This is a genomic window from Parvibaculum lavamentivorans DS-1, from assembly GCF_000017565.1.
Taxonomy (GTDB): Bacteria; Pseudomonadota; Alphaproteobacteria; order Parvibaculales; family Parvibaculaceae; genus Parvibaculum; species Parvibaculum lavamentivorans.
In genome coordinates this window covers 510,587-565,098 of the sequence record NC_009719.1, presented here as the reverse complement: position 1 = coordinate 565,098, position 54,512 = coordinate 510,587, and the positions used below count along the sequence as shown (strand labels likewise).

Below are 54,512 nucleotides of genomic sequence, written 5' to 3'. Positions count from 1 at the left end.
GTCGAGACCACCCGCACGGTCTTGGCGACCTGTTCGGTCTCCTGCGTGCCGGGCGTGTTGTCGCGCGGCAGGATTTCGAACTGGCCCTGCCAGGCGCGCCTGATGCCGCCGAGGCTGGAGCCTGAATCGGCGGCGAAGGTTTCCGCGGCTTCGCGGGCGCGTTTGGTGGCTTCCTCGATCATTTCGGGCTTCAAGGCAGCGATGCCGGTGAACAGGTAGGACGGCCGGACAGGGCCATATTCGTTAGATAAAACAACGCCTTGCTCGACCAGCTCGCTGGTGTCCTTGTTGGCGGCTGCGACCTTGTCGACGTCGGTTGAGCGCAACACGATCTGCTGAGCGATGATGAAACGGCTTTCGACGGGACCGCTGCTGTAAGCCTGGGCCAGACGGTCAGTGACCTGGGGGGCTTGCAGCTCGATTTCGTCGTCCGAAAAGCCGTGCGATTTCAGGAAGTTAGTGACGGCAGTCGCATTGGCTTTGACCTGGGCTTGCGTCTCGGCAAGCTCGTTGCCGGTGGCGACGAAGCGCAGCGCCCAAAGCGCAAGGTCGGCCTTAACCTCCCGTTCCGAAAGGCCTTTTACCGAAACGGAGCGGTCGCCGAGGCGCGATTTCACGAGCCCCTGACCACCCAGATAACCACCAAGCGCAATACCGAGGCCGAGAATGAGGGCAGCCGTCAGTGTAAAGATGGATTTCATGATAAGGCGTTTCCCCAATTGAGTTTTCGCACTCTTATAACATGCCGAATGAGGCGGATTCGTGAAATGAGGCGCGCGACTGTCATCGAACCGTCAACGAACCGTCACAAACTGACCCCCGGTGCGCCGGCCCGACACCTCAAAAAAAGTAATCCTCGAAAATGCAGATAAGCCAAGCGACAAGAAATGACGATGACGCGATCTGGCGGACCATCGAACCTGCGATCCGGGCGGGGGAAACTTATCCCCTGCCCCGTGACCTTACCCGCGAGGGCGGGCTCGCCTATTGGTGGACGCCGGGCCACGAGGTTTTCATGGCGGAGGAAGGCGGGGATATTCTCGGCACATATTATTTGCGCGCGAATACGGGCGGCGGCGGCGCCCATGTCGCCAATTGCGGGTACATGACGTCGCCGGAAGCGCGGGGGCGCGGCGTGGCGCGGGCGATGTGCCTGCATTCGCTGGACAGGGCGCGGGCGCGCGGCTTTCGCGCCATGCAGTTCAATTTCGTGATCTCGACCAACGAGGCGGCGGTGCATCTGTGGCAGTCATGCGGCTTCGAGATCGTGGGCCGGCTGCCGGGGGCGTTCTCGCATCCATCGAAGGGGTATGTGGATGCGCTGGTGATGTACCGGATGATTTGAGTACGGAGGGTTTTTCAAAGAGTTTTTTGAGATGGACGCCGCTGCGCGGCTACTGGATTGCCGGGTCAAGCCCGGCAAAGACAGGTTTGGGGAAGCCCTACCCCGCCGCGCTTTCCTTGCGGGGGAAGCGGGATTCGATCAGGCGGTGGAGCTGGTTGCGGAGTTCGCGGTAGGCGGCGAGGCGGCGGTCGCGGTTGCCGCCGGTGGGCGAGGCGAGCGGGTCGTCTATCGCCCAGAATTCGACATCGGTGGCGGAGGAGCGGGTAAATTTTTCCGCCTCGTCGCGCGCTTCGGGCGTGAGCGCGACAATGAGGTCGAAGCTCGTTTCCTCGAGATCGTCGAACCCCTTGGGTCCGCTTGCGGGCGGGGCCATGCCCTCCTCGCGCAGCACTTCCGCCGTGAAGGGGTCCGCCTCCCCGGCGGGGGCGACACCTGCCGAATCGACGAAGATACGGCTTCCCTGAAGTTTCTTCAGGATCGCCTCGGCCATGGTCGAGCGGATGGTATTCAGGTTGCAGGCGAAGAGAACGGAAGCGGGCAGCGGTTCCTTGCGCTCGGGTCTTGCTCCACCGGTGGCCATCATCATCCCTTGATATGCAGTACACAGATGAGTGTGAAGAGGCGGCGCGCGGTATCGAAATCCATGTCGATCTTGCCCGCGAGACGCTCCTTCAACAGCTCGGAACCTTCGTTGTGGAGACCGCGGCGGCCCATGTCTATCGCTTCGATCTGCGCGGGCGCGGCCGTCTTGATCGCGTCGTAATAGCTTTCGCAGATCATGAAGTAGTCCTTGATGATCCGGCGGAAGGGCGTGAGCGACAGGAGGACCTTCCCATGCGGCTCGGACGGCTCGAGACGGATGTCGAAGACGAGGCGGTTTTCCTCGATGGCGAGGTGGAGCACGTAAGGCCCCCCGTCGCTGCCGACCGGCGCGAAATGGTTTTCCTCCAAGAGATCGAAGATCGCGACCTTTCGCTCATGCTCGACATCCGGGCTGCGGCGCATGACGGTGCGCTCGTCGAGGACGAGATCGACGATGCGAAACGTCGCGCCTGCGGGCGCGGCGGTTTCCTCGTTGCTGTCATGAGCGCTCTGGTCGGGCATGGTGGCGGTACTTTACGCCGATTTGGGCGCGGGATGCGAGGGGATGGGGAGGCTGCAGGTTTTTCGATAACTCTTTCCGTACCTTCCACACATGTCACCCCCGGGCTTGACCCGGGGGTCCAGGGTAAGGGCCGAGGCGCTACTGCAAGCCGGCATGAAGATTCTTGTGAAGAGCGACGCCGCTTCGCGGCTACTGGATTGCCGGGTCAAGCCCGGCAATGACAGTTTTGTTTGGAGCTATCGTCACATATTCAGCCGGATCGAGACGGAGCGGGCGTGGGCGTCGAGGCCTTCGGCTTCGGCGAGGGCAAGCGCGGCGGGGCCGATGGCGCGCAGGGCCTCGGGGTCGCAGCGGACGATGGAGGTGCGTTTCATGAAGTCGAGCACATTGAGGCCCGACGAGAAGCGCGCGCTGCGGGCGGTGGGCAGCACGTGGTTGGAGCCCGCAACATAATCGCCAATGGCTTCCGGCGTGTGGCGGCCGAGGAAGATGGCGCCGGCATTGGAAACGCGGGCGAGGAGCACATCCGGATCGGCGGTGGCGATTTCGAGATGTTCGGGGGCGAGGCGGTCGACGAGCGGCACGGCATCTTCGAGCTTCGACACCACGATGACGGCACCGAAATCGGCCCAGCTTTTCGTTGCGGTGGTTTCACGCGGGAGCGCCTTCAACTGGCGCGCAACCGCTTCCTCGACGCGGGTGGCGAAACCGGCATCGTCCGTTATCAGGATCGACTGCGAGCTTTCATCGTGTTCGGCCTGCGAGAGAAGATCGGCGGCGATCCATTCCGGGTCGTTGTCACCGTCGGCGAGGACGAGGATTTCGGAAGGGCCCGCGATCATGTCGATGCCGACCTGGCCGAAGACCTGGCGCTTCGCCGCGGCGACAAAGGCATTGCCGGGGCCGACGATCTTGTCGACCGGCGCGATGGTGGCTGTGCCATAAGCGAGGGCGGCGACGGCCTGCGCGCCGCCGACGCGGTAGACTTCATCGACGCCGGAAATTTTCGCGGCGGCCAGCACCAGCGGGTTCACCACGCCATCCGGCGTGGGCACGACCATGACGACGCGCGCGACGCCCGCGACCTTGGCCGGGATGGCGTTCATCAGGACGGAGCTTGGGTAATTGGCGGTACCGCCCGGTACATAGAGGCCGACAGCGGAGACGGGTGTCCAGCGGTGACCAAGTTCTACACCGGCCGTATCGGTGAAGCGCGCATCTTCCGGGCGCTGGCGCTCGTGATAGGCCTCGATACGCATGGCGGCGGTTTTCAAAGCGTCGAGCGTCTTTGCGTCACAGGCATCGATGGCGGCATCGAGATCGGCTTGCGAGATGGCGAGCGAACCGGCGTCGAGATTTTCGAGGCGGTCGAAACGCTTCGTGTATTCGATGAGGGCTTCATCGCCGCGCGCACGGACATCCGCGATGATTTTCGCCACCGTGTCGGCGACATCGACCGAGGCTTCGCGCTTTCCGGTGAGGAGAGCGGCGAAAGCGTTTTCAAAGCTGGCGTCGGCGGCATTGAGGCGGATGGGCATGACTTCTATCTACCGTTCAATTCGTCATTGCGAGCCCCCCTCGGGTCGCGCCAGAGGCGCGCCCAAGGGCAGGCTCCGGGGCGCGGCAATCCAGAAAGCCGAAACTTGCAGCCCTGGATTGCTTCGCTGCGCTCGCAATGGCGGAGTATAAATGTTCCCGGCATTGCCGAAACTCGCTTGCTGAGGGAACCAATGGGTCCCGGCTTTCGCCGGGATGACATTTGTTTTTTCAATTAATCCAGATCGTGTTCGGGCTTGTTGGGGGTTTCCCAGACGAGGCCGAGGTCGGAGAGGTGGGCTTCGAGGGCTTCGGTTTCGAGGCGAAGTTCGGCGCCGCCGGAAAAGACCAGGGTGACGATGCCCGAGGGCGGGTTCAACTCCTCGAAGCGGATGGCGAGGAGATTGAGGACGCCTTCCGGCCTTTCCTGCGAGATGTTGCGCGCGCGGACGGCGGTGACATTCTCGAAATGGAGGCCAGCGCGGACGCGCTCATGCCCATGGCCGCGCGACTTGCCCTCGCCTTCCCAGCGGAAGCGATTGAGCACCATGGCGAAGCGGCGCGTGGAGGGGAGGAAGGCGAGATCGCGCACCTGGCAGACCGCATCCTGAAGGGCGGCGGAAATCACCTGAAGGTCGGCTTCATCCTCGGCGGCAAGGCGCAGGTCTTTCGTCATTGCTTCCGGTTTCTCTCTACTTTGCCTTTTCACGCCATATCTCGGCGCCGCAGGCGCTGAGCTTTGCCTCGATACGCTCGAAGCCGCGATCGAGATGATAGACGCGGTTGATGGTGGTTTCGCCCTCGGCGGCCAACCCGGCGATGATGAGGGCGGCGGAGGCGCGAAGATCGCTCGCCATGACGGGAGCGCCTTTCAGCTTTTCGACGCCGTGGACCAGCGCCTTGTCGCCATGAAGCGAGATGTTGGCGCCGAAGCGGGCGAGTTCCTGCACATGCATGAAACGGTTTTCGAAAATCGTTTCGGTGATTTCGGATTCGCCTTCCGCCGTCGTCATCAGTGCCATGAACTGGGCCTGAAGATCGGTCGGGAAGCCGGGGAAGACCTGCGTCACGACATCCGTTGCCTGCAGGCGCTCGCCATTGCGGAAGATGCGGACGGCGCCCTGCTCGCTTTCAACACCGGCGCCGGCGGCGCGCAGCACGGAGAGCGCGGCCTCGAAGGTTTCGGCCTCGACGCCTTCAAGCACGACTTCGCCGCCCGTCATAGCGGCGGCGACGGCGTAGGTTCCGGCTTCGATGCGGTCCGCTATGACGCGGTGGGTGGCGCCGTGGAGCCTGTCGACGCCTTCGATGCGGAGCGTCGAGGTGCCGATGCCCTCGATCTTCGCGCCCATGGCGACAAGGCAATTGGCGACATCGCCGATTTCCGGCTCGCGGGCGGCGTTTTCAAGCACGGTGACGCCTTCGGCGAGCGCGGCCGCCATCATCAGCGTGTGGGTGGCGCCGACCGAGACGATGGGCGAGCGGATGACGGCGCCCTTGAGGCCGCCCGGCGCCTTGGCCAGCACATAGCCTTCGACGAGATCGATCTCGGCGCCCATTTTCTGGAGGCCCTTTATATAGAGATCGACGGGGCGGGCGCCGATGGCGCAGCCGCCCGGCAGCGAGACCTTGGCCTCGTGGCAGCGGGCCAGAAGGGGCCCGAGGACCCAGAAGCTCGCGCGGATCTGCGAGACGATTTCGTAAGGCGCGGTGGTGGACTTGATGTCGGCGACGCGGATCGTCATGACGTCGGCGTCCTCACCCCGGTCGATGGCGACATCGCCACCAAGCTCGGCAAGGAGCTTTGTCAGCGTTCGCACATCGGCGAGGCGCGGCATGTTGGTCAGGCGGAGCGGCTCATCCGTGAGGAGGGCCGCCGTCATCAGCGGCAGGGCCGCATTTTTGGCGCCGCTGACGGGGATGCGCCCGTTGAGGCGGCGGCCGCCTCGAATGTGAATGGTGTCCATAAGCCCATGTCCGATCAGGGTTCAGCCGGTTTATACGGGAAGGGACGGTAAGGAGTCACGTCAAGCGAGGTTCGAAACGGTCGTTTGACGGCGATGCCCCCGCCCCAAACCGCTTGCAGCGGTTTGACCCTCCCCCGAGGGGAGGGTGGAAGGAGAGCTTTCGCATGGACTTGTGCTCGAAATCGGACCGATTGCAGGCGCTTATTTGTCCTTGCCGGCGTCCTTGCGGTCGCGGGCTCTATTTGTCCTTACCCGCGTCCTTGCGGTCGCGGGTCTGGGCTTTGCGCTTTTTCAGGTTGTCGCGCAGGGCCTCGGCGAGGCGGGCGGTTTTGGCCTTGGCTTCGCGGGTCTGGGCGGCGCGGTCGGTGCCCGTGCCGCCGGGGGTGCGCGGATCGAAGGTATTGCGGGTGTTTTTCATGGGGGTGGCGGCCTTCCGGGGTGCGCTATTGGGCTCTCGGAAGGGATTTAGGTCGTTTCGGCAGGGCACGTCAACAAGAGGGCGCGGGCTGCTTGCATGAGGGGGGACCCTGTGGCATTTTCCGCGCCATCGAAGCAGGGGCGAGCCCCGGTTTCCGCCGCCGCTTCCCTCTCCAGGGCGCGAGGCCCGGCCCACGTAGCTCAGTGGTAGAGCACTCCCTTGGTAAGGGAGAGGTCGAGTGTTCAATCCACTCCGTGGGCACCATTCCTTTTCCCGTCAGAGACGCTTTATCCCCTTTTCAGGCCGCCTGGGCGAGCTGGCGGGTGCGGCGCCAGGTGCCGGGGCTTGTGCCGGCGTGGCGCCGGAACAGGCGGCAGAAATGGGCCTGATCGCAAAAGCCGCAATCCACCGCGATCACGGCGAGCGGCAGGGAGCTTGCCAGCATCATTTCCTGTGCGCGTTCGATCCGTCTGCGGAGGATATAGGTCTGGGGCGTGACGCCGAAGCTGACCTTGAAGGCGCGCGAGAAATAGCCGGGGCTGAGCCGGGCGATGGCCGCGATATCCCCCAGCGGAACGAGAGCGGGGAGCGAAGCGTCGATATGCGCCACGACACGGCGCATCTGCCAGGGCGCGAGCCCGCCGGAAGAGCGGGGCTTTCTTTCATCCGCGGCGGGCGCTGCTTCAACCTGCAGGAGACCGGCGGCGCGGGTGATGAAGGCGCGCGCGGCCTGGCGATCGGTGTCGATGACCTTGTCCGCATCTTCGAGCAGGCCTGCCAGAACTGCCGTGAGACTGCGCTGCGGCGCGGAAGAAGGCTCCGTTGCGATGTGCATGTGCATGAGGTGCTCCGCTGTTCAGTTGACCTGAGGCAATTGTGCGGCGCGGGGCGTTCTCCATCCATCGTACGGAGGGTAAGCAGGCTCATATTATGGTATAGGCGGCATGCAGCGAGCCAATCGACCATTGCGCCTCATATTCAAGTATAGGAAGACCGAACGCAGGTCTGATAGATGCGGCGGCCCGGGCGGGCGATAAAGAGGGGGCAGACGGGTTCCCCCACCCTCTGTACCGGCGCATCACCCCCCTCGATGCGCCCTTGTGCGGGCCGACCCTGCCCCCTCCCCCGAAGGTCGGCCCGCCCCCTTTTTCCGGTGCAACGTCAGACAAAGAGATCTCACGCAAGCAATGCGAGCAGGGAGAGCGCCATCATGGCCTGACCGACATAGTAAGTGCTCCAGACGATGAGGCCGCGATAGGGGATCGGTCCACGGAACTTGTCGAGCGCGATGACGCTGTCGGAAAGGACGAAGAGGACGGCGCCGAGGCCGAGCCAGGGCTGGCCGGCGGGAATGGCCAGCGCCGAGAGCGCCATGACGAGGATTGCGACGAGATAGGCGCCGAAGGGGAGCTTCATGCGGCCGAGCGCGGGAGCGAGCGAGAGATAGAGCGCGATGGCGCCGAGGCCGACGAAAAGCGAGGCGGCTTTCGCGGGCAGCGTTTCCGGCGAGGAGGCGAGCGGCACCATGACCGAAATATAGAAGAGGTGGCTGACGAGGAAGGCGACGAGGCCGCGCATGAAATTGCGCGCGTCGCCCTTCAGCGCGAGGAAGAGATCGCCGAGGCTCGAGAGGAGAAAAGCGAGCGCGAGGAGGACGAGCGGCAGAGCGGCGGCGCCCGGCGCGCCGAGAAGAAGAAGCGGCAGGGGCACGAGGAGGCCGATGGCGAGCGTCTTCAGCGTTGTGCGGAGCGTGGAGGGCGGCTGGCGCTCGACCACCTGGTAGGCGATGGCGGCAGCGAGCGAGGCGAGGCCCAGCATAATGCGCAGCGCGTCGAGGCCGTCGCCCCGCATGAAGACCTGTTCGATCATTTTATCCCCCTGCCCTTTGCCGTTTCTTGATTGGGGGAGAGTTTCGCGCAGATGGGGCAGAGCCGCCATTGATTTCGATGGGGCGGGCGGCGCGAAGCCGCGCGTTTTTATTATTGATGCGGCACCTCTATGATCGGGCGTGGACAAGATTCCGGAAGGGCTTCAGATGGGCGGCGGGGAGTGGCGGGCGATCGAGAGCTTGCAGAATGCGCAGGCGAAACGGTGGCTGTCGCTGACCGAGACGCGGGGCATCAAGAAGCATGGCGCGTTTCTGCTGTCGGGACGGAAGACCGTGCCCGAGGCGCTGAAACGGCACGGCGTGCGGTTTACCGCCGTGCTGGCGGCGAAGGCGGAAGATGCCGAGGCGCTGCCGCTGCCGGCGGGCATCGCGCGATATGCCGTGGGGCGGGCGCTGTTCGAGATGCTGGATACCAACGGCACCGGCTTTCCGCTGCTCGCGGGCGAGGTGCCGGAGATGGCGGCGGCGGATTTTTCAAAGCCGCCAAAGGGGCTGGAGCTTCTCTGCGCGCTGGGCGACCCGGCCAATCTGGGGGCGCTGCTGAGAAGCGCGGCGGCTTTCGGCGTGAGCCGCGTGGTACTGATGGAGGGGGCGGCGCATCCCTTTCATCCGAAGGCGCTGCGAGGCGGGGCCAATGCACAATTCGAGATGAGCTTCCTGCGGGGCGGCGGGTGGAGCGCGCTTGAGGGCGCGAAAGGGCCGCTGGTGGCGCTGGACGGCGCGGGGGCGGACATGACCGCCTATGACTGGCCGCGCGACCTGCGGCTGGTGCTGGGCGAGGAGGGGCTGGGCGTGCCCCCTGCCCTTGCCGCGACACGGCTCGCCATTGCGACGACGGGGCGGGTGGAATCGCTCAATGCGACGGTGGCCGCGAGCCTTGCGCTGCAAGCCTGGTATGAGGCGCGGGGAAAGAAGTGATCCGGTAGCGGGACGGCGCCGTAGAGAAGGGTGAAAGCTGGTGCGCCAGCGATATAACCCCTGAGACCCCCGGTATGATATCGCCCGTAAAACGCGTTCCAGCTTTCACTGTTTTGTGTGCGTTGCTTCTCGCCGCCATTTCCGGCGCGAAGGCGGCAGCACCGGCTTCGCCCCCCGAACCGGTGCTGTCGTTTCGCGTGGAGCGCGGCGGCGAGCCCATCGGCACACATGAACTGCGCTTTCGCCGCGAGGGCGACGAGTTGCATGTGACCATCGACATCAAGCTAGCCGTGACATTCGGACCGCTGACGCTGTTCCGTTATGAACATCGCAATCACGAGACATGGCGGGACGGGCGGCTGATTGCGCTTGAGACGGCGACGAATGACGACGGCAAGGAATATTGGGTGCGGGCGAAGGCAACGGAAACGGGACTCGAGGTGACAAGTTCCGCCAACGGATCATTCACGGCGCCTGCCGGCATCATCCCCACAAGCTACTGGAACCCGGCGACGACCGGCCAGACGCAGCTTCTCGATACGCAGAAGGGACGCATTCTCGACGTGGCCATTGCGTCCGCCGGAGACGCGAACGTCGATGCGGATGGACGCGAGATCGCGGCGCGGCTTTACGACATGACCGGCGACCTGAAGCTGCAGCTTACCTATTCACGCGACGGCGAATGGCTCAATGTCGCCTTCGCGGCGCGGGGAGCGGAGGTCGATTACGCGGTGACGCGGCTTGACCGGGAAGAGCTGCGGCGGCTGGCGCTGCGGTAGCCGGTTCAGCTCTCATTGCGGATTTGTTCATAGGCGGCGAGCGCGCGGGCGCGGGCATGTCCATGATCGACCAATGGCTTCGGATAAGTCCTGCCAAGGGCGATGCCCGCCTTTGACAGTTCGGCGTCGGGCGCGGCCCAGGGCTTGTGGATAAAGCGGGCGTCGAGCTTCGCCAGCTCCGGCACGAAGGCGCGGACATAGGCCCCATCGCCATCGAACTTCTCACCCTGCAACACCGGATTGAAGATACGGAAGTAGGGCGCGGCATCGGCGCCGGAACCGGCGACCCATTGCCAGCTCGCGCGGTTTACCGCGAGGTCGGCATCGACCAGCGTATTCTCGAACCATTCGGCGCCGCGCCGCCAGTCAACCATCAGATGCTTGACGAGGAAGGAGGCGGCGATCATGCGGACGCGGTTATGCATCCAGCCGGTCTGCCAGAGCTGGCGCATGCCGGCATCGACGATGGGGTAGCCGGTTTCGCCTTTCGTCCAGGCGGTGAAGGCGGCGGTGTCTTCCTTCCACGGGAAGGCATCGAATTGCGATTTCCAGTTTTCACGCGCGATGTCCGGCCAGTGGAAGAGAAGATGATGGGCGAAGTCGCGCCAGGCGAGCTCGCGCAGGAAGGCCCTGCCCGCTTCGGCACCCGAGGGATGCGCGGCAGTTGCCGCTTCGACGGCAGACCAGATGCGGTGCGGGGAAACCTCTCCCCAATGGAGGTGCGGCGAGAGGCGAGAGGTGCCTTCGGCGGCGGGGATGTCGCGGGCTTCGCGGTAACCCACCATCGCATCGTCGATGAAGGCTGCGAGGCGGGACTGGGCGGCGCGCTCGCCGGGCTGCCATGTCGCGCGGAGGCCGCCCGCCCAATCGGGCTTCGAGGGGCGGAGCGACCAAGAAGCAAGATCGTCCGAGGGGAGCGGGGAAAGGCCCGCGCATTTCTTCGGCGCGGGATGCGGCGCGGGGAAGGGCATTTGCGCGAGGCTGCGCCAGAAGGGCGTGAAGACCTTGTAGGGATCGCCCGATTGCGTGCGCACCTGCCACGGCTCGGCGAGGAGGGAACCGTTGAAGCTCTCTACCTCGATGCCCTGAGCCGTGAGCGCGGATTTGAGCGCCTTGTCGCGCCCGATCAAATGCGGCTCGTAGAGGCGGTTCCAGAAAATGGCGCGGGCGTCCGTTTCCGCCGTGAGGGCGGGAAGAATTTCCGATGGAGAACCGCGACGAAGGATGAGCGGCGCGCCGAGACGGGCGAGGCTTTCACCAAGGGCTTCGAGACTGCCATGAAGCCACCAGCGGGAGGCGGCGCCGGGCCGGTCCGCCGGATCGAGGATGAAGAGAGGGATGACGGGACCGCGCGCCATAGCGGCGGCGAGCGCCGGATTGGCGTCGAGGCGCAGGTCTCGGCGGAACCAAAGGATGGCGGGACTGGCGGACATGGGGACATGAACTCGCGAGGGGACATGGAGGGTACGCAGGGCCGGGCGCGGCGGATCATCGCCGGTTTCACGCGCGGGCCTATTTACTGTATTGTCCGCAGAGCACGCGGATGAGGAGCGGAGGAGGCTCAGCAGATGACCCATATCACCAAGGACAGCGCCTATAACGCCGTGGCGCCGGACGATTTTCCCGCGATGATGGAAGTCGACCGCTATGGCGCGCGCTCAACCGCCTTCGACAAGATCATCTCCGCGACGCATGACCATTTCTGGGATCCGCTGGACAAGAAATATATCGACTTCACGCAGCCCTTCGACATGAAGCGGCAGACCGTGGTGCCGATGGATTTCGTGCTGGAACTGCAGACGCCCATCGCCGACCGGCTGAGCGAGGAAGAGAAGATCGCGCTGTCGAACGAAAGCGCGCGGTGGATGCTGTCGTCGATCCTGCATGGCGAGGCAGGCGCGCTCGCGCTTTCCGCCAGCCTCTGCCACATATTGAAGGACCCGGGCGCGCAGGAATATGCGGCGAACCAGACGCGCGAGGAAGCCCGCCACGTGACGGGCTTTGCGAAATATATCGAGGCGCGGTGGGGGAAGCCGCTGCCTGTCGGCCCGACGCTCGGCAATCTCCTCACCGACATCGTGAACGCGCCGGAGGTCTACAAGAAGGTCGTCGGCATGCAGATGCTGGTGGAGGGGCTGGCGATGGGCGCCTTCGCCTCGCTCTATTCCTATTCGCACGATCCGCTGCTGCGCCATCTCTGCCAGCTCGTGATGACGGACGAAGCCTTCCACCACAAGTTCGGGAAAATCTGGGCGGACCGCACGGTGCCGCATCTGACCGAGCAGGAGCGCAACGTCATCGAGGACTGGGCGGCGGAATGTTTCCAGACGCTGCTCTTCAACCTTGCCAACCCGGAACAGAAGAAGGTGATCTATGCGCAGTTCGGCCTCGACTGGGAGGAAGTGCTGCATGAGGTGCTGAAGAGCCGGACCGACGAGAAGCGCCGCAAGGCGATGTCGAACCAGACGAATATCTTCCGGGTGCTGACCAAGACGCTGCTGAAGGCGGGCATCATCACCGACCGGACGAAGGGTTTCTATGCGACCTATGTCGACATGGACGAACTGCGCAAGGAAGGCGACGAGATGATCGGCGATTCGATTGCCGAGGACGGCATCGAGTATCTGAAGCGGGTGAATTTTTCCGGTGCGGGGAGAGCGGTGAGCGCGGCGGAGTAGTTCGTATTTTTAACGGATATTGCGTTCGTTGCGTTGAATGCGGCGACCCCGCCCCGAAATTCGCAGGGCGAATTTCGACCCTCCCCCAAGGGGAGGGTGGGAAGGAAGGGATTTCAGTCGAGCGAGTCCGTGCGGGCGATGGGGAGGACGTAGCTTTCCCGGCCCTCGCCGCCCGTGAGGGCACGGATGCGATAGGTTTCCTCGAGATTGGCGGGCGTCAGGACTTCATCCGGGCGCCCGTCTGCTTTTACGGTGCCGCCGTCGAGCAGGATGAGGCGGTCGCAATAGCGCGCGGCGAGAGAGAGGTCGTGGAGGACGGCGACGACCATGCGCCCCTCATCGGCATAAGCGCGCAAGACTTCCATGATGCGGATCTGGTGATAGGGATCGAGCGAGGCGACGGGCTCATCCACCAGCAGCAGCGGCGCTTCGACGGCGAGCGCACGGGCGAGCAGCACGCGGGCGCGCTCACCGCCCGAGAGGGTGAGCACATCGCGGCCCCGGAAGCATTCGACATCGGCGAGCGACATGGCGCGGGCAATGGCAGCTTCGTCTTCGGGCGCAGGCGCGCGGAAAGGTGCCAGATGCGGCAGGCGGCCGAGCGCGACGAGGCGGGAGACTTCGAGCGGCCAGTGACTGCCGGCGCCTTGCGCGAGATAGGCGATGGCGCGGGCGCGGGCACGCGGCTCCATCGAGGAGACGGAGGCGCCGTCGAGCTCGACGCTGCCGGTGAAGGGAATGAGGGCGGCAGCGGCGCGGACCAGCGTCGTCTTGCCGACGCCGTTCGGACCGATGAGGCCGATGAATTGCGCGCCGGACGCTTCGAGCGAGACGCCGCGCACGACATGGGTCTGGCCGAGGGAGGCGTGGAGATTTTCGATCGTGAGGCGCATTACTGTGCCTCCTTCCGGGTTTTCAGGATCAGCCAGAGGAAGAAGGGCGCGCCGATGAGGGCGGTGACGACGCCGAGTTTCGGCTCGGGGCCGTTAACGGGGATGCGCACCAGAAGATCGGCAGCGAGGACGAGGGCCGCGCCCGCCAGCGCGCTTGGCAGCAGCAGCGACGCAGGCCGGGGACCGACAAGCGAGCGCATCAGATGCGGCACGACGAGGCCGACGAAACCGATGACGCCTGTGACGGAGACGGCGGCGCCGACGGCGAGGCCCGTGCCCGCGATGGCGCGGAGCGTGACGGAGCGGCGCGAAAAGCCGAGCGTGGCCGCCGTGTCCTCGCCGAGCGAGAGCGCATCGAGCGCGCGGGCGGTGGAGGCGACGAGAAGCCAGCCGGCGCACATGAAAGGAATCACGAACCAGACCTGCGCCATGCTGCGGTCGGTCAGCGAGCCGAGCATCCAGAAGACGATTTCGAGCGCGGCATAGGGGCTGGGCGAGAGGTTGAGCGCGAGCGACGTCAAGGCGCCGGTGAAGGCGGAGATGGCGACGCCTGCGAGGATGATGGTGACGATGGACGGGTTTCTGCCGGCCAGCAGATAGAGCGTGGCGAGCGCCGCGAGCGCGCCCAGGATGCCGCCGATGGGCACGAACATGACGGAGCCGACAGCGGCGCCGAAATAGAAGACGAGGACGGCGCCGAGCGCGGCACCGCCAGAGGCGCCGATGAGGCCGGGCTCCGCCAGCGGATTGCGCAGGAGGCCTTGCAGGCCCGCGCCTGTGAGGCCGAGCGTTGCGCCGACAAGGAGGCCGAGAACCGCGCGGGGGAGACGCACTTCGGTGAGGACGAGCCAGGCGAGGTCGCGGTCGATCTCGCTCATGGTGCGGAATTTGTCGGCGAGGAGTTCGCCGCCGCGGCCGAGATAGACGGAGAGGGCGAAGAGGAGCGCGACGAGGAACGCGAGCGTGGCGCTGACGAGCCAGGTGTTGAGGGGACGGGTCATGTCAGTTACCCCTCCCCAAACGGCCTGCAGCCGTTTGACCCTCCCTCAAGGGGAGGGTGGAAGATTTTGTTTCGTTGCTCGTCAGCATCTCGTCGTGGGCGGTGGCGAGGCGGGCGGCTATGGCGGTGACGAAGCGGGTGCTGCAGTTCCAGTCGCGGGCGGGCAGATCGACTTCATGGGCATAACGCTCACGGTATAGCTTGAGCGCGGGGTGCTGGAGGAGCGCGGATGCCTGCGATGGCTGGCCCGGACGGTAGATGCCGATGGCCATGAGGTCGGGGCGCAGGGCGATCACGTCTTCCAGGCCCGGATAGACGAGGCCGATTTCATTTTCCTCGCGGATCACATTGTCGAAGCCGGTATGGGCGAGGATGTGACCGAGGATGCTGTTCGGGACGACGGCGCCGCCGAGGTCCTGATAGAGGATGGCGGTGGGGCGCGCGGGGCCGGCGCGGCGGGCGGCTTCCATTTCGGCATCGAAGCGCGCGACGAGGGCCGCGCCTTCCGCCTCGCGGCCGAGCGCGGCGGCGACGGTTTCGATGTTGTCGCGGATGTCGGCGAAGGTGCGGGCATCCTTCACGGTGACGACGGGAACGCCGAGGCGGCGGAGAAGATCGAGCGTGAAGGGGGAGGTGTAGCGATGCGCCAGCACGAGATCGGGCGCGAAGGGGAGGATGTCCTCGATGCGGCCGTCATTCGGCGGCACATGCTGAAGGAGATGGGCGACGGCTGAATCATGCGGGTCGCGGCCGAGGCGGAAGACGGATTTGAGCGTGCCGGGGGCGGCGAGCTCGGCGGCGAGAATGTCGGAGCAGAGATTGATGGAGACGACGCGTTGCGGCGCCGCGTGGACCGCGCCCGCCGCGAGGCAGGCGAGGAACGCCAGAATGGCGATGGGTATCTGTTTCATCTCTGCCTTGCGCCTCGTACATCCAGCCTCAAGATGCCGCCGCGCGGAGAACCGCTTCTCCCGGCACACCCCGGCCCGGAGACGGACGACAGCCTGTGGCAGGTTTCCTGGCTCGCGGGTCTTCGCCCTTCCCTGCCTTCCCGGACATCCAGTGGCACAATCGGAAAAAGCTCGCCGCTTACAGTTGCGGGGGCAGCCGCCTCGAAGAAAGAGCATGCGCTCCGGGCGTTCCCTTTTAACCCCGGATTTGCGGCCGGGGCACCATAGGCGGGCGGAGTGTAGACGCTCGGGCGGCGGCGGGCAAAGGGCGGGAAAAGCCTTCCGCATGGCCACGGAAATGCTCTACCTTCGCGGCAAAACAAGACAAGGCGGGAAACAGGGATGCTGACGCTTTATCACTGCAATGGCGCGCGCTCGATGCGGTCGCTGTGGCTGCTCAACGAGATGGGGATCGATTTCGAGCTGAAGGAACTGACCTTCAGCATGGAAGGATTGCGGACGCCGGAGTATCTCGCGATCTCGCCGCTGGGGCGCGTGCCCTGTCTTGTCGACGGAGACGTGGCGGTGTTCGAGTCCGGCGCCATCGCGCAGTATCTCGGCGAGCATTACGACCCCGAAGGGAAGCTGCACCGGCCTGTGGGACATGCCGAGCGGACGGAATGGCTGATCTGGCTTCATTATGCGGAGACAATGGCGGTGCATGGCGCGAGCCTTGTGCAGCAGCGGGTTTTCATTGCCAAGGAAGACCGCTCGCCGGTGGTGCAGAAGCTCGAGTCGCGGCGGCTGGAGAAGTCGCTCGAGGTGGTGGACAAGCATCTCGCGGACCGCGACTACCTGCTGAAGAGCGGGTTCAGCACGGTGGATACGAATGTCGGCTACAGCGTGCATCTCGCGAAGGGATTCGTAAGCCTCGATCCGTTTCCGAATGTCGTGAAATATTATGAGCGGATTTCGGTGCGGCCGGCCTTCATCAAGGCGGCGGCGAGCGTGCCGCTCAACGAGCAGGCGCCGAAGAGAGCCTAATCGAGCTTCGGCAGTTCCTTCATCACCGGTTTCGGTGTGCGGTCTTCCTTGAAGAGGCCCCAATGGGCTTCCTCGGGATGATGGCCGGCGACGGCGCTTTCGTCATAGACGCGCCAGGGCGCATCGAATGCCGAGAAATACGCGAAGGCGAGATTGCGCGACGGCGGCATCTGCCTTGCGAGTTCGCCGTAGAACTGTTTCTGCTTTTCAGGCGTGAAGCCTGCGGCTTCCGGCGCCGTCGGCACGCCCGTCTCCTTGACGAGGATCGGACCGCAGAAACGCTCCGCGGCGAGGCGGGACGTCACCTGCTTCACGAAATCCGCCCAGTTGAAGGGCGGTGCGTCGGCGAACCATTTCTCGAAAACGGGATGGACATTGACCGCGAGGAAATCCAGCCGGGCGAGAAGCGGCGCGGCCTCGGCGCCGTCGAGAAACTGGGCGAAAGGCTCCGTTACCGAGAGCGGGAGACCCGGCGCCTTTGTGCGGAAATTCTCGACGGTGCGCTCCATCTCCCGCCAGTTTGCGCGGCCGCTCAGGACCATCTCGTTGCCGAGGGAGACGCCGACGACGATATCCGGATGCTGCTTCCAGGCGGCAAGCGCGTTGGCGAGTTCGACATCGTCCTCCGGGTCCCACACGCCCATGACGACTGCGCGATAGCCGAGATCCTTCGCGATGGCGGGAATGCGCTCGGCGCCGCTATGGGCGCCATAGGTGATGAGACCGTCGAACCAGGGACGAAGCGTTTCAAGATCGCGGCGGATCGAGACCTCGCTCGCCTGCACGGGATTGCCATCCCAGACTTTCAGGTCGGTCGGCTGATAGGCGATGAAGCGGCCTTCCGCCATCGCATCCTGAAGCCGCGCGAGCGCGGGCGCCGCGTCGTCGCGCTCTGCGCAGACGGGAGCGGCCAGCGCAGGGGCGGCAGTGAGAGTGGCCATGAGAAGAGCGATAATGAAGCGCATGGCCCCATAGCTAGGCCGCCAATGTGGCGATTTCCAGTCACCGGACAAGCAAAAGCCCGGCTCCTCGCGAAGCCGGGCTCTCGTTATTTCAGAGGCGTGCCTGAGCAGCCAAGCCTTAGATGGCTTCCTTCAGGTCCTTCGCGACGCGGAAGGCGACCTTCTTGGAGGCTTTGATCTTGATGGCTTCGCCCGTCGCCGGATTGCGGCCCATGCGGGCGGCGCGCTTGCGCACCTGCAGGATGCCGAGACCGGTGAGACGGACCTTGTTGCCCTTTTTCAGGTTCTTCACCGTCAATTCGACGAAGTCGCTGAAGAGCTCGGTTGCCGCCTTCTTCGAGAGATCGTGCTTCTCGGCGATTTCGGCAATCAGCTTCGACATCGGAACCGTCGGCGCTGTCGGTGCCTTCTTGGCAGCAGCGGCGGCAGGCGCCTTTTTGGCAGCGGGTTTAGTGGCCATGATTTGAATTCCCTCGGATAAGTTCGGACCGATATTCACTGAGTCGCGCGATTCGGCCAAGCGATAAGTTCATATTTGACAGGCATCGGAGCGAAAAACTGTTGAAAAGTGCCTGTGGCACCTGCATTTCGCCATTGCACGCCTATTCGAACGCGTCTTCCCAGCTTCCGCGCGTCGAGGCCTTGGAATATTCCGTCGCGCGATTCTCGAAGAAGTTGGTGTGCTCGATGCCGTTCAGCATCTCGTCCATCCAGGGCAGCGGGTTCTTTTCCGTGCGGTAGATGGGCTGGAGATTGAGCTGCACGAGGCGGCGGTCGGCGATGTAGCGGATGTAGTTCTTCACTTCCTGCGCCGAGAGGCCTTCGATGCTGCCCATCTCGAAGGCGAGGTCGATGAAGGCATCCTCGTGATGGATGATGGTTTCGCAGGCTTTATAGATGTCGCGGCGAAGCTCTTCGGTCCAGATTTCCGGGTTTTCGTCGACGAAGGTGCGGAAAAGCTTCATGGCGGAGACGGTGTGGAGCGTCTCGTCGCGGGCCGACCATGTCACGATCTGGCCCATGCCCTTCATCTTGTTGAAGCGCGGGAAATTCATGAGGATCGCGAAGGAAGCGAAGAGCTGCACGCCCTCGGTGAAGCCGCCGAAGACGGCGAGCGTCTTGGCGATATCCGCCTTGGTCTCGACGCCCCATTCCTGCATGTAGTCGAACTTGGTCTTCATCTGTTCGTATTTCAGGAAGGCCTCGTATTCGGCCTCCGGCATGCCGATCGTGTCGAGCAGATGGCTGTAGGCTGAGATATGGACCGTCTCGATATTGGAGAAGGCGGCCAGCATCATCTGCACTTCGGTCGGCTTGAAGACGCGCGAATAATGCTTCATGTAGCAATTGTTCACTTCGACGTCGGCCTGCACGAAGAAGCGGAAAATCTGCGTGAGCAGGTTGCGCTCGCCCTCGGTGAGCTTTTTCGACCAGTCCTTCACATCGTCGGCCAGCGGCACTTCCTCCGGCAGCCAGTGGATGCGCTGCTGCGTGAGCCAGGCTTCATAGGCCCAAGGGTAGCGGAAGGGCTTGTAGACGTGGCGTTCTTCGAGGAGGGACATGGTGTGGTTCCCGTTTTCTTTGCTGCGGGGCGCGCCTGAATGGGCCAGAGACAATAATGGCCCGGCCTGAAAGCCGGGCCATGATCTTAGCGCCTTACTGACAGGCGAGGCATTCTTCGTAGTCGTTCGATTGCGCTTCGGCGGCGACCTGGTCGAGGGTCAGCACGTCCAGCACCTTGCCGGGCAGGAGCGAGACGACTTCGGCCTTTTCGGCGCGCTGGATCGAGAGCGAGCGGCAGTAATAGAGGCTCTTCACGCCGTGCTGCCAGGCCATGAAATGGAGCTTGTGCAGGTCTCGCTTGTGAACGTCGGCGGCGAGGAAGAGGTTGACCGACTGCGCCTGATCGACGAGGGGCGCGCGGTCGCCCGCATGTTCGATGACCCAGCGCTGGTCGAGTTCGAAGGCGGTCTTGAAGACGTCCTTCTCCTCATCCGACAGGAAATCGAGATGCTGCACCGAGCCACCGTTCACGACGATGGAGGACCAGGTGTCGTCGTCGTTGCGGCCCTTCAATTCCAGCAGCTTCGTCAGGTGACGGTTGCGGACGTTGAAGGAGCCGGACAGCGTCTTGTGGGTGAAGCTGTTGGCCGCGATGGGCTCGATGCCCGGCGAGGTGCCGCCGGTGATGATCGAGATCGAGGCGGTGGGCGCGATCGCCGTCTTGTTGGAGAAGCGCTCGTTGAAGCCGTATTCGGCGGCATCCGGGCAGGCGCCCCGCTCTTCGGCGAGCTTCTTCGAAGCGGCGTCCACGCCTTCCTTGATGCGGGCGAACATGCGCTTGTTCCAGACCTTCGCCATCACGCCCTCGAAGGGGATCATGTTGGCCTGAAGATAGGAGTGGAAGCCCATGACGCCGAGGCCAACCGAACGCTCGCGCATGGCGGCGTATTTGGCGCGGCGCATATCGTCCGGCGCGCGGTCGATGAAGTCCTGCAGGACGTTATCGAGGAAGCGCATCACGTCTTCGATAATGGTCGGATGGTCCTGCCACTCATTATAGGTTTCGAGATTGAGCGAGGACAGGCAGCAGACGGCCGTGCGCTGCTCGCCATGCTGGTCGATGCCGGTGGGGAGCGTGATTTCGGCGCAGAGATTGGACGTTTTCACTTCGAGGCCGGCGAGCTTGTGATGCTCGGGGCGCGCGTTGTTCACGGTGTCCTTGTAGATGATGTAGGGCTCGCCGGTTTCGATGCGCGAGGTGAGGAGGCGAATCCAGAGCGAGCGGGCGGAGACGGTCTTCTGGACCGACCTGTCCTTCGGGCTCTTGAGCTGCCATTCGGCATCCGCCTCGACGGCGCGCATGAAGGCATCCGACACGAGCACGCCGTGATGGAGGTTCAGCGCCTTGCGGTTCGGATCGCCACCCGTGGGGCGGCGCATTTCCATGAATTCCTCGATCTCGGGATGGTCGATCGGGAGATAGACCGCCGCCGAGCCGCGGCGAAGCGAACCCTGGCTGATGGCGAGCGTCAGCGAATCCATCACGCGGATGAAGGGAATGATGCCGGAGGTCTTGCCATTGCCGCCGACCGTCTCGCCGATGGAGCGCAGATTGCCCCAATAGGAGCCGATGCCGCCGCCCTTGGCCGCGAGCCAGACATTTTCGTTCCAGAGGCCGACGATGCCGTCGAGGCTGTCCGAGGCTTCATTGAGGAAGCAGGAGATGGGCAGGCCGCGCTGCGTACCGCCATTGGAGAGGACGGGCGTCGCCGGCATGAACCAGAGCTTGGAAATGTAGTCATAGAGGCGCTGCGCGTGGCCGGCATCGCCCTTGTCGGCATAGAAGGAGGCCACGCGGGCAAACATGTCCTGATAGGACTCGCCGGGCATCAGATAGCGATCGCGGAGCGTTGCCTTGCCGAACTCGGTCAGCAGTGCATCGCGGCCATGATCGACGCGTACAGTCGGGCGGCCGCCCATCTGCACGGCCTGATACTGGTCGCCGAACATCATTTCGGGTTCCGCCACGCGCCGCGATTCAGCGCGCACGCGGCTCACCGCCCGCTCGCCTGTGATAATGGCTGACACACTGGCTTCGACCTCACTCATATCCACCGCTTTCGACGTATCGTTCAGCATTTTCATTCCCCGGTTTGCCCCGCCATGTGGCCATGAAGCAGGCAAAAGATCGCCACCCGGCGGACGGATGACCGTCGCCGTCTTTCCGCCCGAAACAGAGGGCAGGACTCAAGCAATTCCCGTGATTGCGCCGACGCTCTGAGATAATCCCCCGTAGGGCCCGGCGCGTCCAGATATAGTATCCGTCTCTTCCCCGAGGTCAATCAGTAGTGTGCGGTACGCGATAAAAAAATGGTAAACGAGCCCGGCCACATAGTGGCGTGAGGGAGAATTTCCGTTGCATATTCAATGAGTTGATTCACGCGATCCGCGAGTGAGGAGTTCCCGCCCGATGCCCGACACCACGCCAGCCGCCACCCGCCGGACACTCTATCCGGAGATCGAGCCATACCGGACCGGATCGCTCAAAGTATCCGATTTGCATACGCTCTATTTCGAGGAATGCGGCAACCCGAAGGGCAAACCCGTGGTGATCGTGCATGGCGGGCCGGGGGGCGGCACCAACCCGACGATGCGGCGGACGCACAATCCGGACGCTTACCGAATCATTCTGTTCGACCAACGGGGCTGCGGGAAGTCCACACCCCATGCGGAGCTGCGCGAGAACACGACATGGGACCTGGTGGCGGACATGGAGCGGCTGAGGGAACATCTCGGCATCGACCGCTGGCAGCTCTGCGGCGGCTCCTGGGGATCGACGCTGGCGCTTGCCTATGGCGAAACCCACCCTGCCCGCGTCACCGAAATTATCCTGCGCGGCATCTTCACACTCCGGAAGCGGGAGCTCCACTGGTTCTATCAGGAGGGGACGGATGCGCTTTTTCCCGATGCCTGGGAGGAATTCATCGCGCCCATTCCCGAGGCCGAGCGCGGCAACCTGATGGCCGCCTATTACAAGCGGCTCACCGGCGACAATGAGGCGGAGAAGCTTGCCTGCGCCCGGGCATGGAGCATATGGGAGGGGACGACGCTCTCGCTCTATTCCGACCCCGAGCGGGTGAAGCGCTTTGCCGACGGGCATTTCGCCCTCGCCTTCGCGCGGATCGAATGCCACTACTTCATGAACAAGGGCTGGTTCGAGCCGCAGAACCAACTGATCCGCGAGGCCGGCAAGCTGAAGGGCATTCCGGGCGTCATCGCGCAGGGGCGCTATGATGTCGTGACGCCGATGTTCACGGCATGGGAACTCGCCAAGGCCTGGCCGGAAGCGGAGCTCACCATCGTGCCGGACGCCGGACACACGGCGACGGAGCCCGGCATTGTCGATGTGATGGTGCGGGCGAGCGACCGCTACGCTGCGGTGAAGAACTGACGGCTGCAGATGCATATTCTTTATCTGGTCAATGCGCTCGACTCGCCACCCGGCGTGCTGCTCGAGGAGGCGGCACTGCTGGGCGCGAGCGCGACGCAGATCGACACAGTGAACGGCCGGGACATGGAAACCGGCGAGGCGCGCGCCGTGCCGGAAGCCGCGGCGGGCTATGATGCGCTTGTCGTGCTTGGCGGCGTGATGGGCGTTTACGAAGCCGGCAAATATCCCTTCATCGAGGAGAGCAAGCGGCTCGTCCGGCGTTTCCACGACGAAGGCAAGCCCGTGATGGGCGTCTGTCTCGGCTCGCAGATCGTGGCGAGCGCCTTCGGCGCACCGGTCTACAAGATGAGCGAGAAGCTCGAGGCGCATGAAGAATGGGGCTTCGTGCCGCAAACATGGGAAGCGGCGGTGGCGGACGACCCGCTTCTGCATGATGCCGCGCCGGGTTTGCGAACCATGCATTGGCATGGCGACACGTTTGATCTGCCTGAGGGCGCGACGCGGCTTGCGACGCGGGAGACCTGCCCCAATCAGGCGTTTCGCATGGGCGGCAGGACCTACGCCTTTCAGTTTCACCTCGAAGTGACGCGCGGCATTCTCGACGGCTGGACGACATTGCGCGCGAAGGCGCTCAATGTATCGCGGCCTACGATCGAGAAGCTCATCGGGCCGCAGATCGAGGAAGCGCTGCGGCCGCAGGAAGCGTTCGCGCGGCAAACGATGCGGCGCTGGATGGCGCTCTGCCGGTAAACGCCCCACCCCAAACGGGGCGGGGCCTTATCCCTCAGAAATTCACGCGCCGCGAGATGGCGCCGTCAACGATGAGGTTCGTGCCCGTCGTGAAGGACGAAGCGGGGCTTGCGAGGAAGACTGTCGCGTTGGCGATGTCCTGCGGCGTCGCCATGCGGCCGGTCGGGTTGCGTTCCATTGCCTGCTTGAACATGTCCGGCATGTGGTCTTCGATCATGTTCCAGACGCCGCCCTTGAAATAAACGGTGCCGGGCGAAACCGTGTTCACGCGGACATGCTTGCCGGCGTGCTGGCGGGCATAGCCCTTGGCGAGATGAATCTGCGCCGCCTTCTGCGCGCCATAGGCATTGGCGTTATCGTTTTCGGCTGCCGAGATCGAGGAGATGAAGGTAGCCGACGCATCGCCGGATTTCTTCGCGGCTTCGGTGAGGAAGGGAAGCGCCGCCTCGAAGGCATTGACGGCGCCGAGCACGTCGATTTCGAAGCAGGCGCGCCAGGACTTCTCGTCATTGCCGTTCGCGAGCGCCGAGGCGTTGGCGACCAGAATGTCGAGGCCGCCCGTGGCCTTTGCCGTATCGGCGATCCACTTCTTCAGGCCCTCGCCATCGGCGATGTCGGCGATGCCGCCGGTTGCCTTCACGCCGAGCTTAGAGAGCGCGGCGACCGCCTCATCGACCTGATCCTGATTGCGCGCGCAGATCGAGACATCGCAGCCCTCCCTTGCCAGCGTTTCCGCGATGGCGCGACCGATGCCGCGCGTGCCGCCGGTGACGATCGCCTTCTTGCCCTTGAGACCGAGATCCATGATGCCGCCTTCCCTGAAATGATTTTCGTTGGGGCGACTTTAGGTCTCATTCTCCAACGGTCAACTGAAACCCGGGGTCAGGAAGGACGGCTGGCATCCGCGAGAAAGAGGTCCCGGAGTGTTTCCACACCGGCGCGGAACCTCGTCTGCAATTGGCCGAGCAAGGTTTTCTCCGGCGGGGGATCGAGATCGAGGCCAACCTGATGGACTTCGCCATCCGTCACCTGCACGGCGACCAGATCGACGCTGCCCACCCGGGTACGGGCGCCGGTCTTGATCTCGCGGCCCAAACGGGAGCGCATGAACTCCTCCAGCGTCAGTTCGCGTTCTTCGGGGGTGAAGGCGAGGCTGTACATGTTGGCGACCGCGGCGGCGGAGGTATGGCCGTCGATCACGAAGTCGACGATTTTTCCTTCCTTTTCGGCACTGCGCGACTTTCGCGCGCCGAAAAGGCGGTCGAGCGCGGGCACGGCATCCACGTTGATGAGCAGCAGCACCACATCGCCGGCCTCAAGCCCCTCATGCAGGCCCTCGGTGCGCGCGACGCCAGCGCGCATCACGGAGATGACGGTCGTGCCTTCGGGCAGAGGAAGGCGCTTCATCCTGCGCAGCACGAGAATGCTCATCGGATCGACCGTATAGGCAACGACGCTCTTGCCCTTGCCGGCGGGCAGGTCGAGCTCGACGCCGCGCTTTGCCGTGGGGCGCGGCGGCAATTCGACATCTGTCCACCGGGCCGTGAGCGCAATTGTCCAACCCTGCGCCACCAGCGAGACCAGCACGATCACATAAGCAACCGAGAACAGGGTGGAGGCCCCTTCCACGCCGGCAAAGACCGGAATGACCGCCAAAAAGACGGCCACAGAACCGCGAAGGCCGAGCCATGAAATGAACAGCGTCTCGTTTGGCGCAAATTTCAGCGGCTTGAGACATAGCCAGACGGCAATGGGCCGGGCCACAAAGAACAGGACCACCGCCACAGCTATCGCGGGCAAAAGGATCGGCAACAGGGAAGAGGGCGTAACCAGCAGGCCGAGCATGAGGAACATGCATATCTGCGCGAGCCATGCCATGCCGTCGGTAAAGCGCGAGATCTCGCTGGTGGCCCTGTGTGGCGTGTTGCCAACCGTAAAGCCGATGAGAAAGATCGCCACATAGCCGCTGGCGCCGGCGCTTTGCGTCAACGCGAAGACGAGCAGCGCCAAGGCCCCGGCCATGATGGGATAAAGACCAGGCGACAATTGCAGCCGGTTGATCGCGCGGACCACGAACCAGCCGCCGGCGAGGCCGAAGATAACACCGCCTACGAGCTGCCACAGGAAGTTGCCGATCTCCCCGATGACAGCCCCGACGCTGTCCAGTTGAACGCCCTCAACCGCAATGCCGACCAATGCGAGTGTGAGAAAGATCGCCATCGGGTCGTTGATGGCGGATTCGACTTCCAGCGTGGCGGAGACGCGGGCGCGCAAGCGGAGCCCACGCTGATGGAGCAGCAGGAAGACGGCGGCGGCGTCGGTGGAGCCGACAATGGCGCCGAGCAGAAAGGCTTCGACCCACCCGATGCCGAGCAGGAACTTGGCGGCGACGCCGGTGATGGCGGCGGTGAGCAAGACGCCTATCGTCGCGAGGGCGCCTGCGGGAGCCCAGGCGCGTGCCAGGGCGTTACGGCTGGTCCGCAAGCCACCGTCGAACAGGATGATGGCCAAGGCGAAGGAGCCGGCCAGATAGGCCAGGCGGAAATCGTTGAAAACGATACCGCCGGGGCCTTCCTCGCCCACCAGCATGCCGAATGCCAGAAAGACCAGCAGCAGGGGAGCGCCGATCCGTGAGGAGAGCGCCCCCGCGAAAATCGAAAAGGTAATTAATGCAGCCGAAACCAGGATGATCTGGTTAGCAAAATCCATCCGGACAAACCAATGCTCATGCGGGTCCTGCCGACTGCATGAGCATTGCGGCCAATCGGAACAGAAATCCCTCGAATCGCGAAAAAAGCTTCGCGGTCAGTGTACAGCAAGAAGCGCGGATTCCGAGACGAAATGGCCAGAAACAGGCGGAGTTTTCAGCTTTTTCCAACTGCATTGCTCTTGGGTGGCGGAGCGTTCCAATGGAGGACGCCTCGCGGGGCGCTCCTGTTCGTGGCTGTGCAAGCGGCGGTGACAAATTGTCTGTGACGGGGAGCGACAATGACCTTAATCTCGGGCGCAACAAGAACCGGGATATCCGGAAGCAACAAGAATTGAGGGAGGACGGGATGGATCTCGCCATGCGGCCCGAAGACGTGGCCTTTCGCGACGAAGTGCGGGCTTTTCTCGCGGAGAACCTGACCGACGAGCTGAAGGCTCATGCGCGGCTGACGCCGGGCATCCTGGCCGACCAGGATCTGCGCGTCGAATGGCTGAAACGGCTCAACAAGCGCGGCTGGGCGGCACCGAGCTGGCCGAAGCAATATGGCGGCGCGGGTTTCAACGTGATGCAGCGTTTCATCTGGGCATCGGAATGCGCGGCTGCCGGCGCGCCGCAAGGCTCCAACATGGGGCTTTCGATGGTCGGCCCGACGCTGATGGGACATGGCACCGACGAGCAGAAGGCCCACTACCTGCCGCGCATCCTCAATGGCGAAGACTGGTGGTGCCAGGGCTATTCGGAGCCCGGCTCGGGCTCGGACCTCGCGTCGCTTCAGTGCCGCGCCGATTCAGACGGCGACGACTACATCATCAACGGCACCAAGCTATGGACGACGGGCGCGCATCAGTCGAACAAGATGTTCTGCCTCGTGCGGACCGACCCCAACGCCGCGAAGAAGCAGGAAGGCATTTCCTTCATCCTGATCGACGATTTCCACGCCAAGGGCATCAAGGTCGACCCCATCATCACGCTGGCGGGCGACCATGAAGTGAACCAGGTGTTCTTCGACGATGTGCGCGTGCCGAAGAAGAACCGCGTCGGCGCCGAGAACAATGGCTGGACGGTGGCCAAATATCTGCTCGAATTCGAACGCGGCGGCGCGGCGCATGGCGCGAACCTCCGCAATGCACTGAACAAGCTGCGCGTGGTTGCGGGCACGGAACATAGCGGCACCGGCACGAAGCTGATCGACGACCCGAATTTCCGCCGCAAGCTCGACGAGACGGAAGTGGAAGTGACGGCGGTGGAGTTCACCGAGCACCGGATCATGTCGCAGCTTTCCAACGGACAGAACCCCGGCGCGGCTGCTTCGATCATCAAGCTGCGCGGTGCCGACACCAACCAGAAGATCACCGAACTCGGCGTGGAGGCGATTGCCTATTACGTGCAGCCGGACGTGATCGAAGCCCGCACCTGGGGCGCGAACGTGCCGCCGGTGGGGCCGGACCATACGCTGATGGTGATGCCGAAATACCTGAACACGCGGGCGCAGACTATTTTCGGCGGCTCGAACGAAGTTCAGCGCAACATCATGGCGAAAGCGGTGCTGGGGCTCTAGAGCCTCACACCGCCTCCGGGTCGCGGCCCACGGCCATCCGATAAGTCAAACGCGCCAGCTCCTTTGTGAGTTCGGCGCGTTTTCTTTCGCTTACATCGAGAAAAGCGACTTCGAGAATTGCGTTGTAGAGCATTTCCGAAATCAGCCAGGCGTCTTCCTCCGGCATCGGCAGATCGAGAGCGCCTGCCGCCTGAATGCGGACACGCTGCGAGAGCGCACCAAGTGCCGCCCGCGTTTCGACAATCGCCGGCAATTGCGGAACGAAAGGCACCTGCCGCAGGAGCACGCGCAGAACATCGCGCTCCTCCACCAGCGCACCGACCGCCCGCATTGTCATGAGCGTTACACCCGGCCATGGGTCGAGCCCCATCGCCTTGGCGAAGGCCTCCTCCATCTCCGCTTCCACCTTCGCCATGAGGCGTCGCGTCAACTCGGCGACAATCGCCTCCTTGTTGGGGAAGAACTCATAAAGGGTGGCGATGCCGACGCCCGCCTGCTCGGCGATACGATTTGTGGTGAGAGCCTCATAGCCGTTCTCCCGCAAAAGCCGAGCAGCCGCATCGACAATGGCGTTGAAGCTCACGTGTGAGCGGGCCTGTTTAGGCCATTTTTTGGGAGCGAAATCAGACACTTGAGGCTGAACTCGACGGTGCCGGGGCGACGTCTCGAAGAGGCCGGGAAACCCGAGTTTTCCGAGCAATTACTTGGATTATATTCAGAGGCAAGTTCGAGAGGCAATGGCGGAAGAGGCAAGCTCATGTCCCTGGGAAGCGAAGCGAGAGAAACGATGGAAAGGCGCGACACGACGGAGGCGCCGCAGCGCGATTACAGCAGCCCTCTGCCGCGAATGGACTTCACGGTCCCCCAAGGCGATCCCGGGCTGCTGGGACCGAACTCCATGGGCTGGAAGGTGAGCGCCAATCCGATCGTGAGCGCCGTCGGCGGCATCGCGGCGGTGATCCTCGAACTTGCCGAGAAACATGTGCGCGCGGGTGTATGGGATCATTCGACCTTCAAGGTCGATCCGATCCGCCGCATGGAGCGGACAGGCATGGCGGCGGCGGCCGTGACCTATGGGCCGACGAAAATGGCGCAGCAGACATTCGACCGCGTGACGCGCATGCACCAGCGCGTGACGGGAACGACGCATGATGGCGACGCCTATCGGGCCATGGAGCCTTCGCTTCTGACATGGGTGCATGTGACGGCGGCATGGGGCTTCCTCAATGCCTACAAGCGCTATGCGAACCCGAAACTCTCCCGCGAAGACGAGGACCGCTATTACCGCGAAGGCGAAGTGATCGGCAAAGGCTTCGGCGCGGAATGGGTGCCGACGTCCATGATCGAGATGGATGCCTATATGACGGAGATGACTCCGAAACTTTATGCCAACGACACCGTGCATGAGTTTCTGGAGCTGGTACGGAACGCGACGCCCCTCGGCAGCGCGGGCAAGCCCGTGCAACGGCTCATCACGCAGGCGGCGATCGACCTGCTGCCGAAGCATCTGCAGGAACAATGCGGGGTTGCGGTTTCCCCAGCGGCAAGGCCGATGGTACGCCCCGCCGTCCGCGCGCTTGCCAACACGGCGAGCTTCGCGATGCGCTTCGCAACGAATTCGCCCGCGCATCAGGCTTGCCGCCGCATGGGAGTCTCGACAGACTGTCTGCGCTGACCCTTCGACAGACCAGAAGAAGAAAATGAATCTCGAACTCACGCCCGCCGATGCGAGCTTCCGCGACGAAGTGCGCGCCTTTCTCGATGAAAACCTGACGCCGGAACTGCGCGAGGCGGGGAGCCTCACGACGTCGGTCTTCACCGACAAGCAATGGAATCTCGCCTGGCAGAAGATCCTCTACAAGAAGGGCTGGGTGGCGCCGAGCTGGCCGAAGGAATATGGCGGAACCGGCTGGAGCGAGATGCAGAAATATATCTGGACCTCGGAATGCACCCGCGCGGGCACGCCGGGCCTGTCGCCGATGGGGCTTCGCATGTGCGGGCCGATGCTGATGAAGTTCGGCACGCCCGAGCAGAAGAATTACTACCTGCCGCGCATTCTTTCCGGCGAAGACTATTGGTGCCAGGGCTATTCGGAGCCGGGCGCGGGCTCGGACCTCGCCTCGCTGCAGCTGAAGGCGGTGCCGGATGGCGACGATTATGTGCTGAACGGGACCAAGATCTGGACCACGCATGCCCACTTCGCGAACATGATGTTCTGCCTCGTGCGCACGGATGCAAGCGGCAAGCCGCAACAGGGCATCACCTTCCTGCTGCTCGACATGAATACACCCGGCATCAAGGTCGAGCCCATCATCACGCTGGCGGGCGAACATGAGGTGAACCAGGTTTTCTTCGACGATGTGCACGTGCCGAAGAAGAACCGCGTCGGCGAAGAGAATGACGGCTGGACGGTCGCGAAATATCTTCTCGAGTTCGAGCGCGGCGGCGCCTTCGCGGCGGCGCTTGAAGTGGGCATTGAGAAAATCCGGGAGGTCGCCGCAAGCGAACGCGACGGCGACGGCAAGCGCCTGATCGACGATGCGACTTTCGCCCGCAAGATCGCCGAAGCCGAGATCGAGGTGAAGGCGATGGAGATGACCGAACATCGCGTGATGGCGGAGCTTGCCGGCGGCAAGAATCCCGGCCCCGCTTCCTCGATGCTGAAGACGCGCGGGACGGAAATGCGCCAGCGTCTCGACGAAATCGCCGTCGAGACCATCGGCTTCTATTCAGGCGTCGACCAGCACGATGCGCGGACGCCGGGATCGAATGTCGAGCCGATCGGCCCCGCGGAAGGCATGGTCTTCATGCCGACCTATCTGAACAACCGGGCGGCTTCCATCTATGGCGGCTCGAACGAAGTTCAGCGCGGCATCATGGCGAAGCTGGTGCTGGGGCTTTAAGCCTTCCTTGCGATCAGCAGCGTCGTCGTCTGGGTGAAGATCGTTTCGTCCGACTGGTTCATCAGGATGTGACGGTTCTTCACGACGCTGCGGTCCGGCTTCGACGAGGACGGTTTCGTCTCGATGCATTCGATGACGAGGCGGAGCGTGTCGCCGAGTTTTGCTGCTTTGTGAAACCGCACTTCGTCGTAGCCGAGTGCGCCGATGACGGCGGTTTCTTCCGGCAGGCGCGCGGCAAGGAAAAGCACCACGGCCTGGATATGCGTGCCGCAGGCCGTCAGCGTTCCGTAGATGGATTTCGCGGCGGCGGCTTCATCGACATGGAAAGGCTGCGGGTCCCATTTCGAGGCGAATGAGACGATTTCGTCCTTCGTCATTTCGTAGGTCGCCGGGATGTCGTGGCGCTCGCCTACCACAAAGTCATCGAAATAGCGCATCGCTTGTTCCTTCTCCCGGGACAATCATCTTCGTCATTGCGAGGAGCGTAGCGACGAAGCAATCCAGAAGCGATATGCGCAGAGAGTGCGACCCTGGATTGCTTCGCTACGCTCGCAATGACGAAAAGAAGGAAGGCCCGTGAGAAAACTCACGGGCCTTTCAAAATCGCTCAGTCGTTTCGAATTACGCGAATTCGAAGAGACCGGCGGCGCCCATGCCGCCACCGATGCACATGGTGACAACGCCGTACTTCACGTTCTGGCCGGCCTGCTTGCGGCGGCGGCCTTCGAGCAGGATGTGGCCGGTGCAGCGCGCGCCAGTCATGCCGAAGGGATGGCCGATGGCAATGGAGCCGCCATTGACGTTGTACTTCTCGGGGTCGATGCCGAGGCGGTCGCGGCTGTAGAGGCACTGGCTCGCGAAGGCTTCATTCAGCTCCCAGAGGTCGATGTCGTCTACCTTGAGGCCGTGGCGCTCGAGCAGGCGCGGCACGGCGAAGACCGGGCCGATGCCCATCTCGTCGGGTTCGCAACCGGCGACGGCGAAGCCGCGGAAGACGCCGAGAATGTCGGAGCCGTTCTTTTCGGCTTCCTTGCGCTCCATGAGCACGACGGCGGCGGCGCCGTCCGAAAGCTGCGAGGCATTGCCGGCGGTGATGTATTTGCCTTCCTTGATCTTCTGGCCGTTCTTGAAGACCGGCTTCAGACCCTGGAGCGATTCAAGCGTCGTCTCCGGACGGTTGCACTCGTCCTTCTCGACGACGTAATCGACCAGGGATTCCTCGCCCGTCTCCTTGTTCACGACCTTCATCTTGGTCTTCATCGGGACGATTTCGTCCTTGAAGAGGCCGGCCTGCTGCGCGGCGGCGATGCGCTGCTGGCTGCGGAGGGCGTATTCGTCCTGGTAGTCGCGGCTGACGTTGTAACGCTCGGCAACGATTTCGGCGGTCTCGATCATCGCCATCCAGAGCTCAGGCTTTTCCTGCATGAGCTTTTCTTCGGTCAGGCGATTGAGGTTCTGGCCGCCCATCTGGACGAGCGAGATCGACTCGACGCCGGCGCCGACCATGACGGGCACGCCTTCATTGACAATGCGGCCGGCGGCCATGGCGATGGTCTGCAGGCCCGAGGAGCAGAAGCGGTTGACCGTGGTGCCGGAGGTCGTGACCGGGCAGCCGGCCCAGATGGCGGCGAGACGGCCGACATTCATGCCGGTGGCGCCTTCAGGCGCGCCGCAACCCATGATGACGTCTTCGACGGCGGCCGGGTCGATCTTCGCGCGCTCGATGGCGTGCTTGATCGCGTGGCCGGCCATGGCGGCGCCATGGGTGTTGTTGAAGCCACCGCGACCCGACTTGGCGAGGCCGGTGCGGGCGGTGGACACAATGACTGCTTCTCTGGACATGAACGTCTCCCGAAGGGGTTGAAATCGTTTTAGGGGTTCGGCAACCCGTCAATTGCGGGCTTTTTTGGCGCTCAGGGCCCCTTTGAGGCGCACCATAAACGGCTTGCCACCCCCTTCAAAGCGGAATCTCCGCGCTTTTCCGTAGGGTTTGCGCGGCTCGATTGTCCGGATTTGAACAGCACGCGGTGCAGAACGCAGCAGCAGGGGCGGCGCCCCAATATCGCCTTGAAATTTCCCCGTAACCGCCTGCCAAAAATCCGGATGGGGACACATTGGAGGGCCATGTTGGGAGGGTGGAAAAGCGGACGGATGGTCCGCGCGGACCGCGAAACGAAAGGGGACCGAGATGAACAGGCTGATGATCGTTACCGCGCTGGGTTTCAGCACCGCCATGGGCGCCGCGCTCATGGCGCAGACGGCGACTGCCGCGAGCCCTCTTCCGATGCCGCGGCCGGATGCCGTTAACGCGTCTTTTGAGCCCGGCATTGAAACACGGGTGATCTTTGTGAGCGCAATCGATCCGCAGGCGCCGCGCAGCGTCGGCTATGGCGTGAACGACAGCGAGCGCGTGGTCTTCCCGGTTTACTTCGCCGAGGGCTGGACGGTCCCGACGAACGAAGCGGAAACAGCGCTGCGCGCGGCGGCCGAAGAGATCACCTATCGCGGCTTGCAGAACATTACGGTTTCCGCCGCGAGCGCGGCGCTGACCTCGCCCGATCCGGTGACGCAACGCGAAGCCGAAGCGCGCGTCGATGCCGTGACGGAGACGCTTGAAAAATATGGCGTGCCGGAACGCTGGATCGCGCAACCAAATACGCTTTCAGGCGTCTGACATATATCTCCCCGCGGCGCCCGGTTCCTCACCGGCCGTTCGCGGGCCTCGCAGACCCGGCGTCGCGCCGCCCTCACCCCCCACCCGGTGCGGCGCCGGGATCTTCGGCTGACATGCCTTTTGCCCTTACCTTTGCCGGTGCGGGCCTTTTCTTGTGCCGCGCGGCGCGAGAGGCTAGACAAGGGCGCATCCGATCCCTCTCTCCCTCCGGAAGTATTCATGAGTTCCACCCAGGTCGATACAAGCGGCTTCGGCGCCTATGCCGGACCGGTGCGGCGCGTGCAACGCGACGGACAGGATGTCTTCACATTCGAAATCGCCCCGCACCACCTGAACGGCGCGGACAGGCTGCATGGCGGCATGATGATGACGCTAGCGGCAATCGTGCTTGGGCAGGTGGCGAAAGACGCGGCGGCGGCAAAGCAGCCGGACGCCGAAGTGCGGCCGCTTTCCGTCAATTGCGATTTCGTGAGCGCGGGCGAGAAGGGGGAGGAAGTTGAAGGACGCGCGGAGGTGACGCGCGCGACGCGGACTGTGCTTTTCATTTCGGGGGACCTGCGCGTCGGCAGCCGCATCCTGATGACGGCGACCGGCGTCTACGCGATCAAGGAGAAGGGCGCGGCGTGAGCGATCCCCTGCCCTCTCCCGTCGAGGTCGCGACGCCCGAAGGCTGGCGGATCAGCGAGCTGCACGATCCTTTCGAGGCCTATGTGGGGCCGCTCTTCGAGCGCGAAGATGCCGATGGCGCAAGGATTTTCGCCTTCATCGCCGATGAGCGGTATGTGAACGAACAAGGCATCGTGCATGAAGGCATGATGATGACTTTCGCCGACGCCTTTCTCGGCAGCGCCGCCAATCGCGGCGCGGAGGGCAAAAGCTGCGTCACACTGAGCCTGCAGGCGAGCTTCCTCGGCGAGCCGAAGGCGGGCGCGCTGATCGAATGCCATACGAAGCTCGAGCGGAAAACCCGCGCCATCATCTTCGTCTCGGCGCGGTTTTGCGCCGGCGGTGAAGACGTGATGACGGCGACGAGCCTCTGGAAAGTGCTCGGCGAACGCTAGGTCTTCCGTCCCGCGCCGTTTGCAAATCCTCCATGACTGCTATAGCCGCTTGCGCGGGCGGGACGGAACCGCTTTCCTATGCGCCAACGAATTCGCAAGAACCAAGGGAGGAGCCGGAATGGCTATCAATTACGACACGCTCATGTCGCTGAAGGCCGAGGGCCAGGAATTCAGCTATGGCGACCGCGAGACGATGCTTTATGCGCTTGGCATCGGCTTCGGGCGGGACCCGATGGACGAGAAGGAATTGCCTTTCGTCTATGAGAAAAACCTGAAGACGGTGCCGACGCTTGCCACCGTGATCGCCTGGGGCGCGGGCGCCATCGGCGACAGCGGCATCAATTACGCGATGGTGGTTCACGGCGAGCAGAAGCTGAAGCTCTACAAGCCGCTGCCCGTGGCGGCGAAGATTACCACGGACAGCCGCGTCGTCGGCGCGTGGGACAAGGGCGAAGGCAAGGGCGCGATCATCGTCACGGAAACGAATATCGCGGAGAAGGGCGGCGACAAGCTCTGTACACTGACATCAACGATCTTCGCGCGCGGCGATGGCGGCTTTGGCGGGCCGCGCGAAGGCGCGCCGGCGCCGCACACGCTGCCGGACCGCGCGCCGGACATGAGCATCGACGCGCAGACGCTGCCCGACCAGGCTTTGCTCTATCGCCTTTCGGGCGACCGCAACCCGCTTCATTCCGATCCCGAGTTCGCGAAGGCGGTCGGCTTTCCGAAGCCGATCCTGCATGGGCTTTGTACCTATGGCACATGCTGCCGCGCGATTATTTCCGATGTTCTGAACTACGACCCGACGCAGATCACAGGGTTCGACGTGCGGTTTTCGGCGCCGGTTTTTCCGGGCGATACGGTCACTGTCGATGTGTGGAAAGACAAGGACGTCATCTCTTTCCGGGCCCGTGTGAAGGAGCGCGACGCGGTCGTCATCAACAACGGAAAATGCACGCTGAAGGGCTGAAAAGCGGCGACTGTCATCGAACTGTTACACGACTGTCACAAAGAGATTTTCGCCACCGGTTTGCTGTTTACGAATGAACAGGCCGGGGATAAATCGAGGGGCCGGGCGGACCATTCCGCCCGGCCCTTTTTCGCGAGTGCCCCCTGAATGTGTCCGCCGGACCCCGCACGACCCGAAGCCGCCCTGCCGGAAGGCGAGGCCGGAATGATATCCCCGACTCCGGCGGCCGCGCCGCCCGGGGATAACGCATCGACAACCGACCTGCCGGCGGCGGCGACGGTTTTTCATCTTTATACGGATGATATTGCGCTCGAGGATGACGGACCCCTCGGCGAGGTGGAGCGGCTGATCGCGGCAGGCGACCGGGCGGGGGCGATCGCCCACGCCGTGGAGGCGGCGGCGCGGGAGGACGAGCGGCCCTCGACGGGGCTCGTGACGTCGCTCGCCCATTGCCTGATCGAGCTTGGCGAACCGGCGCAGGCGGCGGCGCTGATCGAGCCGCTGGCGGCGGCGGGACAGGCGAACCCGCGGGCGCTTGTCGTTCTTGCGCGGGCGATGAGCCTTGCAGGACGGCACCAGGAGGCGCTTGGCGCTCTCAACGAGGCGAGCCTGCTGGACGGGCGCTCGGCGACGGTTCTGCTGGCGCTCGGCGCGGCGCGGATGGCGGCAGATGATTTCCCGCGCGCCATCGGCGATTTCGAGCGCGTGCTCCGGCTTTCGACGGGCGATGGCGAGCGCGACGCGAATGAGCGCGCGGAGGCGCATTTCCGGCTCGGCGAGGCCTGGGCGGCGATGGACGAGCCGGCGCGGGCGGCACGGCACTTCAAGGCATCTCAGGCTGACGACCCGGCCGACCGGCGGGGCGCGGGCATCCGCCTTGCCGAACTCGATGCGCAACCGGCGCCGACACGGGCGAGCGCCGCCTATGTGCGGGCGCTGTTCGACGGCTATGCACCCCGCTATGACGGACATATGAGGACGGCGCTTTCCTACCGGGGGCCGGAAATATTGCTCAAAGCGGCGGAAGCGGCGGGACTGTCCGCAGGCGGACCTTATGCGGCAATCGACCTTGGCTGCGGCACGGGGCTTTCGGGCGCGGCATTCCACGCTCATTGCGCGTCGTTGACCGGCGTCGACCTCAGCCCCCGCATGTGCGCGGCGGCGGAGGCAAGCGGGTTCTACACGCGCGTCGTCGCTGGCGACCTGTTGAAGGTGCTGGATGAGGGCAACCGCTTCGGGCTCGCGATTGCCTGCGACACGATGATCTATCTCGGCGATCTCGCGCCGCTGTTTTCATCCCTCGCATCGGCGCTGGTGCCGCGCGGCTGGTTTGTCTTTTCCACCGAAAAATCCGACGGACAGTCGGAAGAGGCTTCGGCGCGCGGCTTCGAAGTCGGCCCGGCGCGGCGCTTCCGGCATACGGAAACCTATTTGCGGACGCTGGCGGAGCGCCATGGCTTCGAGGTCGTGTCGATGGATGTTGACGCGCTGCGGACGGAGAAGCGGGTGCCGGTGGAGAGTTTTATCGGGGTGATGCGGAAAAGCTGATTTCGAGTGCGGCTGAAGACGTGGATGGCCCGCATGAAGCGGGCCATGACGGCTTGGGGTTTGCGTGCGTGGCGATGGGATGTGCTGCGGCAAGAGGCATTGCGAGTGGGTCCCGGCTTTCGCCGGGATGACACCGAGTTGTGTTGCTTGCTTCTGTCGGCAACGTTACCGCCGCTACCCCTCCCCAAACGGCTTACAGCCGTTTGACCCTCCCACAGGGGGAGGGTGGCAGGAAGCCAGGGGCTTTTCGAACCACATGTGACGCGGGGCCTGTTCCACTGCCAATCACTCAGTGTCATCCCGGCGAAAGCCGGGACCCAATCCACGTCGATGCTTGTGGCGGAGATTCTTGGGGCATTGAGCTGGTTCGGACGCGGTGCCCATGATTTCTGCTGAGGGAACCAATGGGTCCCGGCTTTCGCCGGGATGACATTTATTTTTGGTGCAGCGACAGTAAGGGCTGATGAAGAAAAGGCCCGCATCCTTTGGGGGATGCGGGCCTGACTGAGGGCGGGTTCTGGGGGGGGGTGAACCCGCCGCCGGTACACTCGGGCGGTGCGATCAGAAGATCGGGAGCACCGAAATAGCCGATAATGCGAGAAGGCTGACGCCGGTGGCGACATAGGCGAGGGCTTCGGAATTGCCGCGATACGACGACCGGCGGGGAAGCGGCGCCAGCGTTTCGGCGCGGCGGTCGCGGCAGCGCGCGAGGATACGATCCACTTCCAGAGACTCCGCAGGGGCGGCAGCGGCGCGGCCAAAGACGCGGCGGCCAAAGGCGCCGGCGGGCGCACGGCCCGGTGCCTGGGGGATGAAATCCCTTTCGAGGCGGTTGAACCCTGAGCTCTGAATGGTGGTCATCATACTCACTCCGCTTTCCTGCCGCCCGGCGGCACCGATCGCATTTACAACGTCTTTTGCGGTCTCCAGTTCCATAACGGAGAGCCTATGGCGGAGCGCAGAGGCTGCTCAACGAGGGTTATGTTCAGATTTGTCGATGACTGTGTGCGTCAACCTTTCCGCCCGGAAAAAAGGGGCGGTATCCTGCCGGAAATTCGAGTCCCGGCGCCCGCAGAGAGGGACCGGACGGAGATCCGGGGAGACAATTTCATGGCACGGATGGCGACATTATTGGCGGTTTCCGCAGCCTGCTTTCACGCTTTTGCCGGAGCGGGCCCTGCGCTTGCCGCCTGCGAGGCGGGCGGGCTTCTCAATACATGTCTCGACGAACCCTTCAGCCCCGGAGCGGGCGCGGAGGAAAATTATCAGCGGCTCGACGGCGGCAGTTATGGCGGGCGGCCGATGGATGAAACGAAGCAGAAGACCATCACCATCGGCGATACGACAGTGACGCTCGGCCAGACGGAAGAGACAGCGCAGCCCTGGAACGCCTTCAACCAGAAGACGGCCGAAGAGACACTGCCGCGCGAGGACCGGCCGCGCGGGACCGATCCGCTGAAGACGCAGTGCTACGCCGACGGCTGCTACTAGTGCGGGCTGGCGGCGCGGCGGGTGACGCGTGCTAGGATGGCACGTTGCCAACCAGACAAGCAGCCGATGATGCCCCTCCGACCGGACCTTCTTCTCCCGCTTCTCTCGACGGTTTCGCGGGTGCTGCGGTTTTCCGCGCCCGTTGCAATAGCAGTGGCAGGGGCGCTAACGGGGACGCTGGCGCTCGGCATGGCGGCGGGCGTTTACGCGGCGGGCATGGACGACCCGGTGCCGGACATGCAGATGGCGCAATCGGTGCCTGTGTGGGAGCCCGGCGATCCGGTGCCGGGAAGCGCGACCTTGCCGAACATGAAAGAGGCGATGCCGGATGTGCCGGTGGCTACGCCCTCACCCTCTCCCGCTCCCTCTCCCGCCGCCGCCACCGCGAGCGAGGCGGAGGATCCTCAGGATTTTCTCTGCAACCGCGCGCCGGCGGGAAAGACCGTGCCGGTGCCGCCGCCTTTCAACCGCTGGCTCGTGCGCGTCTGCGCGCCGCAGGGACAGGCACTGGTGCCGGTGCTTGGCGAGGCCTGGGTGGCGCATGGATCGGCGGACCCTGTTTCCATTCTGGCGATGCCGCCCGGCGCGGTGCCGCCGCCGAATATCGGCGCCTTCGACGCGCGATACGATATTCGCTTCGATGCGCTTGAAGGCGGCGAGGCGACGGGCGAAAGGCTGAAGCGCGCACTCGGCCTGCTGCGGACGGCGACGAGCGCGAGCGAGACCGCACCGCAAGCAGATGCCGTGTGGCAGCTCGACGCGGTGAGCAATGTGGCAGGCACGCGCTACAACCTCTTTTTCTATCTGGCGGGAGAGCGGCCGCACCGCATCATCGCCTGTCTCGACCAGTGCCGGCAGGCACTTTATCTCGACGTGCTCACGGGCGCCGAGGCGGAGCATGTTCTGGGGCGATGAAATTGACACAAAACATGTCAATAGTTAGAAGAGCCCCGGATCCGGCGGCAAAAGGAACGGAAGAAGATGGGCAGGGGATACGATCTTTACGGCGCGGAGCCGAGCTATTTCACGGGCAAGGTGCGCGCCTATCTGCGCTACAAGCGCATTCCCTTTTCCGAGGTGCTGCCGACGCGGGAGGTCTACAAGACCGTGATCCTGCCGCGCGTGGGCTGGCCGGTGATCCCCGTGGTCGTGACGCCGGAGGACGAGACGTGGCAGGATTCGTCCGAGATCATCGATAATTTCGAGGCGCGGTTTCCAGAGGCGTCCGTCTATCCCGAGGGGCCGAAGCAGAAGCTGGCGGCGCTGCTGATCGAAACCTATGCCGATGAATGGCTGAAGCTGCCGGCGATGCATTACCGCTGGACGAAGAACCGCGACTTCGCCATCGCCGAATTCGGCAGGCTGTCGCGGCCGGACCTCGACGAGGCGGGACAGCGCGCGACCGGCGAGGAAACGGCGAAACCTTTCGCGGGCGCACTGCCGGCGCTTGGCGTGACGCCGGAGACGGGACCGGCAATCGAAAAGTCATATGAGAGACTGCTCGGCGAACTCGACGCGCATTTCGCGAGCCATGATTTCCTGTTCGGCAGCCGGCCCTCTGTGGGCGATTTCGGACTCTTCGGGCCGCTCTATGCGCATCAATATCGCGACCCGGCATCCGGCGAAATCATGAAGAAACTCGCGCCCAATGTCGTCAAATGGGTGCTGCGGATGATGAAGCCGCCGAGGCCGAAGGGCGGCGAATTCCTGGGCGGCGACGAGGTGCCGGAGACGCTGATGCCTGTCCTTACACGGATGATGCGGGAATTCCTGCCGGTGCTTCTTTCGACGGCGGCGGCGCTCAAGGCGCATGTGGAGGCGCATCCCGAACTCATTGCCGGGAAGGAACCCCTGCCCCGCGGCATCGGGCGGCACGAATTCACGCTGGAAGGCACGACCGGCATGCGCGTGATCTTCCCGTTCGAACTGTGGATGCTGCAGCGCGGGCTCGATTTTTTCCAATCGTTGCGCGGAGAACAACGCGAAGCGGCCCTTTCTATGCTACACAAGACGGGCGGGGAACGGCTTGCCGATTTCCCCGCCTTCCCGCGCCTGACAAGGCGTCAATTCCAATTGGTACTTGAATGAGCCGCAGCGGTTTTTTCTCGCGTCTTTTCGGAAGACAGACCACCGGAACACCGGATGATGAGAGGGCGACGAGGGAAGAGCCGCCCGAATTTCCAAAGCCCACAGGAGTCCCCATGTCCAGCGAAGGCCTGCACGAACAAAACCTTTCGGCGGAGGCGCTGAACCTGCATCGCGCCATTGTTTCGCTGATGGAGGAACTGGAAGCCGTCGACTGGTACAACCAGCGCGCGGAAGCCTGCACCGATCCGGAGCTTACGAAAATTCTCGAGCATAATCGCGACGAGGAAATCGAACATGCGGTGATGGTGCTGGAATGGCTGCGCCGCAACAATCCGCGCTTCGACAAGGAAATGCGCGAGCGGCTGTTCAAGGACGGGTCGATCGGGAAGGATTGAGGACTTCGCGTTCTTTCAGCCGTCATTGCCGTGGCGCCTTCGGGACAAAGGCCGCACTCATAAATAACATGTCATCCCGGCACTCGTTGCCGGGACCCAATCCACTTCACCTCCAAGCGGCGAAGCCAATGGATCCCGGGAATAAATCCCGGGATGACATTTTTGTTTTGGTTGAACTTAACCGGATTACCGAGCCGCCTTACCGCACCTGGCCGCCGTCCACCACCATGACTTCGCCGGTGATGAAGCTTGCGCGGGGGCTTGCGAGGAAGAGGGCGGCGTCGGCTATTTCCTCGACGGTGCCGAAGCGGCGCAGCGCCACTTCGCGCTTGATCCAGCGTTCCCAGGCTTCCGGGCGCTCCTTCGTGTTCTTGTCCCAGACGCCGTCTTCAAAGAGGATGTTGCCCGGCGCGATGGCATTGACGCGGATCGCTTCCTTGCCGGTGAACTTCGCGAGCTGGCGCGTGAAGTGGTTGATGCCTGCCTTCGACGCCGCATAGGTGAGCGAGGTGCCCATGGCATCGACGCCGGCGACCGAGGAAATCAGGATCACATTTGCGCCCTCACGCTCCGGCGCGGGGCGCTTCAGGATGCGGCGGATCGCTTCGCGGGCGAGCCAGACCGAGCCGAAAAGGTTCTGCTTCATGTCGGCATCCCAATCCTCGTCCGACACATCGAAGCCGAGCGGCGCGCGGGAGAGGCCGACATTGGCGATGGCGCAGTGGACGGGGCCGAGCTTCGCCTCCGCCGCATCGAGCGCGGCGGCGATGTCGGTGCTGGCCGTCATGTCGCCCGCGATGGTGAGGAGGTTTTCCGCTTTCGCGCCTTCGGCGACGAGGGCCTGTTTCGCCTCGTCGAGCGGACCGGCGCCGCGCGCCGTCAACGCGACTTTCGCGCCTTCCGCCACGAAGGCACGCGCCATGCCGAGGCCGATGCCGCGGCTCGCGCCGGCGATGAAGACATGCTTGCCTTCGAGTTCGAGTTTCATCTTTCTCTCCTGTTCCGTTTGCGGAGAGAGTAACGGCGAGGGCTCGCCTTCGCCAGCAAAAGGGAGCTATGCTGGCGCTCCGGGGCCAACGCTCCGGCGCGCCGGGGGGCGCGAAACGGGGGACGGCAATGAACAAGAACATGCAGATGCTGCTGGTCGGGCACGGGGCGCTGGTTTTTCTGCTCGGGATGCTGGCGGGATTTCCTTTCGCATCGGTGCTGGTGGCGTCGCTCGAGCCGGGCGGCATCACCGCCTGGCCGGGGGATGTGCGTGCGTGGAAGATGGCGCATATGGAAGGGGCGCTGAACGGGATGCTGATGATCGCGGTAGCAGCCGCGATGACCCAGGCGGCGATGACGGCGCGGGTTCAGCGCATTATCGTCTGGGGACTGATCGTCACGGGCTGGGGCAATATCATCGCTTCCATCGTCTCGGCGATGACGGGCGGACGCGGCCTTGGCTTTACCGGGCTCGACTGGAACACGGTCACATTCACGCTGTTCATGATCGCAATCATCGGCGTCATGCTGGCGATGATCGCGGTGGCCTATGTAGCATTCAGAAACCGCAGCTAGACGCAGCGTAAAGCTGGCGCGAAGGAGGCTCCCTTGTGAGCGTGCGGAGGGCTGCCTAGACTTTCTCCCAACAAGAAACACCGGGAGGAGACCCATGGACTACACGCAGATCACGACGGAGAAGCGCGGCAATATTCTCATCCTGACGCTCAACCGCCCCGACAGGCTGAATGCCTGGACGGCGCGGATGGCGGAGGAGCAGACGCATGCGATCCAGCAGGCGAATGACGACCCGGATATCGGCGCCATCGTGATGACGGGCGCGGGGCGCGGCTTTTGCGCGGGCGCCGACATCAGCGATACGTTCCAGTCGCGCATCGACGGCAAGGACCGCAACAACGAGACCGGCGGCATGCCGCGCGAGGTGGACTGGATCGAACTTGTCCGCTCGTCAAAGCCGATGATCGCTGCAGTGAACGGGCCGGCGGTGGGCATCGGCGTCACCATGATCCTGCCTTTCGATGTGATCGTGGCGGCGGAGGAAGCGAAATTCGGCATGGTGTTCGTGAAGATGGGGATCGTGCCGGAGCTTGCTTCGTCGCATTTCCTCGTCAGCCGAATGGGCTGGGGCCATGCGAACGAGATGATGCTTTCGGCGCGACTCTACCCGGCGGCGGAAGCGAAGGAAAAGGGCCTGTGCGAATATGCCGTTCCGCAGGCGGAGCTTCTCGACAAGGCGCTGGAGATTGCCGGCCGGATCGCGGAGAACCCGTCGCGCCAGCTTCGCATGACCAAGCAGCTCATCTCGCAGAATGCGTGCGAGACGGACATGAAGGCGGCGCAGAAGCGCGAAATCGAGGCGCTGAAGATCTGCTACACATCGGCGGAGCACAAGGAAGCGGTGGACGCCTTCCTCAACAAGCGCAAGCCCGACTTCAGAAAGGCCGCGAGCGCAGCCGCGGAGTGACGCCATGGCTTACGAAGTCGAGCGCATTCCCTTTCACCTGCACTGGCGGGAGAGCTCGGCTTTCAAGGAAACCTATGCAGGCGCGATGGACAGCATCGTCGTCGAAGGACAGCACCTGAAGCCGAAAGGTTCGACTTCAAAGACGGTGCTGATCTTCATGCATCCGACGGGGACGATGAACCTGCTGCCGATGCCGAACGGGCTGGCGGCGGCGGGCATCCCCTGCCTCACCTGCGGCAGCCGCTATCCGCATAATGACAGCGCGCTCATCATGGAGAAGGTGCTGCTCGATCTCGGGCATTACATTCGATATGCGAAGGAGAAACTCGGCTACGAGAAAGTGGTGCTGGCGGGATGGTCCGGCGGCGGGTCGCTTTCGATGTTCTATCAAAGCCAGGCCGAGAAGCCGACGATCACCAAGACGCCGGCGGGCGACCCTGTGGACATTGCGGGCGCGGGGCTTATTCCGGCCGATGCTGTGCTGCAGCTTGCGGCGCATGTGAGCCGGGCGATCACGCTGACCGAATGGCTCGACCCGTCGATCCGCAATGAGCTCGACCCATCGGACCGAGAGCCGGAGCTCGATCTCTACAACCCGGACAATCCGAATCAGCCGCCCTATACGGACGCCTATGTGCAACGCTATCGCGCGGCGCAGATTGCACGGTCCGGGCGGATCGACGCCTGGGTGCATGGCAAGCTCGAACAGATGAAACGCGAGGGGCGGGAGAATGAGGAGCTCTCCTTCGTCGTCCACGGGACGATGGCGGACCCGAGATGGCTCGATCTTTCCATCGACCCGAATGAGCGCAAGGGGCCGAACTGGTGCTTCATGGGGGAGCCGAAGATCGTCAACATGATGCCGGCGGGGCTGGCGCGCTACTGTTCGCTGCGCTCGTGGCTCTCGCAATGGTCCTACCGGGAAAGCCGGGCGGACGGGCCGAAATGCGCGGGCGACATATCCGTGCCGGTGCTGGTGATCGAAAACGGCGCGGATGACGGCTGCACGCCTTCCCATGCGGCGCGGATTTTCGCGGGCGTCCGGCACGACGACAAGGAACTTCACCTCGTCAAAGGCGCGACACACTATTATATAGGGCAACCCGACAAAATGGCCGAGGCCATGAGTATCGTGGCCGGGTGGCTGAAAAAGAAAAAACTGCTGGATTGAGTTTCATGAATGTTGCTGTGAGTAAGCCGCCGGCGCGGCGCAGATTGCCGCTGCCGGATGGGGAGATTTCTTATCTCGAATGGGGCACGAGCGACGAAGGCAAAACGCCGCTCCACTTCGCCCATGCCAACGGCTTCAACGGGCAGACCTATTCACGCATTCTTTCGCGGCTTGCGGATGATTTCCACATTCGTGCCTGGGACGCGCGGGGGCACGGCGCGACGACGCTGACGGCCGACCCGGCGCGGCACCGCAACTGGTATGTCTATCGCGATGACCTGATCGCCATGGCGGAAGATTTCGTCAAGGCGACGGGGCAGAAGATCATCCTGGCCGGGCATTCGATGGGCGGGGCGGCGAGCGTCATGGCGGCTTCGGCGCGGCCGGACCTTGTGCGCGGGTTGGTGCTGATCGACCCGGTGATGACGCCGGCGAGCTTCCGCCTCATCATGGCGCTTTACAAGCTGACCGGGCGGAAGGGCGGACCGATGTCGCTTGCCGATGGCGCGGAGAAGCGGCGCGCGGTTTTCGCCGACCGGCAGACGATGGTGGAACGCTATCTCGGGCGCGGCGCCTTTCGCACCTGGCCGCGCGAATTCATCGAAGACTATGTGGAAGGCGGCACGCGCATCCGCGACGACGGGCAGGCGGAGCTTCTCTGTGCGCCCACATGGGAGGCGGCGAATTTCCGCGCGCATGGGCACAACATGACGAGGGCGGTGCGCGACCTGCATGTGCCTTTCGCGCTGCTTTACGCGGAACAGGGCTCGACCTGCCGCACGCCCTTTCCCATGCTGATGAAGCGGCGCGACCCGAAAGCGCATGTGGCGCAGGTGCCGGGCTCGACGCATTTCCTGCCGATGGAATTTCCCGATCTCGTGGTGCAGGAGATACGCGGCTTCAAGGCGCGGATGGAGGCGGAGGGGCGTTAGTCCGGCCCATAGGTCTTCAGCAGGCCCGCGCCGATGCGGTCGTTCATGATTTCGGTGCTGCCGTCGGTATAGGCGGCGATTTTGGCGCAGGCGAGGTGGCGGGCGAGGCCGTGTTCCTCGCGGAGACCGGTGGCGCCCATCGACTGGATGCAATCGGCGATGCGGGGGAGCGTGACGCGGCCGGCGAATTTTTTCGCATGGGCGGCGGCCATGACTGCATCCTCGCCGCTGTCGATGAGGCGGCCGGCATGGAGCGTGAGGCCGCGCAGGGCTTCGAGGTCGTTCGCGACATCGCCGAGCGACCAATTGAGCCCCTGATGTTCGAGCAGCGATTTGCCGAAGGTCTTGCGCGCGGCACCATAGGCGAGCGCGGTTTCGAGGCTGGAGGCGAGGAGACCGGCGCACATGGCGGCGACATAGACGCGGGCGCCGTTGACGCCTTTCATGGCAAGCTTGAAGGCATCGCCGGGCCCCGCGAGCATGTCATCTTCCGGCGCCAGATAATTTTCGAGCGTGAAGCCGCCCGCGCCGATGGCGTGGCCGCCCATGAGCGCATAAGGCTCGGCGCGGCGGAAGCCGGGACGGCGCGCATCGACCAGGAAGCAGGCGATGCCGCGCCAGCCGGCGGCGGGGTCCGTCTGCACATAGGTAATGAAGAGATCGGCGATGCCGGCGTTTGTGATCCAGCCCTTTTCGCCATCGAGGCGCCAGCCGCCATCCGTTTTCGTTGCGCTTGTGCGGATGGCGGAGAAGTCGCTGCCGGCGCCGGGCTCGCTCAGGGCGGTGGCACCGAAGATTTCGCCGGACATGAGGGCGGGGACGTGCTCCTCGCGGTGGCGGGCAGTGGCCGAGAATGCGAGACGGGCGGCGACGTTCTGCGTGTTCACCAGCGAGAAAGCGAAAGCCATGTCGGCGCGGGACATTTCCTCGCAAAGCGCGAGCTTGACCATATAGCGGTGGCCGAGGCCGCTTGCGTCCTTCGGTGTTTCGAGGCGGAGAAGGCCGAGGGCGGCGGCCTCGCGCAGAGCCTCGACCGGCTGGCGGCGCTCACGCTCCCACGCGGCGGCATTGGGCGCGACAGTGGCGCGGGAGAAGGCGGCGGCGCTGTCGAGGAACGCACATTCCTCCGCCGTCAGTTCGCTGCGCAGAAAACCCGTCATGCCCCCCTCCCCTTCTTTTTGTCAGACGCCGAGACCTTCGATCACCAGCGCTTCGAGATTGGCACGCATTTCATCCGGGATGGGAATGGATTTACGCGTCGTGAGGTCGAGCGCGATGGCGACGGCTTCGGCGGTGGCGACGGATTGGCCGGATTCGAGATCGAAGAGCCAGTGGCACCAGGTGTAGGTTTTCGGGCCGACCTGCTTCAAGCCGCTGCGGAGCGTCAGCAGATCGCCGACACGCGGGTAGCGGCGATAGACGAAACGGTATTCGAGCGCGGCGCCGCCGATTGTCGGTGTTTTGGAGCGGTCGGAGCCGCTGGTCTGGGCGAGGAGGTTCGGGATGCCGTCCGAGACGATACCCATGAAATGGCGCACGGAGAGGAAGCCCTGCGTATCGCAGCGCGCGGCATCGACCTCGCCCTGCCAAGTACGGACCATGCCCATGGCATCTGCTTCCTTCAGCTTCGGCGCGGGGCGCGGCTCGTAGATTTCGAGGCCGCGGGGCGCGCCATGCGCGGGAAGCGCGACGATGAGTGCCTTCGCCGCCGCCTTGGCCTTGGCGGGGAGCGGCTTCAACTCGCGGCTTTCATCATCCACCCATTGCACTTCGGCGATGAAAGTGGCGGCGGGTTCGCCGGAAACGGTGTTCACCATTTCCTCGTAGACGCGGAGGCCGAAGTCGCGCACCTCGAGCACGCCCGCGCGGAGGAAGAAGGGCGCGCCGGGACGCTGCTCGCGCAGGAAGCGGACGTGATGATCGCTCACCTGCAGCCGCGCACCTTCGTTGCGCGCATTGCGGGGTCCGAGACCGAGGGCAAGCGCGAGCGCGGCGAGGCCGGAGCCCGCCTTCTCGACATAGAACTGCACATTCATGTGGCCCATCTGGTCGCATTCCCAGGTCTGGACGCTGGAGCGCGCGACTTCGATCATCTCACTCATTTTTCTTCTTCCTTTTGCCGATGACGATTTTGCGGATGAGGTTCAGGCCCGCGCGTTCATGGATGACGGCAGCGGAACGGCCTTGCGGCTCGCCTTGTCGAAGAGGAGACCGGCGCCTTCGGCGACGCAGGCGACTTCGCCCGTGTCGCCGCTGAATAGCCAGTGACGGTAGCGGATGGTCTTGCCTTCGGTGGCGAGAATGCCCGTCCGTACAAAGAGGGTTTCGCCCGCGCGCAGCTCGCGGAAATAAGCGAGGCGCATTTCGACCGTTGCCGTGGCGAGGCCGCGCGCCGCCTGTTCGTGGCGGCCGAGGCCGGCATGGGCCCACATATGGCCTTGCGCATCCGAAAAGCGGGCCATGAAGAAGCGCGCGTTCATGTGGCCGTTGGTATCGCATTCCCAGGTGTTCACGACGGAGCGGTTGGTCTCGACCATGCCAAGCTCGTCGGCGCGGACGAGCGAGACGTCGCGCTCCACGGCTTCCTTCGGCAGCGAGCGCGGCAGGGCTTCCGGCGGCAGCGAGACCATGAGCGACCCGGCGCGGCGGCGCGCCTCTTCCGGCCATTGAGTGAGGCGGCGGGTTTCGAGATCGAGGCAGCCTGTGTCGACGACAAAGGTGGCGGCGAGACGATCGTCGAGCGCTTCGCGCATTTCCTGATAGATGCGGAAGGTCTTGTCGCGGATTTCGACGATGCCCGCGCGGATGACCACGAGGTCGCTCGCGCGCAACTCGCGGTGGAAGCGGATGTGATGTTCCAGCGCGACATAGCCGAGGCCGGAGGCGGGCTGATCGAGCGCGGCGAGGCCGAGGGCGACACGGAGATTGAACGAGCTGTCCGAGCCCTTGGCGATGTAGTGCTGGATGTTCATGTGGCCCATCTCGTCGCATTCCTGCAGCGAGACATAGCCGCGATAGGTGTCGATCATGGCGGGCATCGGATGACTTCAATGGCGGGTGCCGCAGCATAGGGGCCGGGCACCCGCTTGTCATGCCTCGGGCAAGGCGGCGAGGCGGTGCGCGAGGAGACTTTCGGCGGTGAAGCCGAGCGCGCCGAGGCGGCCCGAGGCATCGAGCACGCGCAGGCCAATGAGAAGCGCGGCGAGGGAAAGGATTTCGCGGTGGGCGGCCTCGCCTTCAAGGCCGGTGGCGGCGCGGAGCGGGCCGCCCAGCGTTTCGAGGACGGAGATGACGCGGCCCGTGACCGCGCGGTCGAGATCAACGGGCAAATTTTCCGCCGACATGAGGCGGCCGGCGAGGCGGACATGGGGCGCGTTGCCGGCGGTCGCCTTCAGCGCCTCGCGCGCGGCGGCGGCGAGGGCCTCGGCGGGACCGGAAGCGCGCTCGGCGGCTTCGCGCATACGGCGCGCGAGGTGGCCGAGTTCCTCCGCCGTGAGGGCGATGGCGAGTTCGTCGATGCCGCCGAAATAGGAATAGACGGCGCCTGCGGCATAACCCGCTTGCGCCGCGACGGCGCGGATGGTCAAGGCTTCGGGACCGCCTGCATCGCAGACGCGGCGGGCAGCGGCGAGGATGGCCTTGCGCTTGTGGTCGCGCAGCGCAGAGCGGCGTTTTTCGGCGGCTGCGGCCGTCATCAGAATTTGTAGGTTGAGCGGGAGATGCCTTCGGCGATGGGGGCACCGCCGTCGCGCTCCTTCACCGCCTGCTGGAAGCCGACGCGTTCCGCGCGCTCCTTGAACCAGACGCCTTCGGGCGAGTGGCGGGTGATGCCGTCGAAAAGGGTCGCGAACATCTGCGTCGTGTTGAGCCCCATGTTTTCATAGGCCTGATTGACGAGGAGCTTCTGCATCATGAGCTGGTTGCGGGGGATGCCGGCCATGCGGTTTGCGAGTTCATCGACGCGGGCATCGAGCGCATCGTCGGGTACGGCTTCGAGGACGAGGCCCATGTCTGCCGCTTCCTTTCCGCTCACGAGATCGCCGGTGAAGAGCATGCGCTTGGCGCGCTCCGGCCCGAGGCGGTAGACCCACATGGCGGTTGTCGGGCAGCCCCAGACGCGGGCGGGCGGGTAGCCGATCTTCGCGTCGTCCGCCATCACCACCATGTCGCAACAGAGCGCGATGTCGGAGCCGCCGGCGACGGCGAAGCCGCGGACCTTGGCAATGGTTGGCTTGTGGCAGCGCCAGAGGGACATGAAGTCGCGCGTGTTGGCATGCATCATGTTGAAGTCGACCATGGGGTCCCAGGGGCGGGGGTCGCCTTCCGGCGTGCCGGTGCCCCGATTGCCGCGCGGCGCCTCGGCGAAATCCTTCAGATCATAGCCGGCGCAGAAGGCGCGGCCGGCGCCTGTGAGGACGATGACATGGACGCCGTCATCTTCGGCTGCCATGTCGACGGCCTGCGCGATCTCGCGCGGCATGCCCGAGGCGATGGCATTCAGCCTGTCCGGGCGGTTCAGCGTGATGGTGGCGATGCGGCCCTGGCGCTCATAGAGGATGTGTTCGAAGGGCATGATTTCCTCGCGATTTCGATATTTCTTGAACTTATATCAATAAATTGAACATTGTTCAATTCGCGAAAGAAAGACAAGATAAGCGCGGGGTGCGCGCCCCAAAATGAAAAACAAGAGAGATTCGCGAGAGGAAGAACAATGAATTGGAGCATGTGGATCAGGCAGGCGCATCGCTGGCTGTCGATCATCTTCACGCTGGCTGTTGTCGCCAACTTCACGGCCATGGGGCTGGTGGGGGAGCCCCCCATGTGGGTGGTTTACTCTCCCCTGCCCCCGCTTTTCCTGATGCTCCTTACCGGGCTCTACATGTTCGTGCTGCCCTATACGAGGAAGGGCCGCGGGAAGGCCTAGCCGGCAACGCTTTTCAGGAAATCATCGGCGCGCTTGTTGGCGGCGGCGGCGAGTTCGCCGGGGAAGGCGATGAAGCCGTGGGCGCCGCCAGGGAAGACCGCAAGCTCGGCCTTGTTGCCCGCGGCAGTCCAGCGCGCATGCATGAAAAGCGAGTCGTCGAGCAGCGCATCCCGCGTGCCGATGCTGAAAAGGGCAGGCGGCATGTCGTGGAGCCGGGCATAGAGCGGCGAGACATCCGGATCGCGCCGGTCGATCTCCGGCGGCAGGAAGGCGTCGCCGAATTTCTCGATGTCGAGGGTGCGGAGGATCAGGCGCTCATTGCCGAAGGCGCGCTGGGACGGCGTCATGGACATGTCGAAGGCGCCGAAGACGAGGTTCGCGCCCGCAAAGCCGGTGAAGCCGTGCTTGTCGCGCATGCGGATAAGCGTGACGGCGGAAAGATGCGCGCCGGCGCTTTCGCCGCCGATGGTGAGCAGGTCTGTGCCGAACTCCGTCTTCGCGTTCTTGGCGAGCCAGATGGCGGCGGCCTCGCAATCATCCGGGCCGGCCGGATAGGGATGTTCGGGAGCGAGACGGTATTCGACGCTGACACAGGCGAGGCCGGTGTTCTTCGCTATGCGCTCCAGCATCGGATCTTGCTGGTCGGCGCCGCCGAGCACCCAGCCGCCGCCATGAATATGGAGGTAGACGCCTTTTGGCGACGTTTCCGGGGCGATGACGCGGAGGGTTATCTTGTTGCCCGCCTTACCGTCGATCACGATCTCGCGGGCTTGCGGCGATTTCGGCGCAAGGGGGAAAGCGCCCTCGCCTTTCGCGCGCTGCTCGCGGAAAGTGGCCACGCCGACTTCCCACCATTCAGGCAGCTCCTTCATGGCACCGACGATGAAATCATTGATGCCTTTGGTTTCCGGCGAAATGGCTTCGGCGGTGAAGAGCTTCGGATCGAACGGATTGCTGCCTGACATGATATCCCCGGTGTTCAAGTTTCTTTGGAGAAATTAGACCGGATGTCTAGACGATCCGCCAGCCCCAATGATCCGCACCCTTGTCCATGCGGCTCGTGACTTCCAGGCGGAGGCGGCGGTTGTGGACGGCGAGCGCACCTTCCCAGAGCGCGTTCCAGGCGTCGAAACAGGCGGAGGTGACGCCCTCCTTGCCGGCCATCATGCGCCATGAGCGGGTGCGGAGCGTGGCACCATCGACTTCCGCCGCGTCGCCGCCCGCATCGAGGAGCGTGGCGAGGTAGCGGGCGAAAGCCTGCGCATCGTTCCCCTTCACGTCGGTGAAGGCGGCTGTCGTGTCGTAGCATTGCATGCCGATGAGGTGGCCGGTTTCCCAGCCGAGCTTGCGCGCTTCGTCCTCGCCGAAGAGCGAGACGGCGGCGGGGAGGATCGAGCGAATATATTGCACGGCGTAGTTGCGCTTCGCCTTCACCATGCGCTCTTCCGACCATGCGACATGGGGGAGTTTTGCGGTATCGACATCGGGACCCCGCTCATCGAAGCGGAAGCGGAGGCGTTCGTCTTCATCGAGGGAGCGATCCTCCTCGATGAAATAGCCTTCGAGGCAAGGATCGACGCGGGTGGTGATGGCGGTGCAGACGAAGCCGAGATTCGGATTGCCGAGGCTGACGCCGACCTGCGAGTGGAAGCCGCGCATGAAGGCGATGCTGACATCGTTCGGCACGGCGCAGATGGCGGCGCCGTCCCATATCCAGCGGGGCGGCAGGTAGCGCACCCAGGCCTTCCTGTCGCTTTCGGGAATGAACTCGCATTTCACGCCGCCGACATGATTTGCGAGATAGATATATTGCGCGCAGGCGACGGCGGGCGGCAGCTTGTCGAGGCCGAGACTCTTGTAGCCCGCACGGAATTTTTCCAGATGCTGGGCGCGGAAGGTGCGGAAGTTCAGCTCGGTCGCCGCTTCCGCACCCTTGAAGGCGACGGCGCGGAGGATGAGCCCGGTCAGGAACTTCTGGTGAAGCTCGGCGCTGGCGCGCCAGGCATTCAATTCGGTTTCGCTTGCCGCCATGTCACTCCCCCGATTTTCTTTCGGGGGAGTGTAGCCATCAAACGGCGGCGGCGTAAGGCGGGGCGGGATCGTATTCCATTGCGCGCTGCGTCTTGCGGGCGTGATCTGCTCCATGCATCTGGCCGACGACCCAGAGCGCCATGTCGATGCCGGCGGAGACGCCCGCCGCGGTGACGACATTGCCATCGCGCACATAGCGGATGTTTTCGATGACCTCGGATGCCTCGCCGCGCGCGCGGAGCGTTTCGATGAAACCCCAATGGGTGGTGACGCGCTTTCCCTTCGCGGGACCGGCAACGCAGAGAAGGAGCGCGCCGGTGCAGACGCTTGTGACCCATTCGCAGGCAGGGGCAACTTTCGCAATCCAGCCGAGCAGGCTCTTGTTGCCCGCTTCACGGCGCGTGCCGATGCCGCCAGGGACAAGCAGGAGGTCGAGTTTTTCCATATCGGCGATGCCCGCATGAGCCTCGACGCGCATACCCTTCGCGCCCGTGACGGGCCCGCCCGTTTCCGAAATCAGGATCACCTTGTCGGGATGCTCGCGGCCTTCATGGCCGTAGACTTCGTTCGACATGGTGAAGACTTCATAGGGGCCGACGAAATCGAGCTCCTCGACACCGTCGAAAATCAGGATGCCGATGGTGCGGCTCTTCGCGTTTATGGGGGACATTCCCATTCTCCTCAAAGCGACGGTTGCAGGAAGCGGGGTTGCGCAGCATTCATGCGGTCGAGCAAAAGCGATTCCTCTGCGATGCGGATGACTTCCCGGATGGGCTCCGGCACTTCATCAGGCGAGGCATAGCTGAAGGGTGGCGCGGGGTAATATTCGATGCCGAGCTGGATGGTCTTCGCGGTGTCTTCGCCCGCGATGAGACGAGCGAGGAAGAGCGCGCCGTCGATGCCGGCCGAAACGCCCGCCGTGGTGACGATCTTGCCGTCGCGGTGATAGCGCGAATTGACGACGGTGGCGCCCAGCGCGGCAACATCGGCGCGCGCATTGATGTTGGTGGTGACGGTCTTGCCCGCAAGGATGCCGGCGGCGGCGAGAAGCTCGACACCATTGCAGACGCCGAAGGTCCAGGTGGAGGCCTCGTGCAGGCGGCGGATGAAGGCAAGCGTCGCCTCGTTGGCGAGTTGCGGCTCGACGCCGGGGCCGCCAGGAACATAGAGGATGTCCGTTGCCTCGACTTCAGAATAGTCCCGCCAGGCGGCCATGCCGCCGGAGCGGAGATCGTCGGCGATGATGGTTTTGCGCTCGGCGACGAATTCGACTTCGGCGGTGGGAAGCCAGCCGAGGACGGCATAACCGCCGACGGCATCGAGCATGGTGAAGCCGTCAAAGAGAAGAATGGAGATGCGCATTGCCTGTTTCCAGCGGTGAGAAGGTACGGGGAGCATCGCGCCGCGCGGTGCGGAAGCGTTCGCGGTAACGGCCGGGTGTGACGCCGAGATGGCGAATGAAGGCGCGGCGCATGCGCTCGGCGGCGCCGAAGCCCGCATCGGCGGAGACGGCGTCGAGGGAGTGATCGCCATTGGCAAGGCGGCGACAGGCTTCGTCGAGACGCGCGCGCTCCACGAATTGCGCGGGCGTGAAGCCCGTCTCGGCGACGAAGTGGCGCGCGAAGCTGCGCTCGCTCATGACGGCGCGCGCCGCGAGCGCAGGCACGGTGAGATCGGCGCGGGGATTTTCGATGACAAAGGCGCAGACGCGGGCAAGTCTCTCATCTTCGACATGCTGGGCGGCGAGCTGGGCGGAGAATTGCGACTGGCCGCCGGGGCGCATCAGATACATTACATGATGGCGCGCAAGGGCGAGCGCCATTTCGCGGCCGAGATCTTCCTCCACCAGCGCCAGCGCGAGATCCATGCCTGCCGTGACGCCGGCGCTTGTCCAGAATTTTCCGTCGCGCACATAGATTGCATCTTCTTCGACCGCAACCTTCGGAAAGCGCCGGCGCATGGTGGGCGCATATGCCCAGTGGGTGGTGGCGCGGCGTCCGTCGAGCAAGCCAGCGGCAGCGAGGATGACCGCGCCGGTGCATATCGACACGACACGGCGCGCGGGCGCGGCGGCGGCGCGAACGAAGGCGAGAAGATGCCGGTTCTCCATTTCCACGCGCGAGCCGAGACCGCCGGTCACCATCAACGTGTCGATCTTGCGGAGGGCGGCGGGCGGGATATCCGCGAAGCCGCGCGCCGCCATGAGCAGGAGGCCGCTGGTCGTGGCGACAGGGCCGGGCTTTTCCGCCACCAGCTCGATTTCATAGGCGGCGCGGCCATCCGGAAATGTCGCCGCCGAGAGGAGCTGCACGGGGCCTGCCACGTCCAGCACCTGAGCGCCGTCATAGATCACCATCATCACGCAGCGCGGGGCGGCGGGGGGTGGCGTTTTTTTCTGCTTCGCTGACATGCGAGAAGGCTAGGCGGAAGGCGGCTTGGCGGGAATGACAAAGAGCAGA

At 64.1% G+C, this 54,512-nt stretch carries 58 protein-coding genes, 1 tRNA gene and 1 riboswitch (1 of these 60 cut by a window edge); of the genes, 25 read left to right on the top strand and 34 right to left on the bottom strand.

Features of this window, described 5'->3' with window-relative positions:
- A protein-coding gene (locus PLAV_RS02670; protein WP_011995439.1) for an SIMPL domain-containing protein crosses the window boundary here: on the bottom strand, positions 1-701 show its 5' portion. 25 nt of this gene lie to the left of the window's left edge; only the first 701 of its 726 coding nucleotides appear in the window; the start codon lies at positions 699-701; its stop codon lies off the left edge, out of view.
- Positions 702-862: 161 nt separating this feature from the next.
- Between PLAV_RS02670 and PLAV_RS02665 the strand changes: the two genes are divergently transcribed.
- Positions 863-1,345: a GNAT family N-acetyltransferase gene (locus tag PLAV_RS02665; RefSeq protein WP_011995438.1), complete on the top strand. Its 483-nt coding sequence runs from the start codon at positions 863-865 to the stop codon at positions 1,343-1,345.
- Between the two features lie 97 nt (positions 1,346-1,442).
- Here PLAV_RS02665 and PLAV_RS02660 read toward each other — a convergent pair whose 3' ends face one another.
- From PLAV_RS02660 to PLAV_RS02635, 6 genes are all read right to left on the bottom strand, one after another.
- The gene (locus PLAV_RS02660; RefSeq protein ID WP_202943999.1) at positions 1,443-1,931 is read right to left on the bottom strand and encodes an arsenate-mycothiol transferase ArsC; all 489 of its coding nucleotides are present in this window, start codon (positions 1,929-1,931) and stop codon (positions 1,443-1,445) included.
- Positions 1,928-2,449 carry a UPF0262 family protein gene (locus tag PLAV_RS02655; RefSeq protein WP_011995436.1) on the bottom strand — a complete coding sequence of 174 codons (522 nt, stop codon included), beginning with the start codon at positions 2,447-2,449 and terminating at the stop codon, positions 1,928-1,930. The genes PLAV_RS02660 and PLAV_RS02655 overlap by 4 nt, the downstream gene beginning before the upstream one ends.
- A 243-nt stretch (positions 2,450-2,692) precedes the next feature.
- Positions 2,693-3,988, bottom strand: coding sequence for a histidinol dehydrogenase (gene hisD, locus PLAV_RS02650; RefSeq protein WP_011995435.1), 1,296 nt, complete (start codon positions 3,986-3,988; stop codon positions 2,693-2,695).
- Positions 3,989-4,221: 233 nt separating this feature from the next.
- The gene (locus PLAV_RS02645) at positions 4,222-4,662 is read right to left on the bottom strand and encodes a DUF2948 family protein (RefSeq protein ID WP_011995434.1); all 441 of its coding nucleotides are present in this window, start codon (positions 4,660-4,662) and stop codon (positions 4,222-4,224) included.
- Between the two features lie 16 nt (positions 4,663-4,678).
- Positions 4,679-5,953, bottom strand: a complete 1,275-nt coding sequence (gene murA / locus PLAV_RS02640; protein WP_011995433.1) for a UDP-N-acetylglucosamine 1-carboxyvinyltransferase — start codon at positions 5,951-5,953, stop codon at positions 4,679-4,681.
- 238 nt (positions 5,954-6,191) lie between these two features.
- On the bottom strand, positions 6,192-6,371 hold the full coding sequence (locus PLAV_RS02635; protein WP_041535815.1) for a hypothetical protein: 180 nt from the start codon (positions 6,369-6,371) through the stop codon (positions 6,192-6,194).
- A gap of 189 nt (positions 6,372-6,560) precedes the next feature.
- Here PLAV_RS02635 and PLAV_RS02630 point away from each other — a divergent pair.
- Positions 6,561-6,635 (top strand) — tRNA-Thr (locus tag PLAV_RS02630).
- Positions 6,636-6,669: 34 nt separating this feature from the next.
- Here the strand turns inward: PLAV_RS02630 and PLAV_RS02625 are convergent.
- Positions 6,670-7,212, bottom strand: a complete 543-nt coding sequence (locus PLAV_RS02625; RefSeq protein WP_011995431.1) for a helix-turn-helix transcriptional regulator — start codon at positions 7,210-7,212, stop codon at positions 6,670-6,672.
- Positions 7,213-7,547: 335 nt separating this feature from the next.
- Positions 7,548-8,240, bottom strand: coding sequence for a lysoplasmalogenase (locus PLAV_RS18685; protein WP_011995430.1), 693 nt, complete (start codon positions 8,238-8,240; stop codon positions 7,548-7,550).
- Between the two features lie 139 nt (positions 8,241-8,379).
- Here PLAV_RS18685 and PLAV_RS02615 point away from each other — a divergent pair, with 139 nt between their 5' ends.
- Positions 8,380-9,177, top strand: a complete 798-nt coding sequence (locus tag PLAV_RS02615; protein ID WP_202943998.1) for a TrmH family RNA methyltransferase — start codon at positions 8,380-8,382, stop codon at positions 9,175-9,177.
- Between the two features lie 74 nt (positions 9,178-9,251).
- Positions 9,252-9,956: a DUF6134 family protein gene (locus tag PLAV_RS18680; RefSeq protein ID WP_011995428.1), complete on the top strand. Its 705-nt coding sequence runs from the start codon at positions 9,252-9,254 to the stop codon at positions 9,954-9,956.
- Positions 9,957-9,961: 5 nt separating this feature from the next.
- Here the strand turns inward: PLAV_RS18680 and PLAV_RS02605 are convergent, their stop codons facing one another.
- Positions 9,962-11,389, bottom strand: a complete 1,428-nt coding sequence (locus PLAV_RS02605; RefSeq protein WP_011995427.1) for a cryptochrome/photolyase family protein — start codon at positions 11,387-11,389, stop codon at positions 9,962-9,964.
- Positions 11,390-11,524: 135 nt separating this feature from the next.
- On the opposite strand from PLAV_RS02605, the gene PLAV_RS02600 reads away from it, so the two are divergent.
- Positions 11,525-12,634, top strand: a complete 1,110-nt coding sequence (locus PLAV_RS02600) for a diiron oxygenase (protein ID WP_011995426.1) — start codon at positions 11,525-11,527, stop codon at positions 12,632-12,634.
- Between the two features lie 113 nt (positions 12,635-12,747).
- Here the strand turns inward: PLAV_RS02600 and PLAV_RS02595 are convergent, their stop codons facing one another.
- The 3 genes from PLAV_RS02595 to PLAV_RS02585 are packed head-to-tail and all read right to left on the bottom strand — an operon-like array spanning position 12,748 to position 15,438.
- Entirely contained in the window at positions 12,748-13,527 is a 780-nt protein-coding gene (locus PLAV_RS02595) for an ABC transporter ATP-binding protein (protein ID WP_011995425.1), read from the bottom strand.
- Entirely contained in the window at positions 13,527-14,528 is a 1,002-nt protein-coding gene (locus PLAV_RS02590; RefSeq protein ID WP_011995424.1) for a FecCD family ABC transporter permease, read from the bottom strand. Before PLAV_RS02590 ends, PLAV_RS02595 begins: the two co-directional genes overlap by 1 nt.
- A gap of 1 nt (position 14,529) precedes the next feature.
- Entirely contained in the window at positions 14,530-15,438 is a 909-nt protein-coding gene (locus tag PLAV_RS02585; protein WP_011995423.1) for an ABC transporter substrate-binding protein, read from the bottom strand.
- A gap of 80 nt (positions 15,439-15,518) precedes the next feature.
- Positions 15,519-15,719: riboswitch (cobalamin riboswitch) on the bottom strand.
- Between the two features lie 100 nt (positions 15,720-15,819).
- On the opposite strand from PLAV_RS02585, the gene PLAV_RS02580 reads away from it, so the two are divergent.
- Positions 15,820-16,461, top strand: coding sequence for a glutathione S-transferase family protein (locus PLAV_RS02580; RefSeq protein WP_011995422.1), 642 nt, complete (start codon positions 15,820-15,822; stop codon positions 16,459-16,461).
- Here PLAV_RS02580 and PLAV_RS02575 read toward each other — a convergent pair.
- The 4 genes from PLAV_RS02575 to PLAV_RS02560 all read right to left on the bottom strand — a co-directional run bounded on the left by PLAV_RS02575 (position 16,458) and on the right by PLAV_RS02560 (position 21,065).
- Complete coding sequence (locus PLAV_RS02575) at positions 16,458-17,426, bottom strand: glycoside hydrolase family 17 protein (protein ID WP_041535814.1); 969 nt, start codon at positions 17,424-17,426, stop codon at positions 16,458-16,460. The genes PLAV_RS02580 and PLAV_RS02575 overlap by 4 nt on opposite strands.
- Positions 17,427-17,541: 115 nt before the next feature.
- Positions 17,542-17,883, bottom strand: a complete 342-nt coding sequence (locus PLAV_RS02570; RefSeq protein ID WP_011995420.1) for an HU family DNA-binding protein — start codon at positions 17,881-17,883, stop codon at positions 17,542-17,544.
- Positions 17,884-18,025: 142 nt separating this feature from the next.
- The gene (locus PLAV_RS02565; protein WP_011995419.1) at positions 18,026-18,985 is read right to left on the bottom strand and encodes a ribonucleotide-diphosphate reductase subunit beta; all 960 of its coding nucleotides are present in this window, start codon (positions 18,983-18,985) and stop codon (positions 18,026-18,028) included.
- 94 nt (positions 18,986-19,079) lie between these two features.
- Complete coding sequence (locus tag PLAV_RS02560) at positions 19,080-21,065, bottom strand: ribonucleoside-diphosphate reductase subunit alpha (RefSeq protein WP_011995418.1); 1,986 nt, start codon at positions 21,063-21,065, stop codon at positions 19,080-19,082.
- 331 nt (positions 21,066-21,396) lie between these two features.
- On the opposite strand from PLAV_RS02560, the gene pip reads away from it, so the two are divergent.
- Both pip and PLAV_RS18675 read left to right on the top strand, forming a co-directional pair.
- Positions 21,397-22,377, top strand: a complete 981-nt coding sequence (gene pip / locus PLAV_RS02555) for a prolyl aminopeptidase (protein ID WP_011995417.1) — start codon at positions 21,397-21,399, stop codon at positions 22,375-22,377.
- A 9-nt stretch (positions 22,378-22,386) separates the two neighbouring features.
- Entirely contained in the window at positions 22,387-23,127 is a 741-nt protein-coding gene (locus PLAV_RS18675) for a type 1 glutamine amidotransferase (RefSeq protein WP_011995416.1), read from the top strand.
- 34 nt (positions 23,128-23,161) lie between these two features.
- On the opposite strand, the gene PLAV_RS02545 is transcribed toward PLAV_RS18675, so the two are convergent.
- Together PLAV_RS02545 and PLAV_RS02540 are read right to left on the bottom strand one after the other, a co-directional pair.
- A complete protein-coding gene (locus PLAV_RS02545; RefSeq protein WP_011995415.1) occupies positions 23,162-23,932 on the bottom strand; it encodes an SDR family NAD(P)-dependent oxidoreductase in 771 nt (256 codons plus the stop codon).
- A gap of 77 nt (positions 23,933-24,009) precedes the next feature.
- Complete coding sequence (locus tag PLAV_RS02540; protein ID WP_011995414.1) at positions 24,010-25,836, bottom strand: potassium/proton antiporter; 1,827 nt, start codon at positions 25,834-25,836, stop codon at positions 24,010-24,012.
- 347 nt (positions 25,837-26,183) lie between these two features.
- Here PLAV_RS02540 and PLAV_RS02535 point away from each other — a divergent pair, with 347 nt between their 5' ends.
- Complete coding sequence (locus PLAV_RS02535) at positions 26,184-27,395, top strand: acyl-CoA dehydrogenase family protein (protein ID WP_041535813.1); 1,212 nt, start codon at positions 26,184-26,186, stop codon at positions 27,393-27,395.
- 4 nt (positions 27,396-27,399) lie between these two features.
- Here the strand turns inward: PLAV_RS02535 and PLAV_RS18670 are convergent, their stop codons facing one another.
- Complete coding sequence (locus PLAV_RS18670) at positions 27,400-27,978, bottom strand: TetR/AcrR family transcriptional regulator (protein ID WP_049767685.1); 579 nt, start codon at positions 27,976-27,978, stop codon at positions 27,400-27,402.
- A gap of 174 nt (positions 27,979-28,152) precedes the next feature.
- Here PLAV_RS18670 and PLAV_RS02525 point away from each other — a divergent pair, with 174 nt between their 5' ends.
- Positions 28,153-29,070 (top strand): oxygenase MpaB family protein, encoded by a 918-nt coding sequence (locus tag PLAV_RS02525; RefSeq protein ID WP_011995411.1) that lies wholly within the window; start codon positions 28,153-28,155, stop codon positions 29,068-29,070.
- A 25-nt stretch (positions 29,071-29,095) separates the two neighbouring features.
- Positions 29,096-30,298, top strand: coding sequence for an acyl-CoA dehydrogenase family protein (locus tag PLAV_RS02520; protein ID WP_011995410.1), 1,203 nt, complete (start codon positions 29,096-29,098; stop codon positions 30,296-30,298).
- On the opposite strand, the gene PLAV_RS02515 is transcribed toward PLAV_RS02520, so the two are convergent.
- Positions 30,295-30,735, bottom strand: coding sequence for a MaoC/PaaZ C-terminal domain-containing protein (locus PLAV_RS02515; protein WP_011995409.1), 441 nt, complete (start codon positions 30,733-30,735; stop codon positions 30,295-30,297). The two genes, PLAV_RS02520 and PLAV_RS02515, sit on opposite strands and share 4 nt — an antisense overlap.
- Before the next feature lie 184 nt (positions 30,736-30,919).
- Entirely contained in the window at positions 30,920-32,140 is a 1,221-nt protein-coding gene (locus tag PLAV_RS02510) for an acetyl-CoA C-acyltransferase (RefSeq protein WP_011995408.1), read from the bottom strand.
- Positions 32,141-32,486: 346 nt separating this feature from the next.
- On the opposite strand from PLAV_RS02510, the gene PLAV_RS02505 reads away from it, so the two are divergent.
- From PLAV_RS02505 to PLAV_RS18665, 5 genes are all read left to right on the top strand, one after another.
- Positions 32,487-32,972 (top strand): hypothetical protein, encoded by a 486-nt coding sequence (locus PLAV_RS02505; protein ID WP_011995407.1) that lies wholly within the window; start codon positions 32,487-32,489, stop codon positions 32,970-32,972.
- A gap of 219 nt (positions 32,973-33,191) precedes the next feature.
- A complete protein-coding gene (locus PLAV_RS02500; RefSeq protein WP_049767684.1) occupies positions 33,192-33,599 on the top strand; it encodes a PaaI family thioesterase in 408 nt (135 codons plus the stop codon).
- Entirely contained in the window at positions 33,596-34,033 is a 438-nt protein-coding gene (locus tag PLAV_RS02495) for a PaaI family thioesterase (protein ID WP_011995405.1), read from the top strand. The genes PLAV_RS02500 and PLAV_RS02495 overlap by 4 nt, the downstream gene beginning before the upstream one ends.
- Positions 34,034-34,151: 118 nt before the next feature.
- Complete coding sequence (locus PLAV_RS02490) at positions 34,152-35,003, top strand: MaoC/PaaZ C-terminal domain-containing protein (RefSeq protein WP_011995404.1); 852 nt, start codon at positions 34,152-34,154, stop codon at positions 35,001-35,003.
- Positions 35,004-35,207: 204 nt separating this feature from the next.
- Positions 35,208-36,551 (top strand): class I SAM-dependent methyltransferase, encoded by a 1,344-nt coding sequence (locus PLAV_RS18665; RefSeq protein WP_011995403.1) that lies wholly within the window; start codon positions 35,208-35,210, stop codon positions 36,549-36,551.
- Positions 36,552-37,112: 561 nt separating this feature from the next.
- Here the strand turns inward: PLAV_RS18665 and PLAV_RS02480 are convergent.
- A complete protein-coding gene (locus PLAV_RS02480; protein ID WP_143710156.1) occupies positions 37,113-37,421 on the bottom strand; it encodes a hypothetical protein in 309 nt (102 codons plus the stop codon).
- 240 nt (positions 37,422-37,661) lie between these two features.
- On the opposite strand from PLAV_RS02480, the gene PLAV_RS02475 reads away from it, so the two are divergent.
- The 4 genes from PLAV_RS02475 (at position 37,662) to PLAV_RS02460 (ending at position 40,525) form a co-directional block, all read left to right on the top strand.
- A complete protein-coding gene (locus PLAV_RS02475) occupies positions 37,662-38,042 on the top strand; it encodes a hypothetical protein (RefSeq protein ID WP_011995401.1) in 381 nt (126 codons plus the stop codon).
- A gap of 66 nt (positions 38,043-38,108) precedes the next feature.
- A complete protein-coding gene (locus PLAV_RS19475; RefSeq protein WP_041535811.1) occupies positions 38,109-38,957 on the top strand; it encodes a hypothetical protein in 849 nt (282 codons plus the stop codon).
- A gap of 66 nt (positions 38,958-39,023) precedes the next feature.
- Positions 39,024-40,130 (top strand): glutathione S-transferase family protein, encoded by a 1,107-nt coding sequence (locus PLAV_RS02465; RefSeq protein ID WP_011995399.1) that lies wholly within the window; start codon positions 39,024-39,026, stop codon positions 40,128-40,130.
- 113 nt (positions 40,131-40,243) lie between these two features.
- Positions 40,244-40,525: an encapsulin-associated ferritin-like protein gene (locus tag PLAV_RS02460; RefSeq protein WP_011995398.1), complete on the top strand. Its 282-nt coding sequence runs from the start codon at positions 40,244-40,246 to the stop codon at positions 40,523-40,525.
- A gap of 199 nt (positions 40,526-40,724) precedes the next feature.
- On the opposite strand, the gene PLAV_RS02455 is transcribed toward PLAV_RS02460, so the two are convergent.
- The gene (locus tag PLAV_RS02455; protein ID WP_011995397.1) at positions 40,725-41,513 is read right to left on the bottom strand and encodes an SDR family NAD(P)-dependent oxidoreductase; all 789 of its coding nucleotides are present in this window, start codon (positions 41,511-41,513) and stop codon (positions 40,725-40,727) included.
- 128 nt (positions 41,514-41,641) lie between these two features.
- Here PLAV_RS02455 and PLAV_RS18660 point away from each other — a divergent pair, with 128 nt between their 5' ends.
- From PLAV_RS18660 to PLAV_RS02435, 4 genes are all read left to right on the top strand, one after another.
- Complete coding sequence (locus tag PLAV_RS18660; RefSeq protein ID WP_143710155.1) at positions 41,642-42,088, top strand: styrene oxide isomerase; 447 nt, start codon at positions 41,642-41,644, stop codon at positions 42,086-42,088.
- 94 nt (positions 42,089-42,182) lie between these two features.
- Positions 42,183-42,995, top strand: a complete 813-nt coding sequence (locus tag PLAV_RS02445) for an enoyl-CoA hydratase/isomerase family protein (protein ID WP_011995395.1) — start codon at positions 42,183-42,185, stop codon at positions 42,993-42,995.
- Positions 42,996-42,999: 4 nt separating this feature from the next.
- Positions 43,000-44,166 carry an alpha/beta hydrolase gene (locus tag PLAV_RS02440; RefSeq protein WP_011995394.1) on the top strand — a complete coding sequence of 389 codons (1,167 nt, stop codon included), beginning with the start codon at positions 43,000-43,002 and terminating at the stop codon, positions 44,164-44,166.
- Between the two features lie 5 nt (positions 44,167-44,171).
- Positions 44,172-45,098 carry an alpha/beta fold hydrolase gene (locus tag PLAV_RS02435; protein ID WP_011995393.1) on the top strand — a complete coding sequence of 309 codons (927 nt, stop codon included), beginning with the start codon at positions 44,172-44,174 and terminating at the stop codon, positions 45,096-45,098.
- Here PLAV_RS02435 and PLAV_RS02430 read toward each other — a convergent pair.
- From PLAV_RS02430 to PLAV_RS02410, 5 genes are read right to left on the bottom strand one after another with little or no spacing between them, the layout of a single operon-like run.
- Complete coding sequence (locus tag PLAV_RS02430; RefSeq protein ID WP_011995392.1) at positions 45,095-46,258, bottom strand: acyl-CoA dehydrogenase family protein; 1,164 nt, start codon at positions 46,256-46,258, stop codon at positions 45,095-45,097. The two genes, PLAV_RS02435 and PLAV_RS02430, sit on opposite strands and share 4 nt — an antisense overlap.
- Positions 46,259-46,279: 21 nt before the next feature.
- Positions 46,280-47,200, bottom strand: a complete 921-nt coding sequence (locus tag PLAV_RS02425; RefSeq protein WP_011995391.1) for a thioesterase family protein — start codon at positions 47,198-47,200, stop codon at positions 46,280-46,282.
- A 42-nt stretch (positions 47,201-47,242) separates the two neighbouring features.
- Positions 47,243-48,136 carry a thioesterase family protein gene (locus PLAV_RS02420; RefSeq protein ID WP_011995390.1) on the bottom strand — a complete coding sequence of 298 codons (894 nt, stop codon included), beginning with the start codon at positions 48,134-48,136 and terminating at the stop codon, positions 47,243-47,245.
- A gap of 51 nt (positions 48,137-48,187) precedes the next feature.
- Positions 48,188-48,793 carry a TetR family transcriptional regulator gene (locus tag PLAV_RS02415; RefSeq protein WP_011995389.1) on the bottom strand — a complete coding sequence of 202 codons (606 nt, stop codon included), beginning with the start codon at positions 48,791-48,793 and terminating at the stop codon, positions 48,188-48,190.
- Positions 48,793-49,671, bottom strand: a complete 879-nt coding sequence (locus tag PLAV_RS02410) for a crotonase/enoyl-CoA hydratase family protein (protein ID WP_011995388.1) — start codon at positions 49,669-49,671, stop codon at positions 48,793-48,795. Before PLAV_RS02410 ends, PLAV_RS02415 begins: the two co-directional genes overlap by 1 nt.
- Before the next feature lie 138 nt (positions 49,672-49,809).
- Here PLAV_RS02410 and PLAV_RS02405 point away from each other — a divergent pair, with 138 nt between their 5' ends.
- Positions 49,810-50,022 (top strand): hypothetical protein, encoded by a 213-nt coding sequence (locus PLAV_RS02405; RefSeq protein WP_011995387.1) that lies wholly within the window; start codon positions 49,810-49,812, stop codon positions 50,020-50,022.
- Here the strand turns inward: PLAV_RS02405 and PLAV_RS02400 are convergent.
- Genes PLAV_RS02400 through PLAV_RS02380 form a run of 5 tightly spaced genes read right to left on the bottom strand, consistent with a single transcriptional unit; the run spans position 50,019 to position 54,463 of the window.
- A complete protein-coding gene (locus PLAV_RS02400; protein WP_011995386.1) occupies positions 50,019-50,987 on the bottom strand; it encodes an alpha/beta hydrolase in 969 nt (322 codons plus the stop codon). The two genes, PLAV_RS02405 and PLAV_RS02400, sit on opposite strands and share 4 nt — an antisense overlap.
- Positions 50,988-51,033: 46 nt before the next feature.
- Complete coding sequence (locus PLAV_RS02395; protein WP_011995385.1) at positions 51,034-52,053, bottom strand: hypothetical protein; 1,020 nt, start codon at positions 52,051-52,053, stop codon at positions 51,034-51,036.
- A gap of 37 nt (positions 52,054-52,090) precedes the next feature.
- Positions 52,091-52,723: a DJ-1/PfpI family protein gene (locus PLAV_RS02390; RefSeq protein ID WP_011995384.1), complete on the bottom strand. Its 633-nt coding sequence runs from the start codon at positions 52,721-52,723 to the stop codon at positions 52,091-52,093.
- 11 nt (positions 52,724-52,734) lie between these two features.
- Complete coding sequence (locus PLAV_RS02385; protein ID WP_011995383.1) at positions 52,735-53,415, bottom strand: DJ-1/PfpI family protein; 681 nt, start codon at positions 53,413-53,415, stop codon at positions 52,735-52,737.
- Entirely contained in the window at positions 53,390-54,463 is a 1,074-nt protein-coding gene (locus tag PLAV_RS02380) for a GlxA family transcriptional regulator (RefSeq protein ID WP_011995382.1), read from the bottom strand. The genes PLAV_RS02385 and PLAV_RS02380 overlap by 26 nt, the downstream gene beginning before the upstream one ends.
- Positions 54,464-54,512: the final 49 nt, after the last annotated feature.

Excerpts from the sequence above, each read along its gene's own strand:
- PLAV_RS02525 (WP_011995411.1), top strand. The coding sequence starts at position 28,153 with ATGTCCCTGGGAAGCGAAGCGAGAGAAACGATGGAAAGGCGCGACACG.
- PLAV_RS18685 (WP_011995430.1), bottom strand. The coding sequence starts at position 8,240 with ATGATCGAACAGGTCTTCATGCGGGGCGACGGCCTCGACGCGCTGCGC.
- PLAV_RS02405 (WP_011995387.1), top strand. The coding sequence starts at position 49,810 with ATGAATTGGAGCATGTGGATCAGGCAGGCGCATCGCTGGCTGTCGATC.
- PLAV_RS02535 (WP_041535813.1), top strand. The coding sequence starts at position 26,184 with ATGGATCTCGCCATGCGGCCCGAAGACGTGGCCTTTCGCGACGAAGTG.
- PLAV_RS02645 (WP_011995434.1), bottom strand. The coding sequence starts at position 4,662 with ATGACGAAAGACCTGCGCCTTGCCGCCGAGGATGAAGCCGACCTTCAG.
- PLAV_RS02385 (WP_011995383.1), bottom strand. The coding sequence starts at position 53,415 with ATGCGCATCTCCATTCTTCTCTTTGACGGCTTCACCATGCTCGATGCC.
- PLAV_RS02600 (WP_011995426.1), top strand. The coding sequence starts at position 11,525 with ATGACCCATATCACCAAGGACAGCGCCTATAACGCCGTGGCGCCGGAC.
- PLAV_RS02490 (WP_011995404.1), top strand. The coding sequence starts at position 34,152 with ATGGCTATCAATTACGACACGCTCATGTCGCTGAAGGCCGAGGGCCAG.
- PLAV_RS02465 (WP_011995399.1), top strand. The coding sequence starts at position 39,024 with ATGGGCAGGGGATACGATCTTTACGGCGCGGAGCCGAGCTATTTCACG.
- PLAV_RS02580 (WP_011995422.1), top strand. The coding sequence starts at position 15,820 with ATGCTGACGCTTTATCACTGCAATGGCGCGCGCTCGATGCGGTCGCTG.
- PLAV_RS02455 (WP_011995397.1), bottom strand. The coding sequence starts at position 41,513 with ATGAAACTCGAACTCGAAGGCAAGCATGTCTTCATCGCCGGCGCGAGC.
- PLAV_RS02520 (WP_011995410.1), top strand. The coding sequence starts at position 29,096 with ATGAATCTCGAACTCACGCCCGCCGATGCGAGCTTCCGCGACGAAGTG.
- PLAV_RS02575 (WP_041535814.1), bottom strand. The coding sequence starts at position 17,426 with ATGCGCTTCATTATCGCTCTTCTCATGGCCACTCTCACTGCCGCCCCT.
- PLAV_RS02655 (WP_011995436.1), bottom strand. The coding sequence starts at position 2,449 with ATGCCCGACCAGAGCGCTCATGACAGCAACGAGGAAACCGCCGCGCCC.
- PLAV_RS02445 (WP_011995395.1), top strand. The coding sequence starts at position 42,183 with ATGGACTACACGCAGATCACGACGGAGAAGCGCGGCAATATTCTCATC.
- PLAV_RS02665 (WP_011995438.1), top strand. The coding sequence starts at position 863 with ATGCAGATAAGCCAAGCGACAAGAAATGACGATGACGCGATCTGGCGG.
- PLAV_RS02515 (WP_011995409.1), bottom strand. The coding sequence starts at position 30,735 with ATGCGCTATTTCGATGACTTTGTGGTAGGCGAGCGCCACGACATCCCG.
- PLAV_RS02415 (WP_011995389.1), bottom strand. The coding sequence starts at position 48,793 with ATGACGGCCGCAGCCGCCGAAAAACGCCGCTCTGCGCTGCGCGACCAC.
- PLAV_RS02590 (WP_011995424.1), bottom strand. The coding sequence starts at position 14,528 with ATGACCCGTCCCCTCAACACCTGGCTCGTCAGCGCCACGCTCGCGTTC.
- PLAV_RS02380 (WP_011995382.1), bottom strand. The coding sequence starts at position 54,463 with ATGTCAGCGAAGCAGAAAAAAACGCCACCCCCCGCCGCCCCGCGCTGC.
- PLAV_RS19475 (WP_041535811.1), top strand. The coding sequence starts at position 38,109 with ATGATGCCCCTCCGACCGGACCTTCTTCTCCCGCTTCTCTCGACGGTT.
- PLAV_RS02565 (WP_011995419.1), bottom strand. The coding sequence starts at position 18,985 with ATGTCCCTCCTCGAAGAACGCCACGTCTACAAGCCCTTCCGCTACCCT.
- pip (WP_011995417.1), top strand. The coding sequence starts at position 21,397 with ATGCCCGACACCACGCCAGCCGCCACCCGCCGGACACTCTATCCGGAG.
- PLAV_RS18665 (WP_011995403.1), top strand. The coding sequence starts at position 35,208 with ATGATATCCCCGACTCCGGCGGCCGCGCCGCCCGGGGATAACGCATCG.
- PLAV_RS02625 (WP_011995431.1), bottom strand. The coding sequence starts at position 7,212 with ATGCACATGCACATCGCAACGGAGCCTTCTTCCGCGCCGCAGCGCAGT.
- PLAV_RS18680 (WP_011995428.1), top strand. The coding sequence starts at position 9,252 with ATGATATCGCCCGTAAAACGCGTTCCAGCTTTCACTGTTTTGTGTGCG.
- PLAV_RS02475 (WP_011995401.1), top strand. The coding sequence starts at position 37,662 with ATGGCACGGATGGCGACATTATTGGCGGTTTCCGCAGCCTGCTTTCAC.
- PLAV_RS02585 (WP_011995423.1), bottom strand. The coding sequence starts at position 15,438 with ATGAAACAGATACCCATCGCCATTCTGGCGTTCCTCGCCTGCCTCGCG.
- PLAV_RS02395 (WP_011995385.1), bottom strand. The coding sequence starts at position 52,053 with ATGGCGGCAAGCGAAACCGAATTGAATGCCTGGCGCGCCAGCGCCGAG.
- PLAV_RS02400 (WP_011995386.1), bottom strand. The coding sequence starts at position 50,987 with ATGTCAGGCAGCAATCCGTTCGATCCGAAGCTCTTCACCGCCGAAGCC.
- PLAV_RS02460 (WP_011995398.1), top strand. The coding sequence starts at position 40,244 with ATGTCCAGCGAAGGCCTGCACGAACAAAACCTTTCGGCGGAGGCGCTG.
- PLAV_RS02605 (WP_011995427.1), bottom strand. The coding sequence starts at position 11,389 with ATGTCCGCCAGTCCCGCCATCCTTTGGTTCCGCCGAGACCTGCGCCTC.
- PLAV_RS02540 (WP_011995414.1), bottom strand. The coding sequence starts at position 25,836 with ATGGATTTTGCTAACCAGATCATCCTGGTTTCGGCTGCATTAATTACC.
- murA (WP_011995433.1), bottom strand. The coding sequence starts at position 5,953 with ATGGACACCATTCACATTCGAGGCGGCCGCCGCCTCAACGGGCGCATC.
- PLAV_RS02440 (WP_011995394.1), top strand. The coding sequence starts at position 43,000 with ATGGCTTACGAAGTCGAGCGCATTCCCTTTCACCTGCACTGGCGGGAG.
- PLAV_RS02390 (WP_011995384.1), bottom strand. The coding sequence starts at position 52,723 with ATGTCCCCCATAAACGCGAAGAGCCGCACCATCGGCATCCTGATTTTC.
- PLAV_RS02430 (WP_011995392.1), bottom strand. The coding sequence starts at position 46,258 with ATGACGGGTTTTCTGCGCAGCGAACTGACGGCGGAGGAATGTGCGTTC.
- PLAV_RS18660 (WP_143710155.1), top strand. The coding sequence starts at position 41,642 with ATGAACAAGAACATGCAGATGCTGCTGGTCGGGCACGGGGCGCTGGTT.
- PLAV_RS02425 (WP_011995391.1), bottom strand. The coding sequence starts at position 47,200 with ATGAGTGAGATGATCGAAGTCGCGCGCTCCAGCGTCCAGACCTGGGAA.
- PLAV_RS02420 (WP_011995390.1), bottom strand. The coding sequence starts at position 48,136 with ATGCCCGCCATGATCGACACCTATCGCGGCTATGTCTCGCTGCAGGAA.
- PLAV_RS02660 (WP_202943999.1), bottom strand. The coding sequence starts at position 1,931 with ATGATGATGGCCACCGGTGGAGCAAGACCCGAGCGCAAGGAACCGCTG.
- PLAV_RS02635 (WP_041535815.1), bottom strand. The coding sequence starts at position 6,371 with ATGAAAAACACCCGCAATACCTTCGATCCGCGCACCCCCGGCGGCACG.
- hisD (WP_011995435.1), bottom strand. The coding sequence starts at position 3,988 with ATGCCCATCCGCCTCAATGCCGCCGACGCCAGCTTTGAAAACGCTTTC.
- PLAV_RS02410 (WP_011995388.1), bottom strand. The coding sequence starts at position 49,671 with ATGCCCTTCGAACACATCCTCTATGAGCGCCAGGGCCGCATCGCCACC.
- PLAV_RS02500 (WP_049767684.1), top strand. The coding sequence starts at position 33,192 with ATGAGTTCCACCCAGGTCGATACAAGCGGCTTCGGCGCCTATGCCGGA.
- PLAV_RS02570 (WP_011995420.1), bottom strand. The coding sequence starts at position 17,883 with ATGGCCACTAAACCCGCTGCCAAAAAGGCGCCTGCCGCCGCTGCTGCC.
- PLAV_RS02435 (WP_011995393.1), top strand. The coding sequence starts at position 44,172 with ATGAATGTTGCTGTGAGTAAGCCGCCGGCGCGGCGCAGATTGCCGCTG.
- PLAV_RS02595 (WP_011995425.1), bottom strand. The coding sequence starts at position 13,527 with ATGCGCCTCACGATCGAAAATCTCCACGCCTCCCTCGGCCAGACCCAT.
- PLAV_RS18675 (WP_011995416.1), top strand. The coding sequence starts at position 22,387 with ATGCATATTCTTTATCTGGTCAATGCGCTCGACTCGCCACCCGGCGTG.
- PLAV_RS02510 (WP_011995408.1), bottom strand. The coding sequence starts at position 32,140 with ATGTCCAGAGAAGCAGTCATTGTGTCCACCGCCCGCACCGGCCTCGCC.
- PLAV_RS02545 (WP_011995415.1), bottom strand. The coding sequence starts at position 23,932 with ATGGATCTCGGTCTCAAGGGCAAGAAGGCGATCGTCACCGGCGGCACG.
- PLAV_RS02560 (WP_011995418.1), bottom strand. The coding sequence starts at position 21,065 with ATGCTGAACGATACGTCGAAAGCGGTGGATATGAGTGAGGTCGAAGCC.
- PLAV_RS02505 (WP_011995407.1), top strand. The coding sequence starts at position 32,487 with ATGAACAGGCTGATGATCGTTACCGCGCTGGGTTTCAGCACCGCCATG.